General features: G+C 55.4%; 52 protein-coding genes and 1 tRNA gene (1 of these 53 running past the window's edge). 18 read left to right on the top strand and 35 right to left on the bottom strand.

Annotation, left to right across the window (positions count from 1 at the left end):
- Positions 1-607, top strand: partial view of a polyprenyl synthetase family protein gene (locus ACI9KD_RS01105; protein ID WP_414979298.1) — the 3' portion only. It extends 212 nt beyond the left edge of the window; only the last 607 of its 819 coding nucleotides appear in the window; its start codon lies beyond the left edge, outside the window; its stop codon occupies positions 605-607.
- Between the two features lie 30 nt (positions 608-637).
- Here the strand turns inward: ACI9KD_RS01105 and ribA are convergent, their stop codons facing one another.
- From ribA to glyA, 11 genes are all read right to left on the bottom strand, one after another.
- On the bottom strand, positions 638-1,231 hold the full coding sequence (ribA, locus tag ACI9KD_RS01100; RefSeq protein WP_414979297.1) for a GTP cyclohydrolase II: 594 nt from the start codon (positions 1,229-1,231) through the stop codon (positions 638-640).
- 85 nt (positions 1,232-1,316) lie between these two features.
- Positions 1,317-1,943, bottom strand: coding sequence for a TIGR02281 family clan AA aspartic protease (locus ACI9KD_RS01095; RefSeq protein WP_414979296.1), 627 nt, complete (start codon positions 1,941-1,943; stop codon positions 1,317-1,319).
- Positions 1,940-2,422: a phosphatidylglycerophosphatase A gene (locus ACI9KD_RS01090; protein WP_414979295.1), complete on the bottom strand. Its 483-nt coding sequence runs from the start codon at positions 2,420-2,422 to the stop codon at positions 1,940-1,942. The genes ACI9KD_RS01095 and ACI9KD_RS01090 overlap by 4 nt, the downstream gene beginning before the upstream one ends.
- Before the next feature lie 42 nt (positions 2,423-2,464).
- Positions 2,465-3,397 (bottom strand): thiamine-phosphate kinase, encoded by a 933-nt coding sequence (gene thiL / locus ACI9KD_RS01085; protein ID WP_414979294.1) that lies wholly within the window; start codon positions 3,395-3,397, stop codon positions 2,465-2,467.
- A complete protein-coding gene (gene nusB, locus ACI9KD_RS01080; RefSeq protein WP_414979391.1) occupies positions 3,384-3,836 on the bottom strand; it encodes a transcription antitermination factor NusB in 453 nt (150 codons plus the stop codon). The genes thiL and nusB overlap by 14 nt, the downstream gene beginning before the upstream one ends.
- Before the next feature lies 1 nt (position 3,837).
- Positions 3,838-4,311 (bottom strand): 6,7-dimethyl-8-ribityllumazine synthase, encoded by a 474-nt coding sequence (ribE, locus tag ACI9KD_RS01075; protein ID WP_414979293.1) that lies wholly within the window; start codon positions 4,309-4,311, stop codon positions 3,838-3,840.
- 97 nt (positions 4,312-4,408) lie between these two features.
- Entirely contained in the window at positions 4,409-5,533 is a 1,125-nt protein-coding gene (gene ribB, locus ACI9KD_RS01070) for a 3,4-dihydroxy-2-butanone-4-phosphate synthase (RefSeq protein ID WP_414979292.1), read from the bottom strand.
- Complete coding sequence (locus ACI9KD_RS01065) at positions 5,530-6,195, bottom strand: riboflavin synthase (RefSeq protein WP_414979291.1); 666 nt, start codon at positions 6,193-6,195, stop codon at positions 5,530-5,532. Before ACI9KD_RS01065 ends, ribB begins: the two co-directional genes overlap by 4 nt.
- Positions 6,196-6,207: 12 nt before the next feature.
- On the bottom strand, positions 6,208-7,317 hold the full coding sequence (ribD, locus tag ACI9KD_RS01060) for a bifunctional diaminohydroxyphosphoribosylaminopyrimidine deaminase/5-amino-6-(5-phosphoribosylamino)uracil reductase RibD (RefSeq protein ID WP_414979290.1): 1,110 nt from the start codon (positions 7,315-7,317) through the stop codon (positions 6,208-6,210).
- A 15-nt stretch (positions 7,318-7,332) separates the two neighbouring features.
- A complete protein-coding gene (nrdR, locus tag ACI9KD_RS01055; protein WP_414979289.1) occupies positions 7,333-7,824 on the bottom strand; it encodes a transcriptional regulator NrdR in 492 nt (163 codons plus the stop codon).
- A gap of 38 nt (positions 7,825-7,862) precedes the next feature.
- On the bottom strand, positions 7,863-9,158 hold the full coding sequence (glyA, locus tag ACI9KD_RS01050; protein WP_414979288.1) for a serine hydroxymethyltransferase: 1,296 nt from the start codon (positions 9,156-9,158) through the stop codon (positions 7,863-7,865).
- Positions 9,159-9,286: 128 nt separating this feature from the next.
- Between glyA and ettA the strand changes: the two genes are divergently transcribed.
- From ettA to ACI9KD_RS01035, 3 genes are all read left to right on the top strand, one after another.
- The gene (ettA, locus tag ACI9KD_RS01045; RefSeq protein WP_414979287.1) at positions 9,287-10,951 is read left to right on the top strand and encodes an energy-dependent translational throttle protein EttA; all 1,665 of its coding nucleotides are present in this window, start codon (positions 9,287-9,289) and stop codon (positions 10,949-10,951) included.
- 74 nt (positions 10,952-11,025) lie between these two features.
- Positions 11,026-11,394, top strand: a complete 369-nt coding sequence (locus ACI9KD_RS01040) for a PilZ domain-containing protein (RefSeq protein ID WP_414979286.1) — start codon at positions 11,026-11,028, stop codon at positions 11,392-11,394.
- The gene (locus tag ACI9KD_RS01035; RefSeq protein ID WP_414979285.1) at positions 11,394-12,257 is read left to right on the top strand and encodes a peptidyl-prolyl cis-trans isomerase; all 864 of its coding nucleotides are present in this window, start codon (positions 11,394-11,396) and stop codon (positions 12,255-12,257) included. The genes ACI9KD_RS01040 and ACI9KD_RS01035 overlap by 1 nt, the downstream gene beginning before the upstream one ends.
- 3 nt (positions 12,258-12,260) lie before the next feature.
- On the opposite strand, the gene radA is transcribed toward ACI9KD_RS01035, so the two are convergent.
- Complete coding sequence (gene radA, locus ACI9KD_RS01030; protein WP_414979284.1) at positions 12,261-13,634, bottom strand: DNA repair protein RadA; 1,374 nt, start codon at positions 13,632-13,634, stop codon at positions 12,261-12,263.
- A gap of 93 nt (positions 13,635-13,727) precedes the next feature.
- On the opposite strand from radA, the gene ACI9KD_RS01025 reads away from it, so the two are divergent.
- The 3 genes from ACI9KD_RS01025 to ACI9KD_RS01015 are packed head-to-tail and all read left to right on the top strand — an operon-like array spanning position 13,728 to position 16,093.
- On the top strand, positions 13,728-14,498 hold the full coding sequence (locus ACI9KD_RS01025; RefSeq protein ID WP_414979283.1) for a DnaT-like ssDNA-binding domain-containing protein: 771 nt from the start codon (positions 13,728-13,730) through the stop codon (positions 14,496-14,498).
- On the top strand, positions 14,410-15,078 hold the full coding sequence (locus ACI9KD_RS01020; RefSeq protein WP_414979282.1) for a replication protein P: 669 nt from the start codon (positions 14,410-14,412) through the stop codon (positions 15,076-15,078). Before ACI9KD_RS01025 ends, ACI9KD_RS01020 begins: the two co-directional genes overlap by 89 nt.
- Positions 15,079-15,088: 10 nt before the next feature.
- Entirely contained in the window at positions 15,089-16,093 is a 1,005-nt protein-coding gene (locus ACI9KD_RS01015) for a polysaccharide deacetylase family protein (protein ID WP_414979281.1), read from the top strand.
- 31 nt (positions 16,094-16,124) lie between these two features.
- Here ACI9KD_RS01015 and dnaB read toward each other — a convergent pair whose 3' ends face one another.
- From dnaB to rnr, 7 genes are all read right to left on the bottom strand, one after another.
- Positions 16,125-17,525, bottom strand: coding sequence for a replicative DNA helicase (gene dnaB, locus ACI9KD_RS01010; RefSeq protein ID WP_414979280.1), 1,401 nt, complete (start codon positions 17,523-17,525; stop codon positions 16,125-16,127).
- Between the two features lie 100 nt (positions 17,526-17,625).
- Positions 17,626-18,075, bottom strand: a complete 450-nt coding sequence (gene rplI / locus ACI9KD_RS01005; RefSeq protein WP_414979279.1) for a 50S ribosomal protein L9 — start codon at positions 18,073-18,075, stop codon at positions 17,626-17,628.
- Between the two features lie 53 nt (positions 18,076-18,128).
- On the bottom strand, positions 18,129-19,049 hold the full coding sequence (locus ACI9KD_RS01000) for a hypothetical protein (RefSeq protein ID WP_414979278.1): 921 nt from the start codon (positions 19,047-19,049) through the stop codon (positions 18,129-18,131).
- A 74-nt stretch (positions 19,050-19,123) separates the two neighbouring features.
- Positions 19,124-19,351 carry a 30S ribosomal protein S18 gene (rpsR, locus tag ACI9KD_RS00995; RefSeq protein WP_414979277.1) on the bottom strand — a complete coding sequence of 76 codons (228 nt, stop codon included), beginning with the start codon at positions 19,349-19,351 and terminating at the stop codon, positions 19,124-19,126.
- A gap of 28 nt (positions 19,352-19,379) precedes the next feature.
- Positions 19,380-19,826: a 30S ribosomal protein S6 gene (gene rpsF, locus ACI9KD_RS00990; protein ID WP_414979276.1), complete on the bottom strand. Its 447-nt coding sequence runs from the start codon at positions 19,824-19,826 to the stop codon at positions 19,380-19,382.
- 105 nt (positions 19,827-19,931) lie between these two features.
- Positions 19,932-20,705 (bottom strand): 23S rRNA (guanosine(2251)-2'-O)-methyltransferase RlmB, encoded by a 774-nt coding sequence (gene rlmB / locus ACI9KD_RS00985; RefSeq protein ID WP_414979275.1) that lies wholly within the window; start codon positions 20,703-20,705, stop codon positions 19,932-19,934.
- 2 nt (positions 20,706-20,707) lie between these two features.
- Entirely contained in the window at positions 20,708-23,203 is a 2,496-nt protein-coding gene (gene rnr / locus ACI9KD_RS00980; protein ID WP_414979274.1) for a ribonuclease R, read from the bottom strand.
- Positions 23,204-23,327: 124 nt separating this feature from the next.
- Here rnr and ACI9KD_RS00975 point away from each other — a divergent pair.
- A tRNA-Leu gene (locus ACI9KD_RS00975) sits at positions 23,328-23,414 on the top strand.
- A gap of 176 nt (positions 23,415-23,590) precedes the next feature.
- Here the strand turns inward: ACI9KD_RS00975 and ACI9KD_RS00970 are convergent.
- The 3 genes from ACI9KD_RS00970 to ACI9KD_RS00960 all read right to left on the bottom strand — a co-directional run bounded on the left by ACI9KD_RS00970 (position 23,591) and on the right by ACI9KD_RS00960 (position 29,029).
- Positions 23,591-26,743, bottom strand: coding sequence for an efflux RND transporter permease subunit (locus ACI9KD_RS00970; protein ID WP_414979273.1), 3,153 nt, complete (start codon positions 26,741-26,743; stop codon positions 23,591-23,593).
- On the bottom strand, positions 26,736-27,800 hold the full coding sequence (locus ACI9KD_RS00965; RefSeq protein WP_414979272.1) for an efflux RND transporter periplasmic adaptor subunit: 1,065 nt from the start codon (positions 27,798-27,800) through the stop codon (positions 26,736-26,738). The genes ACI9KD_RS00970 and ACI9KD_RS00965 overlap by 8 nt, the downstream gene beginning before the upstream one ends.
- Positions 27,801-27,961: 161 nt before the next feature.
- Positions 27,962-29,029, bottom strand: a complete 1,068-nt coding sequence (locus tag ACI9KD_RS00960) for an MBL fold metallo-hydrolase (protein WP_414979271.1) — start codon at positions 29,027-29,029, stop codon at positions 27,962-27,964.
- Between the two features lie 302 nt (positions 29,030-29,331).
- Between ACI9KD_RS00960 and ACI9KD_RS00955 the strand changes: the two genes are divergently transcribed.
- Positions 29,332-30,909 (top strand): FAD-dependent oxidoreductase, encoded by a 1,578-nt coding sequence (locus ACI9KD_RS00955; RefSeq protein WP_414979270.1) that lies wholly within the window; start codon positions 29,332-29,334, stop codon positions 30,907-30,909.
- Positions 30,906-31,553: a c-type cytochrome gene (locus tag ACI9KD_RS00950; protein WP_414979269.1), complete on the top strand. Its 648-nt coding sequence runs from the start codon at positions 30,906-30,908 to the stop codon at positions 31,551-31,553. The genes ACI9KD_RS00955 and ACI9KD_RS00950 overlap by 4 nt, the downstream gene beginning before the upstream one ends.
- Here the strand turns inward: ACI9KD_RS00950 and ACI9KD_RS00945 are convergent.
- The gene (locus ACI9KD_RS00945; RefSeq protein ID WP_414979268.1) at positions 31,550-32,056 is read right to left on the bottom strand and encodes a RidA family protein; all 507 of its coding nucleotides are present in this window, start codon (positions 32,054-32,056) and stop codon (positions 31,550-31,552) included. The genes ACI9KD_RS00950 and ACI9KD_RS00945 overlap by 4 nt on opposite strands.
- A 210-nt stretch (positions 32,057-32,266) precedes the next feature.
- On the opposite strand from ACI9KD_RS00945, the gene ACI9KD_RS00940 reads away from it, so the two are divergent.
- Positions 32,267-33,658 (top strand): pyridoxal phosphate-dependent decarboxylase family protein, encoded by a 1,392-nt coding sequence (locus ACI9KD_RS00940; protein ID WP_414979267.1) that lies wholly within the window; start codon positions 32,267-32,269, stop codon positions 33,656-33,658.
- Here ACI9KD_RS00940 and ggt read toward each other — a convergent pair.
- From ggt to ACI9KD_RS00925, 3 genes are read right to left on the bottom strand one after another with little or no spacing between them, the layout of a single operon-like run.
- Positions 33,636-35,348, bottom strand: a complete 1,713-nt coding sequence (gene ggt / locus ACI9KD_RS00935) for a gamma-glutamyltransferase (protein WP_414979266.1) — start codon at positions 35,346-35,348, stop codon at positions 33,636-33,638. The two genes, ACI9KD_RS00940 and ggt, sit on opposite strands and share 23 nt — an antisense overlap.
- Complete coding sequence (locus tag ACI9KD_RS00930) at positions 35,348-37,246, bottom strand: NAD(P)-binding protein (protein ID WP_414979265.1); 1,899 nt, start codon at positions 37,244-37,246, stop codon at positions 35,348-35,350. The genes ggt and ACI9KD_RS00930 overlap by 1 nt, the downstream gene beginning before the upstream one ends.
- Before the next feature lie 9 nt (positions 37,247-37,255).
- Positions 37,256-38,647, bottom strand: coding sequence for an MATE family efflux transporter (locus tag ACI9KD_RS00925; RefSeq protein ID WP_414979264.1), 1,392 nt, complete (start codon positions 38,645-38,647; stop codon positions 37,256-37,258).
- Positions 38,648-38,852: 205 nt separating this feature from the next.
- On the opposite strand from ACI9KD_RS00925, the gene ACI9KD_RS00920 reads away from it, so the two are divergent.
- Positions 38,853-40,526 carry a hypothetical protein gene (locus ACI9KD_RS00920; protein WP_414979263.1) on the top strand — a complete coding sequence of 558 codons (1,674 nt, stop codon included), beginning with the start codon at positions 38,853-38,855 and terminating at the stop codon, positions 40,524-40,526.
- A gap of 113 nt (positions 40,527-40,639) precedes the next feature.
- A complete protein-coding gene (locus ACI9KD_RS00915) occupies positions 40,640-41,668 on the top strand; it encodes a DUF481 domain-containing protein (protein ID WP_414979262.1) in 1,029 nt (342 codons plus the stop codon).
- A 35-nt stretch (positions 41,669-41,703) separates the two neighbouring features.
- On the opposite strand, the gene ACI9KD_RS00910 is transcribed toward ACI9KD_RS00915, so the two are convergent.
- Complete coding sequence (locus ACI9KD_RS00910; protein ID WP_414979261.1) at positions 41,704-42,453, bottom strand: transporter; 750 nt, start codon at positions 42,451-42,453, stop codon at positions 41,704-41,706.
- A gap of 325 nt (positions 42,454-42,778) precedes the next feature.
- Here ACI9KD_RS00910 and ACI9KD_RS00905 point away from each other — a divergent pair, with 325 nt between their 5' ends.
- Positions 42,779-43,540, top strand: coding sequence for a proteasome-type protease (locus tag ACI9KD_RS00905; protein WP_414979260.1), 762 nt, complete (start codon positions 42,779-42,781; stop codon positions 43,538-43,540).
- On the opposite strand, the gene ACI9KD_RS00900 is transcribed toward ACI9KD_RS00905, so the two are convergent.
- The 3 genes from ACI9KD_RS00900 to ACI9KD_RS00890 are packed head-to-tail and all read right to left on the bottom strand — an operon-like array spanning position 43,500 to position 46,902.
- Positions 43,500-44,525 carry a putative zinc-binding metallopeptidase gene (locus ACI9KD_RS00900; RefSeq protein WP_414979259.1) on the bottom strand — a complete coding sequence of 342 codons (1,026 nt, stop codon included), beginning with the start codon at positions 44,523-44,525 and terminating at the stop codon, positions 43,500-43,502. The two genes, ACI9KD_RS00905 and ACI9KD_RS00900, sit on opposite strands and share 41 nt — an antisense overlap.
- Positions 44,522-45,457, bottom strand: a complete 936-nt coding sequence (locus tag ACI9KD_RS00895; RefSeq protein ID WP_414979258.1) for an alpha-E domain-containing protein — start codon at positions 45,455-45,457, stop codon at positions 44,522-44,524. The genes ACI9KD_RS00900 and ACI9KD_RS00895 overlap by 4 nt, the downstream gene beginning before the upstream one ends.
- Positions 45,454-46,902 (bottom strand): circularly permuted type 2 ATP-grasp protein, encoded by a 1,449-nt coding sequence (locus tag ACI9KD_RS00890; protein WP_414979257.1) that lies wholly within the window; start codon positions 46,900-46,902, stop codon positions 45,454-45,456. Before ACI9KD_RS00890 ends, ACI9KD_RS00895 begins: the two co-directional genes overlap by 4 nt.
- A gap of 210 nt (positions 46,903-47,112) precedes the next feature.
- On the opposite strand from ACI9KD_RS00890, the gene ACI9KD_RS00885 reads away from it, so the two are divergent.
- The 4 genes from ACI9KD_RS00885 (at position 47,113) to ACI9KD_RS00870 (ending at position 52,852) form a co-directional block, all read left to right on the top strand.
- Positions 47,113-49,230, top strand: coding sequence for a molybdopterin-dependent oxidoreductase (locus ACI9KD_RS00885; RefSeq protein WP_414979256.1), 2,118 nt, complete (start codon positions 47,113-47,115; stop codon positions 49,228-49,230).
- Between the two features lie 38 nt (positions 49,231-49,268).
- Entirely contained in the window at positions 49,269-49,862 is a 594-nt protein-coding gene (locus tag ACI9KD_RS00880; RefSeq protein WP_414979255.1) for a LemA family protein, read from the top strand.
- A 23-nt stretch (positions 49,863-49,885) separates the two neighbouring features.
- Complete coding sequence (locus ACI9KD_RS00875) at positions 49,886-51,868, top strand: M48 family metallopeptidase (protein ID WP_414979254.1); 1,983 nt, start codon at positions 49,886-49,888, stop codon at positions 51,866-51,868.
- Between the two features lie 273 nt (positions 51,869-52,141).
- Positions 52,142-52,852 (top strand): helix-turn-helix domain-containing protein, encoded by a 711-nt coding sequence (locus tag ACI9KD_RS00870; RefSeq protein ID WP_414979253.1) that lies wholly within the window; start codon positions 52,142-52,144, stop codon positions 52,850-52,852.
- Positions 52,853-52,965: 113 nt separating this feature from the next.
- On the opposite strand, the gene ACI9KD_RS00865 is transcribed toward ACI9KD_RS00870, so the two are convergent.
- From ACI9KD_RS00865 to hflK, 5 genes are all read right to left on the bottom strand, one after another.
- Positions 52,966-54,258: an adenylosuccinate synthase gene (locus ACI9KD_RS00865; protein WP_414979252.1), complete on the bottom strand. Its 1,293-nt coding sequence runs from the start codon at positions 54,256-54,258 to the stop codon at positions 52,966-52,968.
- A complete protein-coding gene (locus tag ACI9KD_RS00860) occupies positions 54,255-55,466 on the bottom strand; it encodes an ATP phosphoribosyltransferase regulatory subunit (RefSeq protein ID WP_414979251.1) in 1,212 nt (403 codons plus the stop codon). The genes ACI9KD_RS00865 and ACI9KD_RS00860 overlap by 4 nt, the downstream gene beginning before the upstream one ends.
- A 2-nt stretch (positions 55,467-55,468) precedes the next feature.
- Positions 55,469-55,663, bottom strand: a complete 195-nt coding sequence (locus tag ACI9KD_RS00855) for a DUF2065 domain-containing protein (RefSeq protein ID WP_414979250.1) — start codon at positions 55,661-55,663, stop codon at positions 55,469-55,471.
- A 104-nt stretch (positions 55,664-55,767) separates the two neighbouring features.
- The gene (gene hflC, locus ACI9KD_RS00850; protein ID WP_414979390.1) at positions 55,768-56,643 is read right to left on the bottom strand and encodes a protease modulator HflC; all 876 of its coding nucleotides are present in this window, start codon (positions 56,641-56,643) and stop codon (positions 55,768-55,770) included.
- 1 nt (position 56,644) lies between these two features.
- A partial coding sequence (gene hflK, locus ACI9KD_RS00845; RefSeq protein ID WP_414979249.1) for an FtsH protease activity modulator HflK occupies positions 56,645-57,671 on the bottom strand: 1,027 nt, incomplete at its 5' end.

Genomic DNA, 57,671 nt, shown 5'->3' with positions numbered 1-57,671 from the left:
TGACCTGCGGCGCGGTCAAGCCACGCTGCATGTAGCGTTCGATGAAGCGACGGCCATCTTGGTCGGTGACGGGCTGCAGACAAGAGCCTTTGAACTCATCGCCAGTGACGAGCAATTGAGTCCACAGCAGCGCGTCGACCTGATCGTTTGTTTAACTAAGGCATCTGGTTTCGACGGCATGGTCGGCGGACAGGGTCTGGATATCGAAGCCACCGAGCAGGCTCTGACCTTAGAGCAGCTAAAAAATATTCACGCGCTAAAGACCGGTGCACTCATCACCGCAGCCTTAGTTATGGGAGGCATTGTGGGACAGGCCAACTCTGCCCAAAAAATCACGCTTGAGGCTGTTGGTGACAGAATAGGTCTTGCCTTCCAAATTATCGATGACGTGATCGATGTGCGCAGTGACAGCGCTACGCTGGGGAAAACCGCGGGTAAAGATTCTGCGGCGGGTAAATTAACCTACGTTACCTTGATGGGGCTGGAAGCTGCAGAAAACACCGCCACGCATCTCTACGAAGAGGCCCTTGGTCTAATCGATGGCTGGGGTCCCGAAGCCGACAAGCTTCGTGACCTACTTGCTCGTATGGTAAAACGCGACCGCTGATGGAGCGGCAATCCACAGTCCAAAGAGACGCTAACGTTCTTCCAGCATATGGCCCAGCTTCGACCCTTTAGTCTGCAGGTACTTTTCATTGTGTGGATTGCTGTCGCACTGCAGCGGAACGCGCTCTACGACATCAATACCCAACTCATTCAGCGCACTGACTTTGCGCGGATTATTAGTCATGAGCCGCACCTGGCTCATCTTTAAGTGCTCGAACATCGGACGCACAATTGTGTAATCACGCATATCTGCACCAAAACCCAACTGTTCATTGGCTTCGACCGTGTCCGCGCCTTCATCCTGTAGTTTGTAAGCTTTGATTTTATTGAGCAGACCAATACCTCGGCCTTCCTGTCGCAGATACAAGAGCGCGCCTCTACCTTCATGCGCAATGGCACGCAGCGCAGCCTGCAACTGGTTTCCGCAGTCGCAACGCAAGCTAAAAAGAGCATCTCCGGTAAGGCACTCCGAGTGAACGCGTGTGAGCACTGGCTCATCGCCGGACACATCTCCCAGAGTCAGGACCAGGTGTTCCTTGTTTGCCTCCTCATCCTCGAAGCCGTGCATAGTGAACACGGCCCAGTCTGTGGGCAAGCGCGAGGCCTCTACAAATCGTACTGACACTAAGCTATCCGAAACTAAAAGGTGCACTAGTTTAGCAGAGCTACGGAGGCGCACGCACCGCTAAAAACAAGCTACGGGGATCAACTCACCAGCGCGCTCTAAGCGTCAGGATACCGCCCTGCTCCTGCATTTCGACGTGCTGCAAGAAACTCATGCCCAGTAGAGCCACAGAAGGCTGCTCACCGTCTATCACCGTCGCGGTGACACGATCGACACGTATACCGCCAACGACGACCATATCAAGGACCACGCGACGGGCGGGCACGATAGCACCCGCCGTTTGAACACTGGCCGCCACACCCTCATCCTCAGCAATGCCCACGGCAAGGGCGTCTCTAGTGTTCAAGGCAATGATGTTTGCACCGGTATCCACGATCATCGCAATGCGCACATTGTTGATTTCAGCGCTGGTTAAATATTGCATTTGGTCATTGCGCGGAATCGTAAGACTGCGCTGCTCAGGCTCACTAAACTGTCCACTGATGCGCTGGGAGACCCGCAATTGCTGCTGTCGACCGCCTATTTCTATCAACGCGGACCGGGCATCAGCGGAAACAAGCAAAACGCCCCCCTGGCTTTCGCCTTCGCGCAGCGTCACCCGATTGCCATCGATTTGCATAACCGCAAGCCCTGGCAATAGTGCTTCGACAACAATTTCTGCCCGCAGACCGGACACGAAGAAGACCATAGCGAGTAAGAGTAAAAACCTCACAAATTACCGCCAAACGACAGCGCCAAGTGCAAAGTAAAGCAGGCTAGGACGCCCGCCAGAACATCATCAATCATGATGCCAAAGCCCCCGGTGACATGCCGGTCCAACCAACTAATGGGCCAGGGCTTGGCGATATCAAACACTCGAAACACCAAAAATCCTGCGAGAATCCATAAGGGCTCAAAAGGCACAGCCCATAGAGCGATCCAAATACCCACAAATTCGTCCCAAACAATACCGGGATGGTCATGCACACCCAACGCGGTGCTGGCTCTGCCGCAAATCCAGATACCTAACAAAGCGGCAACAATAACGATAAGACTGTAGATCCATAACGGCTGAGACGCCATAAACCAGTAAAACGGTAGCGCCGCTATGGTACCCACGGTCCCGGGAGCCTTGGGAGAAAGCCCTGACCCGAATCCAAATGCCAGTAACTGGATTGGGTCGGTCAGCGTTGGCCGCGGGTGAGCATTCATTGTTGGTCGTTTATCCTCAACAGTTCCCTAGTTGCAGCTCGGCTAGAAATGACGGTATCCATCGCTGCCTCCTTCTACGTCACAGCGTACACCTGAGCCGCTTTCGACGCAGCCTATACGTATGCAACCTTGGGGAGGCTCAACCCCCTCAGGCAGAGTGAAGCATAGCTGGTAGTCCTCGCCTCCCCGGAGGGCCCAGTCAAGCGCCTGCGCTGGCGGCACTGTCGCACGTAGCGCTTCGGAGAGGGGCACAAGCGCGGAGTCGACAACGACGCACACCTCGCTGGCTTGCGCTATATGTCCGACATCCGCAAGCAGGCCATCGGAGACGTCCACGGCGGCGGTCGCTACACCCCTCAGCAAGACACCCAAATTCAGGGCCGGCTGCGGCCGCCAAAACCGGGCACGCAACAGCGCCGCTACCTGCTCTGATGGATGAACACGACCTTGGATAACAGCCAGGCCCGCAGCAGAATCACCCAAAGGACCACTGACGTATAAGAGATCACCTGGATTGGCGCCGCTGCGCGGAAGCGCCTGACCGGAGGGCACAGCTCCCATCACCTGCACGCTGAGAGTAAGAGGGCCTCGGGTCAAATCCCCACCCACCAAGGGTAGCGAGAGATCCGCAACGGCATCGGTCAGTCCGCAGCGAAAATCCGTCAACCAATCATCGTCGGCACTGGGGAGACTAAGGGCAAGTGTCATCGCGACCGGTCTTGCGCCCATGGCAGCAAGATCGCTGGCGGCAGCCGCCACGGCTCGATAGGCTAACTCTGCCGGAGGAGAACACTTTGGAAAATGCACACCTTCCAGCATGCTATCTACGGACACTGCTAGCTCTTCGCCCGGTGCCAGACGCAGAATCGCCGCATCATCACCATTCCCAAGAATGACGTCCGGGCCTTTATCAAGCTGAGTGAAGAATCGCGCAATAAGGCTGAATTCGCCGCGCGACTGACTAGCGTCCGGCACTAACCTCGGGACCGCGTAGTTGGCGCGCCAGTTTGTCCAGAACGCCGTTGATGTACTTGTAGCTTTCCGCGGCACCAAATTTTTTGGCCAGAGCCACGGACTCATTGATGACGACGCGGTATGGCACATCGATGCGATCTCGAAGCTCAAAGCCTCCCATGCGCAAAAGGGAGCGCTCAATGGGGTCGAGTTCCCGTAATTCACGATCCAGTAACGGCTCCAGGAGACTATCGAGCTCTTCCGCAAGCGGTGGAACCCCGTGGATTAGAGACTGAAAATATTCAAGGTCCACTACATCAAAATCATAATCGGTGCGAAACTCGGCTTCGATATCAGATGCGCTTGCTCCCGCCATATGCCACTGATATAGCGCCTGCAAGGCGTAATGCCGCGCTTTGCGACGCCGGGCGATCAGTTCCTGTTGGGCCTGCTTTGGCACCTCAGGAGAGCTGGCCAAGCAAACTAACCATTTCCAGTGCTGATAACGCTGCTTCAACGCCCTTGTTACCGGCCTTGGTGCCCGAGCGCTCGATCGCCTGTTCGATACTGTCTACGGTAAGAACACCGAATGCGATGGGAATATCCTGATTGAGACTTACTTGCGCGATGCCCTTAGTGCACTCTCCCGCAACGTGCTCGAAATGCGGCGTGCCGCCTCGGATCACCGCGCCCAGCGCGATAATTGCATCGTAATCACCCGTCTTGGCAAGACGCTGGCAGGCCAACGGTATCTCAAAGGCACCGGGAACCCGGATAACCGTAATTTGCGCTTCTGCAACGCCATGGCGCTTCAGTGTATCGACCGCGCCTTCAAGCAGATGCTCAACAACAAAGCTGTTCCAGCGGCCCACTAGCAAGGCATAGCGCCCTGTCGTGTGTGTCATCGTCCCTTCGATGGTGTTCAAACTACTCATGATCTACTCGTCTCACAGTTGTTACCAAAGCCATACTTACATTGCCTTGGTCGAAAATATTTTGTTTAAAAAAGTGCCTAACTCAAGTTCCGATCCACTAGTCCAAGACCGGGGGCTCGAGATAATCAATTACCTCAAGGCCAAAACCTGATATCGCATTGTACTTGATCGGTGCGCCCATCAGGCGAATCTTGCCTACACCCAGTTCGCGTAAAATCTGGGAACCCACTCCCACGGTGTTGTAGCTGTCGCCTGCTTTAGGATCTCTTGGTTCGATATCCCCCAGGGCCAAATCGACGCTGTGCAAAAGCTGCTCATCGGTCTCACTGCGACTCAGTAACACCAGCACGCCAGATCCCGCTTTGGAAATGGCCTCAAGGCTGCGCTGCACACTCCACCCCACCTGCCCGCGCACCTCACTGCCTAACAAATCTCGCAGGGTCGAACTCGCGTGGACACGCACCAGCGTAGGATTTTCTGCGACGATCTCGCCGAGGGTAAGTGCTATATGTAGACCGCCATGGGTTCGATCCCGGTAGGTTGCCAACTGGAATCTGCCGTAGCGTGTCGCGAGGTCACCTTCGCGAACTCTCTCAATGGTTTTTTCGTTGGCAATGCGATAGTGAATAAGATCAGCCACGGTACCGACTTTCAAACCATGCGTATTCGCAAACGCTATTAGCGCCGGCCCATCGGCAAGCTCACCCTGATCATCTAGCACGTCGGCAATAACCGCTGCCGGTGTTAGACCTGCTATTCGCGTGTAATCGACCGCCGATTCGGTGTGGCCAGCGCGGGTTAAGACGCCACCGGGCTGAGCGACGAGAGGAAAAATATGGCCCGGCTGCACGATATCGCTGGGCACGGCCTGAGACGCTACCGCTACCTGCACGGTGAGTGCTCGATCCACGGCAGAAATACCCGTATCAATACCTTGGGCTGCTTCTATAGACAGCGTGAAATGCGATGTATCACTCTCTCTGCCTGCCACCATGGGCGGCAGATCCAATTGCTCGCAGCGCTCCTGAGTGAGGGCTAGACATACCAACCCCCGGGCTTTACGCGCCATGAATGTCACATGATCAGCGCAGCAGTGCTCCGCTGCCACCATGACGACGCCCTCGTTACTGCGCTCATCCCGCTCGTCGAGAATAACCACCATGCGGCCATGACGCAGATCGTCCAGCAGCTCACCTACGCTGTTGATACTTAGTTCACTCATGCGCCTTTACCTAAATAACCATTGTCAGCCAGGGTCTGATAGTCGATCCCCGCATTCGGTGTTGCTGCAGCAGACCCCTGTAGAAGTCTCTCAAGATAGCGAGCAATAACGTCGACCTCGAGGTTAACCCGGCTACCGGCGCTGTATTGTGCAAAAACCGTTTCCGCCATAGTTTGCGGGATGATGTTTAGATCAAAATTTGCACCATCTACCGCGTTCACTGTGAGACTAGTGCCGTCGATACAAATGCTGCCCTTATGCGCGATGTACTTAGCAAGCTCGTCCGGTGCTCGAACGACGATGCGCCAAGAACGGGCATCCTCTTTCATACTGACGATTTCACCGAGGCCATCCACATGGCCACTGACGATGTGTCCACCGAGGCTGCTTTGCGGAGTCAGGGACTTTTCGAGATTCACCGACGAGCCCTGGGACAGATAACCCAGTGTAGTAAGGCTTAAGGTCTCGAGGGACACATCGGCCCAAAACCCGTCGCCGGGCAACTCGGTAACCGTCAAACAAACACCGTTAGTCGCGATGCTGTCGCCTATTGCCACATCATCCAAAGGCAACTTCCCGGTCTGGATTCGCAAGCGCAGATCGCCGCCGCTGGGCTGCTGCGTCGCGACCGTGCCTACTGCCTGAATAATACCCGTGAACATTCGGTTTCCTGTTTATCCTGCGTTATGCGGTTCAAAGACAAAGCGCTGATCAGCACCAATTTCCCGCCGATCTACAAGACTTAGCTTCAGAGCATCAGCCATTCGATCAAAAGGCAGCTCCAGTAGCGGACGCGCGCGGCTACCCAAAAGAACTGGTGCCATATAGATAATGAGTTGGTCTGCTAGACCGCTTTGGAGCATCGCGCCCGCCAATGTGGGTCCGGATTCTAACAGAATCTCGTTGCACTCCATCGCAGCAAGAGCGCTTAGTATTTCGGCCGGCGCTAAGCGTCCGCCAATGACCGGTAGCGCCAATCGATTGCTACCCACTAAAGACTCTGGGCATTCGGCGTCCTGGGCATGCATCAACAGGCTCGGCTGAGCACCCTGGAGCACGGCGGCATCGGGCGGCGTACGAAGGTGAGTATCAGCAACCACCCTCAATGCGCGCCGCTCAGGGCGCGGCAATAGTTCGTCGTCAAAAAACGCATCCCGAACCGTCAGCGCACAATTATCAGAAAGCACCGTCCCGGTTCCCGTGAGAATTGCGCAACTTTCTGCCCGGAGCCTTTGGACATCACGGCGCGCATCCGCACCGGTAATCCATTGACTCTCCCCGGATGCCATGGCCGTTCGACCATCCAGGGACATCGCCAACTTGATCCGAAGTCTCGGCCGCCCCCGGCGCTGTCTCGCCAGAAAACCCGCCAATTGCAATTCAACCTGATCAGCCATGAGGCCTTCAGTAACATCAACTCCAGCCGCGACAAGGTCCTTAAGACCCCCGCCATCCACTTTGGGATTTGGATCCCTAAGGGCTACCACAACGCGCACAACGCCTGCCTTGATAAGGGCTTGGGAGCAAGGTGGTGTACGGCCCGTATGCGCGCAGGGCTCTAAGGTAACGTAAGCCGTACTGCCTCGCGCCGCATCACCTGCTGCCCTCAGTGCTACCACCTCAGCATGATCACCACCCGCCGGCCGGGTAAAGCCCTCACCAACGATTGTTGAATCGCGAACCAATACACAGCCTACGTGGGGATTCGGACGCGCCCAGTACTTACCGCGATCCGCCAAACGCAGCGCGCGGGCCATAAACTGATCATCTAGTGCGCTGAACATACGGCAAGCGACGCCTCAGGCGTCGCTATCGGGGAGCGGATTTACAGAGGACTCCGGCTCGGCTTGAAGTCGCTCAATCGCCGCCTGAAACTCTGCGATATCCTCGAAGCTTCGATACACCGACGCAAATCGAACATAGGCGACCTTATCAAGCTCTTTGAGGCTATCCATCACCAACTCACCCAATACTCTTGAGTTAACCTCGCGCTCTCCCGTGGCTCGCAGCTTCTGTTTGATGTGGCTAATTTCCGCCTCAATCAATTCCACGGACACTGGACGCTTTTCAAGTGCCCGTAAAAAGCCCGCTCTAAGCTTGTCTTCGTTGAAAGGTTCACGACTCCCGTTTTGTTTAATAACCCGGGGCATTAACAGTTCGGCCGCCTCGTAGGTCGTAAACCGTTCCTTGCATGACAGGCACTCCCGCCTGCGGCGGACCTGGGCACCATCAGTTACCAAGCGTGAATCGATCACCTTGGTGTCGTCATCCGAACAAAAAGGACAATGCATTAGCGACTCCGCCTATGAATGCGTGATTCTTTGAGAACTCAGGCGGCAACGGCCGATCCGGCCGCTGGACGCTCTCCATACACTGGAAAACGCGCACAGATTTCCAGGACCTTGGCTTTCACTGTGGCGATGACCCCCTCAGCGTCCCCCCCCTCAAGCGCTTCGAGCACATCACACATCCAGTGTGTCAGCTCTCGCGTTTCCGCTTCGCCAAATCCGCGGGTGGTAATTGCCGGCGTGCCGACGCGCAGTCCAGAGGTGATAAACGGGGAACGCGGATCATTCGGAACCGCATTCTTGTTCACTGTGATGTTCGCAGCACCCAAAGCAGCATCAGCATCCTTACCCGTGTAAGGCTTGCCGATGAGGTCCACGAGCATCAAGTGATTATCAGTACCCCCGGAAACAATATTGATCCCACGGTCCATGAACGTCGCGGCCATGGCGCGGGCATTGCTAACAACCTGTTCCTGGTAGACCACAAACTCCGGCTGCTGGGCCTCTAAAAAGCTCACAGCCTTGGCCGCGATAACGTGCATCAAAGGCCCCCCTTGACCGCCTGGGAAAACCGCTGATTGAAACTTTTTCTCTAAGGCTGCATTGGCTTTTGCCAGGATGATGCCACCGCGAGGACCCCGAAGGGTCTTGTGGGTGGTAGAAGTTACAACGTCTGCAAAAGGCACGGGGTTTGGATACACGCCAGCCGCCACAAGCCCCGCAACATGCGCCATATCAATCAACAAGTAAGCGCCCACCTCATCAGCAATCGCTCGATAGCGTGCCCAATCAACAATCCGGCTGTAGGCAGAGAAACCGCCGATAATCATCGCCGGCTTGTGCTCGCGCGCCAGGGCATCTATCTGATCGTAGTCAATCTCACCGGTCTCATTATCGAGGCCATACTGGATTGCGTTGTAGTGCTTTCCAGAAAAACTGGGCTTGGCGCCATGGGTAAGGTGCCCACCATCGGCCAAACTCATCCCCAGAATCGTGTCGCCGGGTGTAACAAGCGCCTGAAACACGGCCGAATTGGCTTGTGAGCCCGAATGCGGCTGCACGTTGGCATAGTCAGCTCCGAACAGCGCCTTAGCCCGTTCCACAGCCAGCACTTCAGCTTTATCGACGTATTCGCATCCACCGTAGTAACGCTTTCCCGGATATCCCTCGGCATACTTGTTTGTGAGCGCCGAACCCTGGGCCTGAAGGACCCGGGGGCTTGCATAGTTTTCTGAGGCTATAAGCTCAATATGCTCTTCCTGACGGCGTTCTTCATCACAGATAGCAGAAAACAGGGCGTCATCGAAGCCCTCAATAGACATGGCATCGTCGAACATGGCGATCTCTCCTGATGCGAACAAAAAAATGGGCAAGAAGAGATTTTAACCGAAAGCCAGAGTCTGGCCTATCTCCACTGCACTTTTGCTAGAATCCGTGCCTCGAAGCACAGGAAAACTAATCAGACATGGCACAGTACGTCTACAGCATGAACCGCGTGGGAAAGGTTGTCCCACCCAAAAAAACCATTCTCGAGAATATCTCGCTGTCGTTTTTTCCTGGCGCAAAGATCGGCGTACTGGGCCTAAACGGCTCGGGTAAGTCCACCTTGCTAAAGATCATGGCGGGATTGGACACTGACATTCTCGGCGAAGCACGCCCACAGCCCGGTCTCAAGATCGGCTATCTACCGCAGGAGCCACAATTGGACGCTGCAAAGGACGTGCGCGGCAATGTCGAAGAAGGCCTCAGTGAAGCACTGAACGCTCTGGCCGGCCTGGAAAAAGTCTATTCAGACTATGCCGAACCCGATGCCGACTTCGATGCACTGGCCAAGGAACAGGTTCGCCTTGAGGACATTATTCAGGCCACGGACGCCCACAACATCGAGCACAAACTGGAAGTCGCCGCGGATGCTCTCCGCCTCCCCGCCTGGGATGCAAACGTCACAACCCTTTCTGGTGGTGAGCGGCGCCGTGTCGCGCTGTGTCGCCTACTGTTGTCAGGGCCGGACATGCTGTTGCTGGACGAGCCTACGAACCACCTTGATGCCGAAAGTGTGGCTTGGCTGGAGCGCTTTTTAGACGATTTCCCCGGCACAGTGGTAGCTATCACCCACGATCGTTACTTTTTGGATAACGCCGCGGGCTGGATTCTCGAACTAGACCGCGGGCGCGGCATTCCCTACGAAGGCAACTACTCGGACTGGCTCAACGCCAAAGAGCAGCGTCTCGATCAGGAGCAGCGCCAGGAGGCCTCGCACCAAAAAGCCATCAAATCTGAACTGGAGTGGGTTCGCAGTAACCCCAAGGGGCGCCAAGCCAAGAGCAAGGCCCGACTCGCGCGCTTCGAGGACCTGCAGTCTCAGGAGTTTCAGAGCCGCAACGAGACCAATGAAATCTACATCCCCCCAGGCCCGCGCCTGGGTGACAAAGTCATAGAAATCCAGAACCTTCGCAAGACTTACGACGATCGCCTGTTGTTTGAGGATCTCTCCCTGTCGGTCCCTAAAGGCAGCATCGTGGGCATCATCGGCGCCAACGGTATGGGCAAATCCACGCTGTTTCGACTGATAACCGAAGAGGAACAGCCAGACGCTGGAACTATCGAGTTGGGCGAAACGGTCAAGTTGGCGTATGTCGACCAGTCCCGAGACGATTTAGTGGGAGAAAAAACCGTTTGGGAGGAAATCTCCGACGGCCTGGACATAATGAATATAGGTGGCTACGAGGTTAACTCCCGCTCCTATGTCGGTCGCTTCAACTTTAAAGGTGCGGACCAGCAGAAGTACGTTAAGGACCTGTCCGGCGGCGAGCGAAATCGACTACATCTTGCCAAGCTGCTCAAACAGGGTGCCAACGTGCTTCTTCTGGACGAACCGACCAACGATCTGGATGTGGAAACTCTTCGCGCGCTCGAAGAAGCGATCTTGGCGTTTCCTGGATCAGCGATGATTATTTCTCACGATCGCTGGTTCCTGGACCGAGTTGCTACACACATTCTTGCCTATGAGGACGACGGGGGCGTCGTGTTCCACGAGGGAAACTACAGTGATTACGAGGATGGTCGTCGCACACGTATGGGCGCCGCAGCAAACCAGCCTCATCGACTGCGGTACCGCAAATTAAAATAGCGCTGATCGGAGTATTTGCTCAAGCAAGCGGCTGTGATTCAATGTCCTCAGTATTCGATATCAGGTAGAGCAGGATGAGCAACTTCCCCGGTGAACGCCGCCAGTTTTCCCGCGCCAAAATCGACCTCCCGGTGGAGGTCCATCAGGGAGGGAGCGTTTGGCATCAACGACTGATCGATATTTGTGTCGCAGGCATCTCTACCGATCAGCCGGAACTATGGGACGCCCAGTACAACGAGCCTTTCATGTTGATTATTGACGCGGGACGCTACGGCATACTTGAATTACATGCGTATCTCCAGCACGTCGAAGCCGGCAGGCTCGGATTTTCAGTGCAGCATGTGGACAGCACAAACGTTGAACCGCTGCGAGCCCTGCTGTCGGAGCATGTTTCAGATCCTTTGGCATTAGAGGCAGACATCGACAAGCTGGACAACCCCTAGTGGCAGGTGAACGCCCCCAATCCCGAAGAGCGGGTATCTTTCGGGACCCTCTGTTTCATTTTGCAGCAATCGGTCTGGCGTTTTTTGTCGGCTTTGTGCTGATTAACGATGCACAGACTACCAGTGAAGAAATCACGGTCAGCATTGCCCAACAGGAGCAGCTTGTTGCCGCTTATAGCCGCGTCTGGAGGCGCCCGCCCACCGCCGAAGAACTCAAAGGTTTGCTTGACAACTGGGTACGTGAGGAAATCGCCAACCGGGAAGCCATCGCCATGGGGCTGGCGTCCAATGATCTCGTGGTACGCCGACGACTCCGCCAGAAATACGAATCGTTTATGGACCAGATCGCCGTATCTGTGGAGCCGGACGAGAAGAAACTCCAAGCCTGGTACGCGGCGCATGCCGATGACTATCGACAGGACGCCCGATACACACTGCGCCACCGCTTTTTTAGTGCGGATCGACGGGTCGACGCTAACGCCGATGCCAAATCGGCTTTGTTAGCACTTGATAAAGACAAGCCGGAGGTCGATCGGGCGCTGGGAGACGCTCTGGCGATACCGCAGCGCTTAGTAAACGATCGCGAGACCGAACTGAGTAATCGCTTTGGGCAAATGTTTGCAGAGAGTCTGGAGGCACTCCCCCGAGGGCGGTGGTCAGGACCAGTACCCTCGGCCTACGGCGTTCACCTCGTGTTCATAGAAAACATGACAAGCCAAACACAGCCAAAACTAGATGAAATAAGAGGTGCCGTGCTTCGTGATTGGCGAGCACAGCAGATAATCACCGCGAGAGATACCCTCTACACGGGTTTACTGCAGCGCTACGACATTGAGATTCAATCCCTCACAACAGATAGCTAAACGCTATAACTCCAGAGCAAGAGCCTCCGCAAGAGTAGCGACCGGATAAACCTGCATCCCCGGCGGAGCGATTTTTGGTGCGTTGCCGCGTGGGACGATGGCGCGGGCAAAGCCATGTTTGGCAGCCTCGGCAAGCCGCTCCTGCCCCGACGGTACGGGACGAATTTCTCCCGCCAAACCCACCTCTCCAAAGACCACCAAATCCCGCGGTAAAGGACGGTCTCGAAAGCTTGAGACAATCGCGAGCAGCAAGGCCAGATCAACGCTGGTTTCGAGTATGCGCACACCCCCTACGACGTTGGCAAAGACATCCTGATCGCCGACTTGCAAGCCTCCATGGCGATGTAAAATTGCCAACAACATAGCCAGTCGGTTCTGCTCCAAACCCACCGCCAGTCGGCGGGGATTGCCCAGTGGGCTATCGTCTACCAGGGCCTGAATCTCTACCAAAAGTGGTCGCGTGCCTTCCCAGACCACCATTACCACACTGCCAGAGGATTGTTTCTCCCCCCGCTCCAGAAAAATCGCCGAGGGGTTTCGTACTTCCCGAAGCCCCTGCTCGGTCATGGCAAAGATCCCCAGTTCGTTCACCGCGCCAAAGCGGTTCTTTTGTCCCCGCAGGGTGCGAAACCGCTGATCATCCGAGCTCTCAAGGAGCACCGAGCAATCAATCATATGCTCGAGCACCTTTGGGCCCGCCAGGCTTCCGTCTTTGGTGACATGGCCCACCAGTAGGAGCACGATGCCCCGCTGTTTGGCGACGCGGGTCAGCGTAGCGGCGCAGTCTCGCACCTGAGACACACTCCCAGGCGCAGAGCTCAACTCTTCGTTATAGACAACCTGAATAGAGTCAACCACTAACAACTTAGGCTGATGAGTGTCCAGCGCAGCCAGTATGGCCTCGATATTGGTCTCTGCCATGAGCTTCAGTTGATCCAAGGGTAGAGAAAGTCTCTTGGCGCGCAGGACGATCTGTTGCGGGCTCTCCTCCCCCGTGACATACAAAGCAGACATTTGGCTTGCCAGTTGGCAAGAGGCCTGCAGCAGCAATGTGCTTTTGCCGGCACCAGGATTACCGCCTAAAAGAATCGCAGACCCGGGCACCAGACCGCCGCCAAGCACGCGATCAAACTCCGCCATACCTGTGGGAATACGCCGCACCTCAGAGACATCAATTTCGCTAAGCACCCGAGCAGGAGCGAGCTCACCCGCAAAACCCTGGCTTCGACCTGCGGGGGAGCGCCTTGAACTCTTAGCACCACTCAAGCGAATCTCACTGAGCGTATTCCAGGCCCCGCAGTCACTGCATTGCCCCTGCCACTTGTGATAGTCCGAGCCACAATCACTGCACACGAAGGCTGTCTTTGCCTTAGCCATTGTCATTCCCACATCAAAACTCAGCCGCGATGCTACAACTAATGTCGCAAGCTGGGTATGCTGTGCGGCCGCTCTCGTTAATCAGAAGTGTGCATGGCCCCGCAACCCCTCATTCCCCAGTCCCAATTGGTGTTCTCCGCCGAACTAGCGGCCGCTGTGGGATTGCCAGAAGCTGTCTTGTTACAGCAGATCAAGGGGCTGTACCTGCATCAACCCGCGACACGCAGAGACGGTCTTCCTTGGCTGCACGTTAGTCGTGCCTACCTCATGCAACTGCTGCCATTCTGGAGCGAAGAGGAACTCCAGGCTGTCTGCGATTCACTGGAGTCCCTGGGACTGCTGAACATCGACCGCAAAACCGCGGCCAAAGACAGTATTTTGCTGGCAATCAATGAAACGCCAGTAGTGAGGGCTGTGCCAGCGCCCCAGATCGCGCCAGTGGTGCCACCTGCGGCCACCACCACCGCGGTTAAAGCGGCGCCAGATCAAGCTGTGAATACGAAAGTCACGGTAACGGCCGCAAGCTCCCCTGCACCTAGGCCCGGAAAACGCGAAGGCCAGCCTTTACCGCCAGATTTTCAACCCAGCGAAGATATGCTGGAGCTTCTGGAGCGTTTTCACGGAGTTCCTCGCGGATTTGCACTGCAGCAGATAGAAGACTTCACCCTATACTGGCGAGAACGAGGCAACGCCGGGCACGCCTGGCAGAATCGCTTCAAACAACATGTACAATTCCAATGGGCTAGGCAGCAGCAAGAAGCAACGGGGACAGATCATGCAGGACAGCGGGGAACTGGCACAGCGCGTCGAACGCGAGATAGCAGCCTCGAAAGCGACCTCACCGACACATCCTGGGCAGAGTGACTCGCGACACAAAACCGACCCGGCTCTCGTTGAGGCTATCAATCAGGTCTTTGCGCTTTTTCGACTGAACTATCATAACCAGTACTACGCGGCCTTCAGTGATGCCGAGCAGCTGCGTCAGATTAAGAAGCTGTGGCTGGACTCCCTAAAGGCTGTCCCGCCAGCGCAGATCCTTCAGGGCGCCAAGCTCGCTATCGAAAACAGCGAGTACCTTCCGACACTCAACCGCATGCACAAATGCTGCGAGGAAAGCCTACCGGCCCTGGGTCTGCCGGCTGCTCGCGCAGCCTACCTGGAAGCCTGCAATGCCGGCTCGCCCCCAGAACTCAAGCATTGGTCGCATCCCGCTGTGTATTGGGCTGGGCGTGATAGCGGCTGGCAACGGCTGGCTGCAGCGCCAGAAACGCAAAGTTGGCCTGTGTTTAATCGTCACTATCAGTCGCGCTGCGCGACGCTGCTCATGGGCGGTGAGATTCCACCGATACCTGATCCCCCCAAAAACCGTCTGACATCGAAAGCTCTGGAGGGCGATGCCGCTCTGCAACAGATTCAACGATTAAAAGCCGATAACGATCTTTAAGGATCTCTCTATGCTGCCAAACTGCAGGACTCTCAAGCTCGCTCACACCCTACCCACCCTGATAATGGCTTGTGTGGCCGCGTTAGGGGCGGCAGTCGTTTCTGCTGAATCAGGCGCTCTCGCAGAGGATCCTAAAACACCCTGGAACTGGTCTGAAAAAACGGTTTTTGATGCCGTTAACCAGGTTCGCGCAGGAAGAGACCTGAATCCCGAAAGCTGGCCTGGGGACGCACGCGTTGCGGTCCTGCTGTCCTATGACGTCGACAACGAAACGGTCATGGGGCTACGCACCGGTGAAGTCAGTATCGGTCCGCTATCCCAGGGGCAGTACGGACATAGGGTGGCCCTGCCACGGATCGTAAAGCTCATGAATGAAGAGCAGGTTCCATCGACGTTTTTCTTCCCGGCCTGGAGCCTGAAAATCGCTCCCGAACAGGCACCATTGATTAATGAGTCCGGGCTGCATGAAATCGCTGTGCATGGCTGGATCCATGAACTGAATACTAGTCTTGATGCCGCCACGGAAGAGCGCTTGCTCCGCCAAGCAAGAGATGAGATCGAAGCCATCAGCGGAAAGAGACCCGTGGGCTATCGGGCACCCTCTTGGAACCACAGCCCCAACACCTTGAGCATTGTGCGCAAGATGGGCTTTCTTTACGAAAGCTCCTTGATGCATGACGACCGGCCCTATGAACTCGTGCAGGATGGCAAGCCTACGGGGCTTGTGGAGCTTCCGGTGGAATGGATCCTGGACGACGCCCCCATGTTCAACCCCCGGGGCAACCGCTATATGAATCCTCGAGATATCATGCAGGTCTGGATCGATGAGTTTGACAAGGCCTGGGAAGAAGGAACGATGTTTTTGCTCACACTGCACCCGCATGTGAGCGGCCACAGGTCCCGTATCGTGGCTCTAGAGGGGCTTATCGAGCATATGAAAGCCAAGGGCGACGTATGGTTCGCTACCCACGAAGAAGCCGCACGCTATGTTCGCGCGCAAGCTGGAATGGACTAGTCGGTATAACTTTGGACGTCCTAAGGAGCGTTTAGTAGCGGTCTGCCGAGGAATGAGCGAGGTTTTCGAAGCGTGTGTACTCGCCAAAGAACGCAAGGCGGCAGGTACCAATAGGTCCATTCCGCTGCTTGCCGATAATGATCTCCGCAATACCTTTGTCCGCGGAATCGGGGTTGTACACCTCATCACGGTAGATAAACATAATCACGTCCGCATCCTGCTCGATGGCGCCAGACTCTCTGAGGTCTGAATTCACGGGACGCTTGTTGGGGCGTTGCTCCAAAGCACGATTGAGCTGCGACAGCGCCACCACGGGGCAGCGGAACTCTTTGGCAATCGCCTTTAGGCTACGCGAGATTTCAGAAATCTCGGCTGTGCGGCCCTCAGAGGCACCGGCCACCTGCATTAACTGCATGTAATCGATCATGATCATGGCGAGTTGGCCGTGCTCACGCTTGACACGCCGTGCGCGACTCCGCACTTCTGTGGGTGTCAGTGCTGGCGTGTCATCTATCAATAAGCCCGTGTTCTTAAGCTTGCCAACGGCATTCGAAAGACTCTCCCAGCCAGCCTGATCCAAACGGCCGGTACGCACAAGCGTTTGATTAATGTGGCCAATAGAGGACAGCAAACGCATCATCAGCGCCTCTGCAGGCATTTCCATGGAAAACACCAGCACTGGGCCCGGTTGATGCAAGACCGCGTTTTCCACTAGGTTCATGGCAAATGCCGTCTTACCCATGGAAGGTCGACCCGCCACGATAACCAGATCCGATTTTTGCAGTCCCGAGGTCATTTTATCGAGATCGACATACCCGGTAGTCAGACCTGTGATATCCCCACCGCTGTTGCACAGCTCTTCGATACGCTGCACAGTTTCGGTAAGAAGAGTACCTACGTCCTGTGGTCCACCCGCTTTGGGGCCCTGCTCGCCGATCTGCATGATGAGTCGTTCCGCTTCATCAATGAGCTCTGCAGAGCTTCGACCCTGAGGCGTAAACCCGCTATCGGCGATCTCCTGGGCAGCCTCAATCAGCCGCCTCAGCGCTGAACGCTCTCGGACCACTTGGGCATAGGCTCGGATGTTGGAAGCACTGGGGGTATTCTCCGCGAGCTCTGACAGGTATGCGTGGCCACCAGCGGCATCCAGCTCACCACTGAGCTGTAATTGGTCGGCGAGCGTGACGACGTCAACAGGCTCAGCCGCTTCGGCAAGGTTACGAATCTGGCGAAAAATCAGTCGATGATCAGGACGGTAAAAGTCCTCCGCACTCACCATCTCCGCCACGCTATCCCAGGCGTCCCGGGAAATCATGAGTCCGCCTAAAACAGATTGCTCTGCTTCCACAGACTGGGGCTGGAGTTTGATGCGTGCGACATCGCCGTCGTAGGGACGGTTGGACTGGGAGCGTTGTGGACTAACTTCTGCCATCAGCGGACCTTGCCGGCGCAGGGCCGTCCAGAGTAGCCCATATTAGAAAGGGGAAAAAGCAAACGCGGCCCAAAAGCCGCGTCTTTATCACGGTCGCGTGTTACTCGGGAACGACAGCAACGGTAATGGCCGTCATTACCTCGGGGTGTACCTGAATCGCAACGCTGTACTCACCGACTTCTCGCAAGGCACCTTCTGGGAGTCGAACCTCAGACTTGTCGATATCACAGCCCGCTGCACAGACGATTTCTGCGATATCGCGGGTACCAATAGATCCAAAGAGCTTGCCTTCTTCACCGGCGTTAGCCTCGATAGTGAGAACATCAAGTGCTGCAAGAGCGTCCGCACGGCCCTGAGCTACAGTCAATGCATCGACCGCCGTTCGTTCCAAGTCCGCGCGACGCGCTTCAAACTCAGCCACGTTCGCCTCAGTCGCAGGCACGGCTTTTCCCCGAGGGATCAGGTAGTTCCGGCCGTAACCCGCCTTAACAATAACTTTGTCACCCAGGCCGCCGAGATTGCCGATGTTTTCCAGCAGAATAATTTCCATGGTTTGGTCCTCTGTATCAGTGCCCGGAGGCACTGCTATCTCACTAGTACGAATTAATCTTTTGTATCGTCTTGATGATCATCATCATCACCGACGTCCTGTTCTTGTTCTGTATTGCTGTCGTCATCCGCCTCTGAAGGCACGGTGCCTTGCCAGCGATGCCGAAAATTCATCATGGTATCTGCCAGAACAAGTCCGACAAGACCCAGCTTGGCTGCGTCAAACACCAGCCATGCGACATAAATGCCGCTCATCCAAAAACTGCCTTGCCCTCGATGCCTGGCCCGCGCATGCAGTAGAGCAAAGCCGGCCACGGTCACGGGCAGGAGCATTGCCGCTCCCCAACTGCGAAACGCCAAGCCCGCTGCACTTAGACTCACCGCTGCCAGGACCAAAGCCCAAACCAACGTTTTAGGTAACTGCAGCTCTCTAAATTCGCTGCCAAACCCACTCGGGTTGTACAGCTCCGCCTGCCAGTAACGAGCGAGCGCCAAACACAAAAAACTCAATGCGCCATTTGCCGTGCCCATCATCCCAGCCAACTGTGGCAGCGTGGGGGGCTGCAACCCTAGGGACTCTCCCCCAGCCTCAAGGGTTTGTGTCTCTAGCGCGGCAAAAAACTGCGCAAACAAAGCCGAAAGCTCCGCAAGCATAGACTGGCCAAAAGCTAGCAAACCCAAGCCAGTGACTAAGGCAACTCCAGCGCTCGCAACGGCGGTCAGCGCAAGACTCATCGATGCCCTGAGAACCAGCGCCAGTACCGCAGTGCCCAACAACATCGCCAAGGCGCTGCTGTCGCCGGACACTCTCGTCACCAAGAGCGCCGGAAGTGAGGCCCAAAGTACTAACCACAACCCTTCTCGGCTTCCTTTGCGCAGCATCACTAAAGCCACTACGGCAGCGCCAATCCAGGCAAATAGCAAACTTCCGGAACTCGCGACCGCAAGCAAGAGCGCGCGATAGCGCCCACTCATTGCAAATCTGGCAAGTCCCTGCATGCTGTTTAGCTATGGGACATCGTGGAAATCATCCTCGACGTCCCCAACAGTCAACGGTGGCTGTCGGTATAAGGCAGCAGAGCGAGGAAACGCGCGCGCTTCACAGCAGTAGAAAGCTGACGCTGGTACTTCGCTTTGGTGCCCGTAATACGGCTTGGAACGATCTTGCCTGTTTCGGAGATGTAGGCCTTCAGGGTATCGAGATCCTTGTAATCTATCTCTTTAACGCCTTCGGCGGTGAAACGACAAAACTTACGACGACGGAAAAAACGTGCCATCTGATATTACTCCTTGTGTGTCCGCGCCCTAGGCTTCGGCTTCGACTGCTGCAGCCGGTGCCTCTTCGGTGGTATCAGATGCATCGTCGTTGTCACGACGCGGCTTCTCGGTACCCTGACGGTCCTCGTAGCGGGACTTACGCTCGCGGCTCTCTTTCTCAGCTTTCATAATGTGCGACTCATCCAGATCCGGCGCATCACGACGAATCACGAGATTACGGATAACCGCATCGTTATAACGGAAAGTTGTGGTGAGTTCGTCCATGGCTTCGTTGGAAGCCTCAACATTCATGAGAATGTAATGGGCTTTGTGAATCTTGGAAATTGGGAACGCTAGCTGACGACGACCCCAGTCTTCCAGACGGTGTACAGAACCACCGTCTTTGGTGATGATATTGGTGTAACGTTCAGTCATGCCGGGGACCTGTTCAGACTGGTCCGGGTGCACTAAGAACACGATTTCGTAGTGTCGCATCAACGAGCTCCTTTCGGGGTTTAGCCACCGGTTTAATGCCAATATTAGACCGTATGACAAGGAGAAACAGCCAGGTTTGACCGTCCAAATTTTGAGGCGCGGAGTTTACAGTCCTCCAGCGTGGTCTGCAAGCAGTCTTTGGCGGCGTATCTCGAACAAGCAAACACCCGTCGCCACAGACACATTCAGGCTGCTTACACTGCCCGCCATAGGTAGGCTGACTAAAAAGTCGCAACGCTCTCGAGTGAGGCGTCGCATACCCGCCCCCTCTGCACCCATCACCAGTGCCACAGGCCCACTCAGCTCTGTGTTGTAGATGCTCTGCCCGGCCTCGCCTGCCGTCCCATAGATCCAAACTCCAGCCGCCTTGAGGGCACCCAGGCTCCGCGCCAGATTGGTCACCCGCACTAGCGGCACGGTTTCTGTCGCGCCGCAGGCCACCTTGCGCACCACAGCCGTAATATCTGCCGCATTGTCCTTGGGAACAACAACCGCGGTCACACCAGCCGCATCTGCACTGCGCAAGCAGGCGCCAAGATTGTGCGGATCGGTCACACCGTCGAGCACCAGAATCAGTGCCTGCGGGTTTTCCAAAACCGCCTGCGCAAGATGCTCCTCACTCCAACGCAGGTCGGACTGCCCCGCCGTGTTCTCGCCCAACTGGGCGACCACACCCTGATGTCGCCCCGATACGAGTTCATCGAGCTTTACCCGCGGCAAACGACTCACAGGAGTATCTGCCGTAGCCGCCAGTGCAAGCAGAGCCTGCATCCGACCATCATCGCGGCCTTTTTGCACCCACAGACAAGTGACTGACTTTGGCTGTCGACGCAGCAACTCCTCTACCGCATGCAGCCCAAACGCGTAATCCAGCGCCATAGCTAGGAACCCTTAGGAGAGCGTTTAGCAGCCCCTGAGGAGGCTCCCTGGCCTGCCTTTTTCGCTGTAGTACTTGCAGAGCGCTTTTGGGCACCCCCCGTACTGCGACTGCGAGAACCCGGCTTCGCTTTGGATTTTGACTTGGGCTTGGGCTTGGGCTCAGGCTTGGCTTTGTCCTTTGCCTTGCCACCCCGCGGAGGTTTTCCAGACACTTTGGCCGCGCTTTTTCCCGCGCCGCCTCCCGAGCCTTTGCGCTTGCGGGACTCCGGCAGAGTCACCGGCTCAAGGTCAATTTTTCGCTCATCCAGATTGACCGCTGCCACGAGCACCGTGATCGCGGCTCCCAGCTGAAAGCTACGACCCGTTCGCTCACCGACCAGACGCTGTTGCGCGGGGTCAAAACGGTAGTAGTCCCCAGGCAGGGAGGTCACATGCACGAGACCCTCGATATACAGGTCGTTCAGCTCCACAAACAGACCAAAACCGGTCACCGCGCTAACTACCCCCTCAAACTCTGTCCCCACGTGCTCACGCAGATATTCGCACTTGAGCCAGGAGTTCACCTCTCGAGTCGCCTCGTCTGCCCGGCGCTCCGTAAGAGAACAGCGCGTCCCGAACGCGGCCATCGCTGGCTCGTCATAAGGATAAATTTGCGCCTTAGTCAGATCGGAAGCACCGCGTACGCGCTGGACCAACTTGCTGCGCTCCCGGGATCGGATAACACTGCGAATCGCGCGGTGAATCAACAGATCCGGATAACGACGAATAGGCGAGGTGAAGTGGGCATAACCTGGGTAGTTAAGACCGAAGTGGCCAAGATTTTCGGCTTGATACACCGCCTGGCTCAACGAGCGCAGCAGCATCGTCTGCACGATATGCGCGTCATCCCGGGTGCTAATCTGTTCTATGAGCAGCTGGTAGTCTTCGGGAGTGGGTTTCAGTCCGCCCCGCAAGCCCAGTCCTAGCTCACCGAGAAACGCTCGCAAGTTTTCAAGCTTCTTTTCATTCGGGCCCTGGTGCACGCGATACAGGACCGGCAGTTCATGGCGCTCAAAGAAACGCGCTGCCGCCACGTTAGCGCAGAGCATGCACTCTTCGATCAATTTGTGTGCATCGTTACGCTGCACCGGCACAATCGCATCAATCTTACGTTCGGCGTTGAAGATGATTCGAGTCTCCACCGTCTCGAAGTCGATTGCTCCTCGCTCTTCACGCGCCAGTCGAAGCACTTTGTAGAGCGCGTGGAGTTGCTCGAGATGCGGCACCACCTTGCCAGGCACCGCATCACTGGAGCCACCGTCCAAAACCTCAGCTACCTGCGTGTAAGTCAGCCGGGCATGAGAATGGATCAGAGCCTCACAAAAACGAAACTGCTTGAGCTCTCCCGCCTTGCTGATCTCCATTTCGACGGCCAGAGCGAGGCGATCGACTTCCGGCTTCAGTGAGCACAATCCGTTCGACAAGACTTCAGGAAGCATGGGTACAACCCGTTCCGGAAAATACACGGAATTGCCGCGTTCAATGGCCTCCTTATCCAGTGCACTGCCCACAGATACGTAGTGAGACACATCAGCGATGGCAACCCAGAGGCGCCAGCCACCCAATCGGCGTTTCTCGCAATACACCGCATCATCAAAGTCCCGTGCATCTTCTCCATCAATGGTCACGAAGGGCTTTTTACGCAGATCTATACGGTACTTCTTATCGCCTTCTTCCGGCTCTTCACTGAGTGCGCCAGCCTCGTCCAGCACGGCGTCTGGCCATTCGAATGGAATGCCATGAGAACGAATAGAAATATCTATTTCGAGGCCCGGATCCAGATGCTCGCCAAGCACCTCCGTGATTCGACCCTTTGCCCCAAGGCGGCCCTCTGGATAGTGGGTAATCTCGACGGTAACGATCTGACCGTGCTTAGCCTCCCCTTTAAACTTAGGCGGAATGAGGACCTCCTGATTAATGCGCGCGTTATCCGGGAGCACAACGCCGATACCGCTCTCCTCCTGATAGCGCCCGACCACCTTTGTTACTCCGCGCTCAAGAACCTCAACGATTTTGCCCTCGGAACGTCCTCGACTGTCAACACCCGTGACAGCGACAAGCACCGTGTCACCGTCAAACAGGCTGCGCATTTCCCGCGCGTTTAAGTACAGGTCCTCTTCGCCTGTCTCGGGCTGCGCAAAGCCGTAACCGTCGCGATGTCCTTGAACGCGACAACGCAACAGGTTCAAAGCCTCGACCAAGCCGTAGGCTCCCCGGCGATCCACATGCAACTGCCCATCACGCTGCATGGCGCGCAGACGCCGGCGCAGGGCCTCAAGGTCCCGCTCGTCTGACAACTCAAGGGAGCTCGCTATACGCTCATTGCTCAGTGGGCCATCAGCGGAACGCAGCAGATCCATGATCGCTTCGCGTGAGGCTATAGGGTGATCGTACCGCTCAGCCTCACGGCCAGCATGCGGATCAGAGGGTTTGTTTCGCGGCTTGCGCTGCTTTGACATAGGTATTCCGGTAAGAGTGCGAATTGAAGAGATCTCCGAGATACCTAGTATACGGGATCATTGACAAAACCGGAGTCGAACCGTAATCTGCGCGCCCTCAATGAGCGCTGTCTGTCTCATTGATGCCCAGGTGGTGAAATTGGTAGACACGCTAGCTTCAGGTGCTAGTGCTCGCAAGGGCGTGGAGGTTCAAGTCCTCTTCTGGGCACCAAATCTAAATCTCTGATTCCTCAGATACCCCTACCCCCGAAACGCCAGAACAAACCGGCCAGTACGAGACATTAGCCGCAAGCAGCGAGCTTGTTGCGGAGCGACTGGCTTTCGTCGGACGTTCATCAGGACGCTGTTTAAGGCACGGCCACACCCGCCTGCCAGTGACTGACGGGCTCAGTGCCCCAAACGCTCCGCTCGCGTAGGCAAACGGTCTTGTCGGCTGAAAGCCCGTCTGACATCCTGTGCTACGTAGTACAGCGTAGGTATCAAAAACAGGGTCACCGCTGTTGAAAAGAAAATACCAAACGCTACGGAAGTCGCCATAGGCTTAACAAACTGCGCCTGGATAGATGTTTCTAGCTGTATCGGCAACAGACCAATAAAGGTCGTGAGCGACGTCAGAATAACCGCTCTAAAGCGCGAAGGCCCCGCCTCCAAAACCGCCGACTCCCAATCGTAGCCTTCCTCAATGTAATGATTGATGAAATCGACCATGACCAAGCTATCGTTTACTACGACCCCGATCAGACCAATAATGCCGATGGCCGAAAGAATGCTGACATCCATTCCAAGGATGAGATGTCCCAGCAAAGCACCTGTCACCCCAAAGGGGATAATCGACATAATCAGTAGGGGCTCAAGATAGCTCTTCAGAGGAATCGCCAAAGCTGCGTAGATGAGAATCATAACCAAGATGCCGCCGTAAAACAGTCCATCGGAGGTTTTACGTTGCTCGTCGACCTCGCCGGCTACGCTGTAGCGAACTAAGGGATGCGCCGCCAAAATGCCCGGCAACATACTGCTCTCCACCAACCCCATAACATCGCTGGACGACGTCAGCGTCTTGTCGATATCGGCTTGCACATTCACGACCCGTGACAGATCTATGCGGTTAATAACGCTCAAGCTGGTTTGCTCTTGCGCACGACCGACCACCGAGAATGGCGCCCGGCCGCCATTGGGCAAACTGATCCATAGAGACTGAAGCGAGTCGAGCTTCGTGCGGTCCTCCACCGGCAAACGGACATAAACACGGACCTCGTCCCGGCCACGCTGTATTCGCTGTACCTCGGCGCCGAAGAACGCCTGGCGAATTTGCCGCGCCAGCTCCACGTCACCAAGCCCTAAGGCTTCGCCCTCGGGAGTCACGCTGATATCAAGCTCTCTACCCCCGGCATTAAAGGTGTCGCGTATGTCGCGCACACCGTCCACGCGGGCAAGATTAACTTTAAGTTCACTGGCAGCCTGTCGGAGCTGCTCCAAATCGTAGCCCTCCAATTGAATATCGATGGGTGAGCCGCCAGGACCTGCCGCTGCGTCTATGCGTAAAGAACGTACTCCAGTGAGAGTTCCGAGTTCCTCTCGAAACCACTTGCCGAGTTCTACCGAATCGATTTCGCGTTCTTCGCTCACGATCAAATCCGCCACCACCCGCGCTTGAGTGTCGGTCTCCGAAAGTACCTGAAGTGTTCGGATTACATCGCGCCCCTGGGCATCTTGTGATTTAAATCGCTCGTTCATGGCGTGCGCCGCAGTCTCGATACGCCGAGCGTATTCGTGCGTTTTCTGCCAGGGCGTGCCCTGGGGCATATCCAGAGTGACACTTATATTGTCCGAGGGAACCGAGGGAAAAAACGTAACACGCAGTATTCCTGATGGAACGAGAGCAAGGCAAACGATGAGCCCGGCAAGAAAGACGGAGATTGTTGTGTAGCGATATCTGACGGCCACCTTCAGTGCGCGCTTGTAGGGACCCCGCGCAAAATTGACCAGACTCTGCGCAATACGCTGCTGCGTCTTACGAATCGCGCCGATATCGTCGCCAGGCTTGGGTATACGGATGTGCCGAAGATGCGCAGGGAGCACAAACTTTGTTTCAATCAACGAGAAAATGACACAAAGAATAACCACCCAGCCGATGTGCGACATAATCCGCGCGAAACCCTCGGTAAGAAACAGGCTGGGGCCAAAGGCCACCACCGTCGTCAACGCGCCAAACACGGTGGCGGTAGCAACCCGGTGCACACCTCCGACAACGCTCTTTAAACCCTCGCGATCCCGCTCAAGACGCGCATAAGCACTCTCAGCGGTAACGATGGCGTCGTCTACGAGAAGACCTAAAACCAGAATAAAGCCAAAGACCGACAAAACGTTAATAGACACAGGCAGTCCGAAGACTTGCAGAGCCGCAAGGCAACCAAGAACCGCAAAAGGCAGCCCCAAGACAACCCAAAACGCGAGAGACAAATCCAGAAACAGGGCAAGCGCGATAACCACCAAAATTCCGCCCTGAGCCGCATTGCGCAGCATAAGATCAATACGCCCACTAAGAATTCGACTCGCATCGGCCCAGGCCTGTAAACGTACGCCCTCGGGAAGCTCCGCCTGCTTGCGTTCAGCGTACTCGCGGATCATCGAAGTGATCTCAAGGACATTCTGATCGCCTACTCGATCGATGGTGAACGTGAGCGCAGGTTTCCCATCCACCAAACTCAGCACGGGTTGCTCTGCAAAACCATCGCGTACGGTTGCTACATCGCCTACGCTAATCCGCGTGCCGTCGGCGCGACTAATCAGTGTTAGCTGCTCGAAATCCCGACCACTATAAGCCTGGGAGCTTGAACGCAAAGTAATGGCGCCGCCGTCGGTGCGCAGCAAGCCACCCGGCAGATCCTGAGACCGCGCCTGTATCGCCGCGACCACCATGTCAAAGGTCAAATCGTAGCGGCGCAACTTCTCGTCAGAGAGCTCCACCGAGATTTCGTAATCGCGTTCGCCGCTAATGGAAATCTCACTGATGCCGCCAAGGGCCAGGATGTCCTCACGGATCTGCTCGCTGAGTTCCTTGAACTTGCGTGGTTCAATGTCGCCAAACAGACTGAGGCTAATAGCTCGGCTTGAAGATTCCATTTCTTCAACAATCGGCTTTTCCGAGTCGGCCGGAAAAGACGCGATGCCATCCACGCGTACTTTAGCGAGACCCACTGCCTTGGACATATCGCTGCCAGGCTCCATGACCACAGTAACCACCGCAACGCTCTCACGCGCCTCACTGCGAATCTCTTTGATACCGATGATGTCGCGGATAGCCTCTTCCACCCGCAACACGATGCCCCGCTCCACCTCTTCAGGTGAGCTGCCGGGATAGGGCACGGTCACCGTAAAGGTCTCGGTGGGAAACGTAGGAAAAACCTCTTTATCCAACGACTGTATAGCGAACAGTCCTGCGATGGCCACGATCACCAATAACAGGTTCGCGGCCACGGGGTTCTGCGCCATCCATGCAATGGGCCCGCGCATAGTCACGTCAGTAGCGTTTTCAGACATCAGACACTGCCACTTCCATCCCTTCGAACATCAGTTCAAGCCGGGTGATCACCACCTGCTCGCCCTCCGAAAGGCCCGCCGTCACAAGCGCCCCCTCAGCGCTGACCCTAACCACGGTAACGCTACGTCGCTGCAGCTCGCCGTTCAGGTAAACAAAGACATCGTTGTCGCCATGCAGGGCACTTTGGGGAAGCAGAACAGCCCCGGGAACGGTGCCCCCGGTAATCTCTGCGCGCACAAACAGCCCAAAGCGCATCGGCGCCTGGTGCAGCGCTTCATCTAAGGGATTCTCGATTTCTACGACTACGGGGAAGGACCGTGTCTGTGTATCGATGCGTGCTTCGATGCGTGATACGCGCCCACGCCAACTCAGCATGTGGCCGGCACTTTCGCTGTAAAGGGTGACGCCGGCGGCATCGACATCTCGAATAAAGCGCACATCCTGGGGTGGCAACGGCAATCGCACCTCGGCTTTGTTGGCGCCCAGTATTCTACCGAGCCTGGCAGCGACACTGATAAACTGCCCAAGCTCGACACTCTGCTCGTCGATCACCGCCAGGTAGGGGGCGATGATCTCGGTGTTCTTAAGGTCGCGTTCAGCCCGTGTGATTCGCGCTTGTGCAGCAACCACTGAGGCTTCAGCCTCTTCAACTCTTGCCGCCTGACGAAGAGACTTCGCGTCAGCCAGAGACAACTTTGCCGTGCTGAGCGTCTGACGTGCTTCCGCCAGTGCCAACTCGTAGTCAGTGGGGTCAATGCGTAACAGGGGTTCCCCAGCCTGAACAACAACACCGGGTTCAAATAGCGGCGATTTCCAAAGCACACGCCCGCCTACCTGCGCAGTCAGCTCCAATTGTTGCCATGCAGTCACGTTGCCATAAGCGACAACGGTAACGGGGAGCTCTGCTTTTGCCACGGTCTGCACAGTAACGATGGGCGGCGGAATGCTGACACTCCGGGCCTCAATCTGCGGACGGCTCTTGACCATCAATACAGCGATCACGAGGGCAACCGCCAGAATAGCTAGCGGACGAACGAAAGAAATAAGTCGAGACATAAGACGAGCCATTCAGGAGGCTTAGGGCATTTTACGCGATTTGATTGAATCCGTATCGGTCTTGAAAACTGACACGATGTCCCGGGCGAGAGATCATTGCATCAGAGGCCGCGAACGACCGATCAAGGCTACTTGTACGTAGCCAAATTCTGAATCCGTCGCTAGCGCGAGGTGTTACCTGATCCGGGTAATACACTCGCTATGTTGCGTGTTTCTCCCGGCTCCAAAACCGTAAATTCTGTTGCCGGGAGCTTGTGTTCTTCAAGCGCCGCAGACAGATCGACAAGCGGTTGATCAATGGCCTCGTAGGTAAGCTGAAACGCACCAAAGTGAATGCCAATGCTAAATTCGCTGCGCAGCTCCCGATGTGCCCTCACCGCCTCGTCTGGATTTAGATGAACGTCTTTCATGAACCATCTCGGCTCGTAGGCGCCGATGGGCAGTAGAGTCAAGGCAAAGGGCCCATGGCGCTCTCCCGTGGCGGCAAGATGCGGGCTGTAGCCCGTATCGCCGGCGAAATAAATATTGCCCTTGGAGGTTTTCACGACAAAAGCCCCCCAAAGTGTCTTCATCTGATCGCTTAGCCCGCGCCCGGAACGATGCCGGGACTCGGTGAAGGTGAACTCCAGACCGCCCAGTTGCGCGCTTTCCTCCCAGTCGAGATCACGCTGATCACTGACTCCCAAAGTAGCCAGCAATTCGCTATTTCCCAGCCCCGCCAATAATAGTGGGGGCTCGTCCTGCCGGCTCAGCAGCGACCGCAGTGTCGTTTCATCGAGATGATCGTAGTGATTGTGGCTAATCAGAATGACGTCGATAGGCGGCAAATCCTCCAGCACCACCCCCGGAGCATGAACGCGTTGTGGCCCTACCCAGGTAAATGGACTGACACGCTCGGAATACACGGGATCGGTGAGGATATTGACTCCATCGACCTGGATGAGGAACGTCGAATGATTGATGTAGGTAACCGAGACTCCACTCCAGACGCGCTCACTGGGAATCAGCTGAGGCTCAATCTCAATCCAGTGGGGCCAATCAGCCGCCTGGGTCAAAGTGCCCCAGCCCAGCCGCATGAGATCACCCACCGTTTTGTTCATGGGAGGCTTGTTGTAGAAGAGCTTACCGTCAAAGTGAGACGAGTTATCCCCCTTGAAGCCGGGTGCCGCCATACAACTGACCAGTAATGGTCCCGTAAAGAGGATGAGAAAACGCAGGAGTTGATTCATGGCAAGAATACGTTAGCGAAGGAGGACTGGACCGTCTTAACGGACCCCAATTCGACGGAGCGACGATCTCAGCGCCAGTTGGCCTGCTCCTTGCGCTGTTGTTTCATCAGACAAAGCCGCGTATAGCTGCAGGTCATTTACTTGTGCGAAAAATTGCGTATGAGACGGCGTAACAACTATCAAAGCTTCAGCAAAAGGGGCACAGCCATGACGCCCCCTATTAGTGCAAGCCGCACAACTGTGACGCTGCCGTGAGGCATTCTTCTACGCCCTCCTCACTTTCAAGACGTAGGCTACTGTCGTTGATAGGCAAAGCCGGTGGCTCCGTCGCGGTGTGGCACTCTGCCCGAGCAATGGGACTCCTGGCTGACCCCGAACACGACGGCCATCGCGGGCGCATGCTGTCCCCGCTTGCAGCCGACTCGGCGACGCAACCCACAGTGGCGATCCTCGGCGCCGGCATCGGAGGCTTAAGCGCCGCCTACGAGCTTGAACAAGCGGGTTACAAGGTCACCATTATCGAGGCCTCTCATCGGATCGGTGGTCGCAATTTTACTGTCCGTGCTGGAACAGTCATCGACGAAATAGGTAATCGTCAACTCTGCGGATTCGATGATGATCCCAATCTCTACTTCAATGCCGGACCTGCACGCATCCCCGCGGTACACCACCGCATCATGAACTACTGTCGCGAGTTCAAGGTCGAGCTCGAGCCCTTTATCAACCTCAACTACAACGCCTGGGTAGTCGATGAAGCCATCAATGAGGGTGCGCGAATACGCCAGCGCGACGTGATCGCCGATGCCCGGGGATTTATCGCCGAACTCGCAGCAAAAGGCGTGAGTGCTGCGTCGCTGGACAGCCCGGTCACAGAACTAGACCTTGAGAAACTCAGCGAATACGTGCGGGGCTTTGGTGACCTGGATCCCAAGCTTATGCGCTACCGGGGCAGCTCTAGAGCAGGCTTTACAAGCGACGGCATGCTGGACCCGGTAACACTCAAACCTTTTGGCTCGCTTAAAGAAATCGTAGACAGCAAATTTGCCAGCATCGCCATGCATTTCCTCCAGGACGAGTACCAAACACCCACAATGCTCCAAGCCCGGGGAGGCATGGATCGTATCGTCGACGCTTTTGTGAGGCAGATTCGGACCCAGCCCATAGTGCGGGCTCGCGTCGTTGAGATACAGAATCATAGCGACAGCGTCGCCGTGCACTACGAACAAGACGACAAGATCCAAACCCTCAAGGTGGACTACTGCCTGAACTCCATCCCGGGACATTTAATGGCCGGCATTAAGCACAACCTATCCCCGGCTTACACCAGCCTGCTGGGCGAAGTTAAAAGAGGCTTGCTCTCCAAGGTTGGCTTTCAGATGTCACGACGATTCTGGGAGGACGAGGGAATTTTTGGCGGCATCAGTTGGACAGATCGTCCAGCACTACAGGTTTGGTACCCCAGCCACGGCAGCCAGCAACAAAAGGGCGTGATGCTCGGTGCCTATATCTTCTCCCCGGAGGACAACGCTGCCTTTGGGCGCCTATCCCACAAGGAACGTCTGGAGAACGCGGCCCTCTCAGGGGAAGCGCTTCATCCCGGCAAGTATCGCGCGCATATTGAGTCCGGGGTTTCGGTGGTATGGCATCGAATGAATCATATGCTGGGCTGCGGCGGCGGTGTTGGCGACGCGCTGGCTCCCTTTGAATCAGGACCTGACAAGATCCGCGCCGGGCTACTTCAGGGTGACGGACGGCACTTTATGATCGGCGATCAAATCAGCAAACATCCTGGCTGGCAAGAAGGTGCGCTGGCTGTGACAGAACGTGTGCTGCAGACACTGCACAGCCATGAGTCCAGCTATCGAGGTGTCGCCTCATGAAGGCTCAACTAGCTTGCCTGGCCGGGCTTATGGGCCTATTACTACTGCCCACCCCACTCATCGCTCAAATCAATGATTCAGCGACAGCCAACTTCAATGCCAGCGATTACGAATACTGTCTCGTCTGCCATGGGAGCTTCGGACAGGGCAATAGCGTTATCAACGCACCCGTGCTGGCAGGCATGGAAGCCTGGTCCCTTCGCAATCAACTTCAGGCTTTTCGTGAAGGCTGGAGAGGCACCCATCCCGAGGATCTTATAGGCATGGAAATGGCGCCTGCGGCCACGGCCCTGGAGCCACAAGAGCTGCCAGAAGTGATTGGGTACATCACATCACTGCCACCCCAGACTGCAACCATGACGGATCAAGGCCCTCAGGGTGATAGCGAAGCGGGGGAAACCCTTTACGGAGCATGTGTTGCCTGTCATGGGAGCGCCGCCGACGGTAACGATGAATACCAAGCACCCGCGCTGGCGTATCAGGACGACGCCTATCTCATACGACAGTTACGGCATTTTCGAGACGGCGTTCGAGGCAGCCATCCTGAGGATAAACGCGGCTCACGAATGGCAGCCGCGGCGCGCATGCTAGACGATACCGCCATTGTCGACGTCGTCAGTTACATACGCTCCCAGGCGCCTTAAGGGGCTCGGGCGGCTACTACTTCGATTTCTACAAACCAGCCTGCACGGGCGAGTCCGGCAATCTGAAATGCGGATCGTGAGGGCAGATGTGGCTGCTCTTCGGTACCAAAGAACTGCGTATACCCTCGCATAAATCCAGAAAAATCCATGCGATCTTCCGTCTCAGGGGTGCCTACGAGATACGCTCGCATCATCACCACATCGCCCATATCCAAGCCGAGGCGTTGTAGTCGACTCTGAACCTCCGTCAGGACACTTACCGTTTGAACTTCGGTGTCGCCATAGGTTGTCGAGTCATTGGGGTCACCGCCCTCAACTATGGGCTTGGGAACGGCGCCGCTTACAAAAATCAGCTCGGACGCACCCGGGACTTGCACGGACTGCGCAATGGGGAAATCTGAACCCGGTGTCTTGTTCCGCGTAATCTCCTGCGCTGTCACAGAGAAACTACTGAGAGCAATGATACCTCCCAATAGGGCTACAACAATTGGCGAACGAATCATCACGCAACTACTCCTTTGGGTTTACTAAGGTAGGTGAACTAGGTCGCGACAACATCAATCTACGATTGCATCCTAGAACGAGCCTTGTGCAAAGACTGCCAGGGAACATAACAAACTATCGTCCGCCGAGCATAGACAATAGCTCAAGTGCCGCGAAACAAAATATAGTATCGCTTACTCTTCATTGTCTGATGTTGCCGTGAGATCAGTATGAATTCAAAGCATGAGAACGCCCCTTATCCTCCCGACACACTCGGAATGGACGCGCAGGAGATGCGCCGCCTCGGTTATGCGGTGGTGGACGCGGTTATTCAACGTCTAGAGAACAAACACAGTGAGCCCGCGATCGCGGCTGCGGAGCCTGGCCCATTACTCGAAATACTGGGGGGAGCACTCCCGGAGGAAGCATATCCCACAGATGAGTCCCTTGATCTTCTGATTAACTCGGCGCTGTTTCATCAGCAACACGGTGACCACCCACGGTATTTTGCGCGAATACCTGGGCCAAGCTCTTTCGCTGCGATCATCGGCGAATGGATAGGGGTCGGGTTTAACAGCATTGCCGCCTCTTGGCCTGGTGGCTCTGGACCCTCCGCTGTTGAGTTGGTAGTCATCGACTGGCTCCGCCAGCTCATGGGCCTGCCCAAAAACACCGAAGGGGTATTGGTGAGCGGTGGATCCCAGGCAAGTTTGACGGCCATTGCCGCGGTGCGCGCACTCAAGGGACAAGGCTGTGTGTACCTTAGCGACCAAACGCACGCCTCACTCCTTCGCGCCTTGAGGACTTTGGGGTTCGGGGAGCAGGACATTCGCATACTGGAAAGTGATGGGCACTACACGATGTCCGCCGAGTCCGTCCAAGATGCAATCACCAAGGACAAACGCCGCGGACTGACACCCATGATGATTATCGCCACTGCGGGGAGCACTAACACCGGTGCTGTCGATCCCATCAACCTGCTGGCGGACATCTGCGCTGAATACGATGTTTGGCTGCACGTCGACGGCGCGTATGGCGCGCCTGCGGCACTGACGAAATCAGGCAAGCTCAGCCTTGAGGGTATTCAACGAGCGGACTCCCTAACCCTGGATCCACACAAGTGGTTGTTCCAGCCTTATGACGTCGGGTGTCTGTTGATCAGGCCTGGCGTATTGGAACCCTGCTTCAGTATGAATCCCGAATATCTTAAGGATGTTCGGGGAGCGGACAACGCCACGAATTTTCGCAATCGAGGGTTCGAGCTCACTCGCCGGTCCCGGGCCCTCAAGCTCTGGTTCAGTTTTCGCAGTTACGGGGTAGCAAAGTTTCGCGAAGCCATCGATTACAGCATCGCCCTCACCGAATTTGCCGAACAATACCTCCGCGAAAATCCTGATCGCTGGGAAATCATTAGTCCGGCGCAGCTCGGCATTATTTGCTTTGCGCTGCGCGGAGAATCAGCACAGGAACACGAGCGCCGCGCTCAATCATTATCGGAGTCGGGTTTTGCCTGCGTGACCACTACCAGACTCAAGGACCGCACCGTACTACGCCTATGCATCATCAACCCTCTGACAACGCAAGCTGACATCACGGAGACTATCGATCGGCTGGGATGTTGATGACGGCGCTTACACCGCTAAACCGCGGATCCGAGGCCGCGCTTAAGACGCCCTGTTCGTCGCGCCAGATCAACTGCACGTTCCCATACTCATAGGAATGAGGCTCCACACGGTAGCCAAGATTCTGCAGCGCCTTAATCGTTTGTGCTGCTAAAGGTGGCGTAGGTGAGTAGGTAATCAAATCTTTGGGAAGCAACTGATGATGTACGCGGGTCACCGCCTGCGCTTCCTGAGCAGACATGCCAAACTCAACAATATTGCTGATCAGCTGATAGACGGTCGTAAATATGGTTGAGCCGCCCATGGCACCCAAAGCCATGGCAACCTCATCATCACGCAAGAGAATGGTTGGGGCCATGGATGACAGCATCCGTTTACCCGGAGCTATCGCATTCGCCGCGCTCCCGACAACGCCATAGTAGTTTGGCTGGTTAGGCGCCGCCGAAAAGTCGTCCATTTCGTTATTCAACAGAAAACCTGCACCCCTCACCACAACTCCCGATCCAAAATCGGTGTTGAGCGTATAGGTGTTCGACACCGCATTACCCTGAGCATCCAGTATCGAAAAATGCGTGGTATGCGTGGGTTCTCGAACAAATGTCATAGGTTTTGTGGGTGAGATTTCCCGGCTGTTAACTTCAGCAGCGCGCCGCTTCAAGCGCTTTTTATCCAGTAACTCATCGATGGGGACAGGTACAAAGTCGCTGTCCCCCAAAAAGCTGGCACGGTCTGCAAAAATGCGCTTTTCAATTTCTGACTTGAGATGAATGTACTGCGGGGAGTTGTGGGCAAGCCCCGCGAATTCGTCCCTCAGTCGATCCTTCATCTGCAAATACTGAAGAATCCCCAAACCCCCGGAACTGGGCAAAGGGGCGGTGATGATCTTATAGCCATGCCAATCAAGGGTGAGAGGCTCGCGCCATCGAGGCTCGTAAGTGCTTAGATCCGCTTTGGTGATCAAGCCTCCTCCTGCACGCATTTCATCAGCGATCAAAGCTGCGGTTTCTCCCGCATAAAAACCCTCGACGCCTTGATCCGCTATTCGCCGGAGCGTCTGCGCAAGTTCAGGCTGGGTAAACCGCTTTCCCGCAGCAGCACTCCCATAATAGTCAAAGAAGTTGGTGTCGCTGATCAGTCGCTCGCGCTCATAGTCAATCACTGCAATAAGCTCTTCCCCGACGACAAAACCGCTTTGTGCCAGGCTAATCGCGGGCTCCACAAGCGAGTCCCAGGGAAGAACACCGTATCGGCTGTGTGCGGCCCAAAGCCCTGCGACGGTACCGGGGACACCAACGGCGCGATGCCCGGTCAAACTTGCGTCGGGGTCTACCTCGCCTGTTTCGTCGATGTACATATCTCGAAAAGCCGCCGCGGGCGCCGTCTCCCGGTAATCCAAAAAAGCGGGCATCTCATCAACATAGAGCGTCATAAAACCACCGCCGCCAATGTTCCCGGCATCTGGAAGCGTTACGGCAAGAGCAAACGCAACCGCTGTCGCAGCATCCACCGCGTTGCCGCCTCGACGTAAAACGGCAAGCCCCACTTCTGTGGCGTGAGGCTCTGGCGAAGCAATCGCGGCCTCCTGCGCCTGCGATACCGGGCAGACAACCGCAAAAGCTATGAGCATGAGCGTGGGTAGCAGAACCCTGCCAGCACCGGCCCGTTCGTCATGTGTGAGAAGCCGGGACATCAAGAGCTGCGACTCGGCAGTTCTTGAACCGCACGCCAAGCCTGATCGATAGCCGTGTGGGTATAGGCATCAGCACCGGCGTCTGAATTGGCAATAGCGACATTGCCAAAGGTTTGTCGCCCAATTTCATAGGGGCCTGGGCTTGCCAACCACTGGGGGTCCTCCAAATCCGCGAGATCCCGAGCGTAACCGTGGGGCCAGCGGTTGACCGTAATCGCCTGGATATCCTGTGAAGGGTCTAATCCCGCACTCCCCCATATGCCACTGAGCACAGTGTTCACCTCTTTCTCAAAATCCCCGAAGTCCATTTGCAGTAATCGCAGGCGTCCTGCCTGATTTTGCTGACTGATGCTTAATCCTTCGGGATTTTCAGCGCCCATGCCGGCAAAGAAATGCAGTACGCAAGGTTCCTCAGGCTTCCACTGGCCGCTGTAAGGGCCGGTGTTGATTCCTGTAACTAGATTCACCAACTGGAGCATACGACCGGGCAAATAGGCTTGCGACACTCCTGAGCGCGCAATGGCTCGCCCATCTTTGAGTGATACGTTGACGCAAACCATGGGGCGTTTGATGCACTGCGCCAAGGCTGCTTTTTGAGTCTCAGAAATCTCCGGGCACAGATGAGGAATGATGCGGTTATAACAGGCCATCACGCATTGATCGCCGCTAACACGCACAATCTCGCCGTTACGAACATAGCTCACATCCACTGCTTCGGCTGAAGCGCGGTTGCGAACCTCAACCACCGTAGAGTTCAAGCGCAGGCGCACTAAACCATCAAGTTCATCCAGGCTGTGATAATCGAGCCTAGCGGTCACAATATCGAAAGGATCACTGTCATCGGTCATGGAGGGAAAACTACCTGCCACCAGTGATCGAACCAGAAGACGGGCAATCGATGCGTTCCCATCGGGAAACATCGCTGAGGCATACTCTTCGTCGGACGCCTCAGGCTCCGGCAACCCCAATATGTGCTCCCCTGGCAAACCATGCTCCAGACACTCCGCCACCGATAGATCGTCCGCGCGGATACCCCAGCTTCCCATGGTGGCGCCACTGAATATCTGTATGGCATCGTCTGGGAGCCCGCCCTTAGTTCTCAGGAAGTCGGCATAACGCGTTTGCCTCGTGTAGGCCGTTCGTTCGTCAGGCGAAAGACCTGATAGCGCATCCTCCTGCGAATTCAGGAAACGCGTCAAGGCCGTTTTAGCGTCATCAGAAATAGGAAAGCGTGAGATGGATTGCAGCAACTGCTGGCGCCCAATAGAACTAAACGACAGACCGGGGATCAGCACATCCGCACCATAGGTCTCACGGTCAAACCACGTCGACTCCGACAAGTCGGTGCCGTTATCTCCCCAGTTGTAATCAAAACCCTTCAGCAAGCGCGGTATGTCTATACCAAGCCCCTGAAGCAGCCCCAGGCCTACATCGCTGTAGTTGGGATACTCGATATTTACGGTACCGCCCCAGGCAAGGCGCATGGCTCCCCCTTGATGAAACTCATTGCGCTTTGCGTGACCGCCAAAGTCATCGTGATTGTCCAACAGCAGAATCTTGCTTCGGGGACCATGTTCCCTGCGGTAAAAATAGGCGGCTGCCAAACCACTGATACCGGCGCCAACAATCACAAGATCATAGTGTTCATCGAGGACCTGTGGATTTTCAAAAGCCTTACCTTCCCGAGCGAGCTGATGGGCAACCTCGAAGGCGCCGGCATGCGCACCGCGCATCCCTGTAAGCGTCGGTGGATAGTAGGTGGCCTGCTCTGATGCAACGCGACCTGTCTGCGCCATCGTGAGACTCGGCAGAGACAAAGCCAGCGAAGCGAGGCTCAGATCGTGGAGAAAGTCCCGGCGTGTAATTTTTCCGTTTCGAGATTTGTCAGTCGATGTCATAGAGCCTCTCTAGAAATCTGTGCTTTTATCTATAGCTGTCGCAGCAGCCGTTAGCGGCTTAATTTTCACCACCAAAAACACCGCCAGAATTAGGGTGAGTAACTCAGCCAACGGAATAGCAAGATACACACCTCGATCACCCAGCCAAAGAGGCAGCAGCACCAAACCCAGACCGGGTAGCAAAAGACTTCGGCTGATGGCAATAGCAGCCGAGGGGAGTGGCCGGTGCAGCGCGGTAAAATAGCTAGCCAGGGTGATGTTCGTACCATTGAGCAAAAATGTCGGCCAAAAATAGCTGATGAACACCAAAGCGATCACTGCAGTGGCCTGCTCGCTGGGCCTTAAAAACAGCCCGATCATCTGCTCCGGCAGAGCAAGCAGCAACACAGAGACCAGTAGACCCACAGAGAATGCTGCGCACACGGCCGTAAGCAGGAACTTATGAATTCGCTCAGGCTTCCCGACACCCAGGTTACGACTCACCGTAGGCTGCAGGGACGCTGAAATACCGTAGCTCACTTCAAGACCGATCATCATCAGGTAGGTAATGATGGTGTAGGCCGCCACACCCTCCACACCCTGACGCGTAATCATCACCCAGTTAAAGAACAAAACCACCAGCCCTACGGACAGCTCGTTTATAAACTCAGACAGGCCGTTCCAAGCAGCTTGGAGTACATCAGTCCAGCGTCCACGACTGAGCGTGAACCTCAGCGAACATCGAGGATGAAACCAATGGGAGAGCAGGATTACAAAGATCGCAAACTCTGCCAATGCCGAGGCCCAGGCCGCACCGACAATTCCCCAGTCCAGATAAACGACAAACAAGGTGTTCAGCGCGATATTACTGCCCGCGAATGCAACGAGTGCCATTGCCGCCAGCACTGGCCGGCCGTCGGCACGCACAAAGTAGTCCATGGTAAGTGCAGCGACGAACACAGGCGCAAACAGAAGAACAATTTGCATGTACCCCACCACCAGCGACTCAACCGCGTCAGTGGCACCCAGCAAACGGACCAGATCGTCAAGAAACAGTAGGCCAGCACCCGTAATCACCGCGCCGGTTCCTACTGCACAAATCAGCGTTCGGGTAAATATCGAGGACGCCGAATCAGTGTCTTTTTGCCCGAGAAATTGCCCACACATCACCGATCCGCCGACCGCCAACATGAACACTATCGCCGCAAAAGCGGCCCAGGCAGGCTGCGCCAAATTCACCGCGGCAAGAGCACTAGAGCCCACAAAATTACCGATGAATATGCCATCGATGATCCCTGCAGATGTCACGGCCAACATGCCAAGCACCGAAGGCACGGCATAGCGAACAAAAGTCGCTACCACCGGGCCATCAACAGGGTCGAAGCGGGGATCAATCTCGATGCTTGTATCTACGTCTTTCATTGCACGATTCTCGCAGAATTCGCGATTCAGCGCCTCCATAACCCCGGACTATGCTGGAGACGCAAAGCAAAAAGTGCACTCACCCCATTAGTCGATTAACATCCCAACTCACTGCCGTCGACAAATCACCCTAAGCCCATGCAGGCCAAGGGCTTATGTTTTTTTTCACCCCGGCGCACTATTCATCACATTTGAGGACGATGCCATGCACAGCTCGAGTCAAGAAAGCCGCCCAACACCACGCTCCGCAAGGCGCCTGGGGGCTTGCGCCGCGGTCGCGGTTTTCCTCTGCAACGGCCTGGTAAACGCCAGTAGCTATGATGAGCTGGTTGACCTGTTCGGCGACTGGCGCGCGTTTGAGACACCCCCTTTGCTGGATGGAGCACCGGACTACAGCGCTGAGCGTTTTGCCAAAGCTCACTCCGAATTGCCGGCTCTTCAAAATCGACTCAATGATCTGGACACCAGCGACTGGCCTATCGACCAACAGGTTGACTGGCACGTTCTGCGTGCCGAAATGAATGGCTTCGACTTTAACCACCGGGTGCTAAAGCCCTGGGTCAGGGATCCAGCTTATTATCAAACAATCTGGGCACATCGCAGCGATGTGCCCGCTCACGAAGGCCCGACTCATCATGCAATCCTGGAACTATGGACCTACGAGTTTCCGCTCTCACAAAAAGCAGAGCAGCGGCTTATTCGCGAGTTAAAAGTCATCCCACCACTGATGAAGCAAGCGCAAGGCAATTTGACCGGAAATGCCAGAGATCTTTGGGTTGCCGGTACCCGCAACATTCAGACTCAGGGCGAAATGCTAGAAGAGATCCGAGCGAAAGCGGGCGAGGAACCCAGCGCTGAGCTGAGTAAAGCGCTGGACAAAGCAAGCGCTGCTACCGCAGAGCTTGTGAGCTGGCTGGTAGCAAAAGCACCTGAAAAAACCGGACCCTCCGGCATTGGCATGGAGGATTACAGTTGGTACCAGTCTCAGGTTCACTATCTGCCCATAGACTTCAAAGAAGAAACCATGCTGCTGGAGCGTGAACTCGACCGCTCTTGGTCTTCACTCAAGCTCGAAGAACATCGCAATCGGCATCTACCTGTACAGGAAGCCGTTGACAGCCCGGAAGCTTATGACGCCCTCGTAAAGAGTACATCGGAGCAAATGCTCCGTTGGTTCGCTGAGGAAGAGGTCCTACCCATGCGTGATTACATGCCTGAGGAGCTCGTGGCGCATCTGGGCGGTTATGAGCCGGAGGACGTCCGTAACTTCTTCACCATAGCTACACACTACGATCCCCGCCCCTTACTCTCACACTTTTATCACTGGTTCGACCTTGCCGAGATACAGGAGTTTCCGCACTCCAGCCCCATCCGCAGCGGACCCGTGCTCTACAACATCTTTGACAGCCGTAACGAAGGCACGGCAACCGGCGTGGAGGAGATGTTCATGCACGCAGGCTTGTATGAGGACAGCCCGCGCTCGCGGGAATTGGTGTGGATTATGCTGGCCCAACGGGCGGCCCGCGGACTAGGCTCTCTAAAGGCTCATGCGAACGAAATGACGATGGCGGAAGCCGGCACAGTACACGTGGAATGGACGCCCCGGGGCTGGATGAGCAACGAACCAGAGCTGCTCAAGTTTGAACAACATCTCTATCTGCGTCAGCCAGGCTACGGTACAAGCTACGTTACGGGTAAGTATCTGCTGGAGCGGCTCCTTGCAAAGCGTACTCAGCAAATGGAAGCCCAGGGCAAAGACTACCCGCTATCCATGTTCTTCACTGAGCTTCGCGACGCCGGCAGCGTGCCCATCTCGCTTGTACACTGGCAATTGACCGGTGACGACAGTGATATTCGCAAGATCATGAGCAGGCAGTAAGTCTGCGGCGGTCGCACCGCCGCTATTAACTCTCGAAGCCTCTGGTCTATGGGTCTCGAGGCCCCTAGAATTCGCGCCTTCCAGCGCAACCAGGGCTTCGCTTCCACACCGCCATGCTTCGACTCCTCCAAAATTTCCGCTACTTAGTCACTCTTTGCTTACTGCTGACGGGCTTCAACGTACATGCCAGCGCCGACCGCGTTGAGCTGATCAATGGCTCCGTCATCATCGGGACGTTTCATGATGCCGATAACGGGAAGATCGTTATCGATACCGACTTCGCCGGACGACTCACGATCGAGAAAACATCGATCCTTTCCATGGACGTTAGCTCTCCGGTCACGCTACAAATGAAGGATGGCACTGTATTTGAAGCTACGAACCTAGTTGTTGATAACCAGACCCTGGCCCTACACGACAAAGCAGACGCGAACTACGCACTTGATCAGCTCCTTAGAATCAACCCCGAACCCTGGGAGTTAGGTAACGCCTATCGTCACACTGGACTCGCAAGTTCAGCGTTTTCTCTGCAACGGGGAAATACGGTCCTCGATGAACTGGACTATCGGGTTGACACCCGTTGGAGGAGCCTAATAGACCGTTTCACACTGAATCTCGAAGGTGAAGTCCGCGAAGCCAATCGCCAGCGCAACGCCGAGAACTGGATGATCACCGGTAAGTACGATCGCTTTCAGGCCGGCGCCTACTACTGGGGAATATCCGCTTCTGCAGAAGAAAACCGCTTTACCGATCTCGACTTAAGAACCGCGTTCGGGGCTTACCTTGGACGGAGATTTCTTGTGGGGACCCCCTTTGAGCTGGAAGTCGAAACGGGGCTATCTCAGGTAAGCGAAGACTTCGGCAGTGATGTAGATCGAAACTATCTCGGTCTTACATGGAGCGTGCGCTCTGAAAGTCAGTACTTTGGAAGCGCGTCTCGCGTCTATATAGACCACCAAGGCGTCAAAAACCTAGCCGAGCGAAACAATCTCATACTCAACACGACCGTCGGATTGGCTTTTCCTCTACTCGGACAAATCCAAGGCGCTATGGAGGTGGTCCTTGACTACAACTCCGGCGCTGTAGAAGGAACAGAAGCGCTGGATCAAACCTATCGCTTCCGTTTGGGCTACAGCTGGTAAGTAAACCTAGGTCCGGCACGCAAGAAGCAGCGACATTAGAAAGCGTGAATCCACGAGACTGAGAACAAGTCGTAATCGCCGCCGGTCTCGGTCACCGTCCCCGTTGAACCGCTCAATCTCAAGGCGTGTCCTGGCGCCAGGGGATACACCAAGGTTGCCCCAAAGCGGGAGTTTCGCTGCAGATCCTTGTTTCGCGTTCCGTCTACACGCGTTCTACCACCGACATAGTAATTAGCATCCAATGCTGCCCAAAATCCTCTCGAGAACCTTTTGATCAAGTGTATTTGTCCGTTAAAGATCGGTTCCTGCTCCCGAGTGTCCCCCAGGAATTCATCATTGTCCTGAAAAAACGCCACAGACAATTCACTTTCCAACAACCACGAAGAACTTAAGGGAAGAATGAGACCGACTCCCGGTTTCACTGACCAGCGATTGCCCCCGAGATTGATAACCCGGTCTTTCTCATACTCACCCGTCGGTACCGTAACAGCGAGGCTCATGCCGATTATTGGCTTTGGATTGGAGCGCAAAGCCGTAAACGCTTCTCGATCCATGGCAGGAGCCCCCCTAAGATTGACAGCCCAACGTAAAGTGGTATCCCCCATCCCTACCGTGCGTCGAGTCACCTCGTCACCGTCGACATTACCGGTAGTGGTTCCATCCGACGCAATTTGTATCGCTGAAAAATTTGCAGTTCTACCGGCAAAATCAAAAGTCCGTTGATAGCTGAGCTGTAAGTAATCAAGACTGGAGTCGACTCCCGTGATGGGCAGTGATTGATCCACAATAATGTCGCCTTGGCTATGTTGATAACTTACAGACACTACGTTTGTACCTACGGGGCTAGGCCAAAACGCTCTAGGAACAAGTTCCTGCGCTGAAACCGCGGTCGGAAAAAGCATCGCCAACGCGTAAATGCACACGGCCAAAAACCCTGAAAACCTCATAGTTGGAGAGTCTCTGCGACAAAAAACAGCCCGCTCAATGCATTAATTCCTGTGCCAAACAATAAACGACGCAGAGCTTACCGTATTTCGTCAAGGGTGCCATCGGCGCAATATTTGTTATATTCCCTCGCCTCAATCGTAAGAACCTTATAGACATAAACTCATGACTTATTGCCTCGCCATTGCGCTAGAGGAGGGATTGGTTTTTTGCTCCGATTCACGGACCAACGCCGGCCCCGATCGCGTCAGCAAGTACAGCAAAATGCACCGCTTCTCCATGCCTTACGAACGCTCAATGGTGATCCTTACCGCGGGCAATCTCGCCACCAGTCAGGCGGTCATTGCGCAGCTTCAGCGTGATCTCGAGGAAGACACCGACGTCAATATCTTCAATGCCCGCTATGTAAGCGACGTAGCGGACTACATTGGCGAGATCAGTCTCAAGAAACAGCAGAAATACGCCAAGAAGGGCGGGCCTAATGCCGGATTCAACGCCAGTGCCACCTTTATTCTGGGCGGGCAGATCAAGGGGCATGCCCCGGAGCTGTACCTGATCTACCCCGAAGGTAATCACATTACCGCTTCTGATCTGTATCCCTATCTACAGATCGGTGAGACCAAGTACGGCAAACCTATCCTCGACAGAATCATTCGCAGCGACACGCCGGCAGAAACCGCTATGCGCTGTGCGCTCGTATCTGTGGACTCGACCATGCGCTCTAACGCGACCGTAGGCCCACCCCTGGAATGTCTTTTTTACCGTCGCGATAGCCTGATGCCACATGAGGAATACTGTGTGCTTGAGGAGGGACACCATTATCTTGCGGACCTACGTCAGAGCTGGGATGACAATATCCGACTGGCCTTCGACAACCTACCGTCTCTCAGTGCAGTGTTCGAAGCCGACCAATCGCAAGATCAATGAACTCCAGCTTTTCGGCTACAACCTCGTTAATCACGAAGGGGTAGGCATCGCCTCGCCCCACACTGCGATTAAGCTCGTTAAGCATCAAACTGATCTTTGACCAGGCTCGTAGGCGTTCTGACATGGACATCGATTCTGGTTGACGACCCAGCAGTTGATGCGCCCAGGCGGTATCCAGAGCATCGTAAATGTGCAGATAGTGCCCCCAACATTCCGCCCAGTCTTCGCTGGGATGTGAGCTTGCATATGCACTGATGAAGCGGTCCTTCCAAACCTTTGGCGAGCCGGCCTGATAGTGTGCGTCCAACGCGGCTCTGTAGTCCGCCCGCTCATCACCGAATAGCAGCCTAAAGTCACCTAGCAACGCCAGACTTGGATTAAGCAAAGACCAGTAGTAGTGCCCGGATTCATGTCGCAAATGTCCAAGCACAGTACGATAACTTTCTCCCAGCTCATCCTGCGCCGTTACCCTGGCCACGGTATCTGCCTCCAGGGCGTTTACCGTGATGACACCACCGAGATAACCCGTGGACACAAAAGTCTCGGGGTATTTGTCAGAGGATCGAGCATCTTCAATAAAATCGAGCAACAGTCCTCGCTGGGGATCAGCCCAGCCATTGAGCAGGGGTAGATTGAGCTGCGCTAGAGTATAAAAGAGTCGCTTCTTTGCACGCTCCAACACCAGCCAGCGCTCCTGATTTTCGACGCGGGACTGATCAGGGATCGTGCGATTGAACTGACAGGCCTGACAAAACTGATTGGGTGAATCTGCCGGACGCAGCCAGTTACACACATGATGCTCTACTCCATTGGAGCAATATCTGAAGGCATTCCCCAGCAGATCCTGGTAGCGCCCTTTCCCCCAATCTGCAAGCGTGACCATGTCAGCGCGGATTGGGTCGTAACCCAGTGCCGATCTACAATTAATGCAGAAATCGTTCTCGAAGTAGACGGGGCTGCCGCAATCACAGGCGAAACGATTCATCCGCCGCGATGGAACCAGCTGCTTTGCACCGCCTGGTGTAAGTCACTAATGATCAACTGCAACTCATCGATGTATTTATGCAGAGCATCCTGATCAAGATCCGCCGAATCAAAACCACGCAACTTGCGTCGGGTGCGCTCCACCACACGCAGTGCGGCTTCATTATTCGACAAGGGGCCCAACTCCTCGCGGATGCCTCGGATACAGAATTGCACTGACCGCGGAAACGTCTGTTCCATAAACACGAAATTTGCCGCAGCGTTCTTTTCGACCTGAGGGCCAATCATGCGCCGGTAGGCACCTAGAGCCGACATGGATTTGAGCAAAGTACCCCAAAGCAGGTGCTCCATTCCCTGAGCAACTCCCTCGCGCTCGAGAAAGTCAGAGGCGCCCACATCGATGATTCGCGTTGTCATATCGGCACGCTCAAGCAACTGCCCAAGCTTGATAAAGCGGTAACTGTGATCACGACATAGAGTACTTCGAAGCACGCCATTGATAACCTGGCAGCGCTGGATAACCTGCTCCAAATACTGCTGGCGGTTCCTGCGTCCTACGGAGTGCTCTGAGGCCTCAGAGGTATAAAGATAGAGCTCATTAACCAGCTCCCAAACCTCGTCGGGAAGGACATCACGCGTCGTGCGCACATTTTCCCGGGCATTCTTTACGGCATAAGGGATGCTGCAGACTGCGTCCACCTCTCCAATGAGAAGACGAAGAACATTCTGTTCATTGCGGACATTGAACCACTCATCGAACACAGGATCCGAATCCAAGATTCGAATGAGAATCTCCCAACCGGGCTGTGAACCTCGGGGGATATCCATGACCAAGTGGTTATAGGCGGCAACCAGTCTGGCGGTGTCTTCGGCACGCTCAATATAGCGAGCCATCCAATACACGCGCTCGGCAACTCTGGAGAGCATAATCATAGTCGGCCATCCACAATCCAAGTGTCCTTACTACCACCCCCTTGAGAGGAGTTCACTATCAAGGATCCTTCGACCATCGCGACTCGGGTTAAGCCTCCAGCAGTCACCCAGGTATCTCGACTCTGGAGTATAAAGGGCCTCAGATCCAGGTGTCTGGGTTTGATCTCGTCACCGATGTAGGTGGGTGCCGTGGACAACGCCAGCGTCGGCTGCGCAATATAATTTCGAGGGTCTTTCTCAATCAACTTGGCAAATTTGCGATGCGTCGCTTTGTCGGCATGGGGGCCCACCATAATACCGTAGCCCCCCGACTCGTTAGCGGGCTTTACCACCAGTTTCTCGAGATTCTTGAGAACGTACTCACGGTCTTTTTCGCGCATGCACAGATAGGTCGGCACGCTCCGTATCAAAGGCTTTTCATTCAAGTAGTACCGAATCATGTCGGGTACAAATGCGTAGACCACCTTGTCGTCGGCGACACCCGAGCCCGGCGCGTTGGCAATTCCGACATTTCCCGCCAGCCAGGAGCGCATAAGCCCGGGAACCCCCAGGGTCGAATCTTCTCGGAATGCTTCCGGATCCATAAAATCTTCATCGATACGACGATAAATCACATCCACTCGCACGGGCCCATCGACCGTGCGCATGTACACACAGTCATCGCCATCGACAAACAGGTCGGCGCCTTCAACAAGCTCTGCCCCCATGCCCTGGGCCAAAAACGCATGCTCGAAATAGGCTGAGTTATAAATTCCCGGCGTTAAGACAACAATAACCGGGCGTTTGTGGTCTCGAGGCGATAAGGCAGAAAGCATGCTGTACAGCCGCGAAGGATAGTCATCCACCGGAAGGATGCTGTAGCTCTCAAAAATCTCTGGCAACACACGCTTGGTAATTTCGCGGTTTTCCAACATGTAGGACACGCCGGAAGGCACCCGAAGATTGTCCTCGAGCACATAAAAGTGGCCATCAACATCGCGCACAAGATCCGAACCGCAGATGTTTGCCCACACCCCAAAGCGTGGAGAGGCGCCCATGCATTGTTCTTTGAAGTTAGGGGACTCCAGTACTGTTTCCGCGGGAACGACGCCGTCAGCAAATATCTTCTGTTTATTATAAACGTCGTTGATGAACATATTCAGTGCACGACAGCGCTGCTCCAGCCCCAGGCGTACTTTGGCCCACTCTTTGGCAGTAATAACGCGCGGGATAAGATCGAAAGGCCAGGCGCGATCAATATTTCCCGCTTCGCTGTACACGGTAAAGGAGATACCCATCTCGCGAATCGCAACCTCAGCTGCCGTGCGGCGCGCCGCCAAATCCTCTGCCGGGAGTTCCTTCAAGAGCTTCACGGCCGGGCGCGCCACCTGTCGCGGTGTACCTTTGGGGGTAATCAGCTCGTCGTAGTAGCCCGCTGCGCTATAGCGGTTCCAGTTCTTATCCATGAGATCTCCATCTCTGTACTCGTCCAGGGACCCGCTAAGGAATCCCATCACACACAGTGCTACAGTGTAGCAAGCTGGCGCTCTCAGGTACTCTGTACCTGTGGACAGAGAGAACCGTCGGGGTGGACGCGCAGGTTAATCTGCTGAAGAATTCTAATTCGAACCACACCGTTTATTGCACACTACAATCACTGCCGGACATCGAATTATATGATCCAAACCCACTATCGAGCTTGCCATCTTTGCGAGGCCATCTGCGGCCTGAAAATCGAAACTCAGGGCGAAGAAATACTCTCCATCAAAGGTGATCCGGACGACCCATTGAGTCGCGGACACATCTGCCCCAAGGCTGTGGCCCTGCAAGACATTCACGAAGATCCCGATCGACTTCGCTACCCGGTACGCCGTGTAACGGGCAAGGATGGCGAACAGGAATGGAAAGAGATCAGTTGGGAAGAAGCTCTGGATAGCACCGCAGAGGCACTGATGCGCAGCTATCGGGAGCACGGTGTGGATTCGATCGGCGTATACCTGGGCAACCCCTCAGTCCACAACTACGGCATGCTTACGCACCAGAACTATTTGTTCCGCTGGCTCCGCTCCAAGAACCGATTCTCGGCAACCTCCGTAGACCAACTTCCGCATCACCTGACGTCACTGTGGCTGTTTGGGCACAAGTCGCTATTCCCGATCCCTGATATCGATCGCAGTGACTATTTTCTGATGCTCGGGGCAAATCCGATTGCGAGCAATGGCAGCATTTGGACCGTGCCCGACGTCAAAAAACGGATAAAGGACTTAACTGGTCGCGGTGGAAAGCTGGTCGTGATCGATCCCCGGCGCACCGAGACGGCGGAACTTGCCAGCGAGCACCTATCTATCGTGCCGGGCAGCGACGCCCTGTTTTTGGCTGCGCTGCTCAGCACTATTTTCGATGAAGGGCTTAGCGATGTAAAAGGACTGAGTGACTTCACCAGCGGTTTGGATGAAGTTGCCAGTGCCGTGGCCGCGTTCACTCCTGAGCACGCAGAGAAGCATTGCGGCATTGATGCGTCGACGATTCGCCGTATTGCCCGAGAATTTGCCGCCGCTGATGCAGCCATTTGTTACGGGCGTATGGGTGTATCGACACAGATCTTTGGTGGCTTGTGTCAGTGGCTCATTCAAATCATCAACATTGCGACGGGCAATCTGGATAAGGAGGGAGGTAGCATGTTCACTCTCCCCGCCGTAGACCAGGTGCCGCGCACCGGTCCGGGCGGCTTTGACCGACATCGCAGTCGTGTGCGTGACCTTCCGGAGTTCGACCGGGAACTCCCCGCTTCAGCTATGGCAGAGGAAATCACTACACCCGGAGACGGACAGATCCGTGTGATGTTTACCGGCGCGGGTAATCCAGTTCTATCTACCCCGAACGGTCGCGCGCTGGATGACGCACTGTCGCAACTCGACTTCATGGTCTCACTCGATCCCTATATCAACGAAACTACGCGTCACGCTGATATTATCCTGCCACCGACTTCCCCACTGGAACACGATCACTACGATATCGCCTTTCACATCAACGCCCTGCGCAATACAACTCGCTTCAACCCCCCGGTCTTCGAACCCGAAGCTGACAAACTGCATGACTGGGAGATATTCACCGCTCTAGGCGAGCGAGTGGCTGCGGCGCTGGGAGAAGAACCCAAAGAGCCCGTTGCGCCCCACGACATGATCGATGTCGGCTTGCAGTTTGGCCCCTATGGCAAGGATACGAAGTACGATCTCAGTCTGCAAAAACTGCGGGACAATCCGTCAGGAATAGATCTTGGTGAGCTTAAGCCCATGCTTCCCGGGCGCCTCATGACGGCCGACAAAAAAATTCACTGCGCGACACCTCAAGCCTTAGGCGATTTACATCGACTGGCTTCGACCTTTGGTGACACCCCAACCGAAGCCCTGCGCCTGATCGGTCGGCGACATGTGCGTTCCAACAATTCCTGGATGCACAATTATCGGCGCTTGGTGAAAGGCAAGACCCGCGATCAACTCATGGTTCACCCGGATGATCTCACCGCACTCCAGCTAAAGGATGGTGGCCAGGCCCTGCTGCGCTCTCGCAGCGGCGAGGTCACCGTCACGCTTCTTGCCACAGACGCGGTAATGCCGGGAGTTGTCAGCCTGCCCCACGGCTATGGCCATAATCGTCAAGGGATTCGAATGAAGACTGCTGCCAAACACGCTGGCGTTTCCTGTAATGATGTTACTGATGCTAACTATCTCGATGAGCTTTCCGGCAATGCAGCTGTGAATGGAGTGCCGGTAGAGCTCGCCGCCATTGCCTAACCTGAACTAGAAACCACCCCGCACTAAGGAGTAGTCCCATGGAAGTGTCGTCAATCGTTTTTTGGCTGGTGTTGCTCGGCCTGGTGATCTACATCATCAATGTTTACAACACCCTGGTGAGTCTAAAAAATCGCCATGAGAACGCTTTTGCACAGATCGAAGTACAGTTGAAACGTCGCTACGACCTGATCCCAAATCTGGTGGAGACTGCGCGAGCGTATATGGCTCATGAACGAGAGACTCTTGATGCCGTTGTCAGCGCACGCAATGAGGCAGCGGCGGTCCTAAAAGCTCTAGGCGAAGGCGGCGGCGGTGCTTCTATGGCCAGTCTTGCCGGCGCAGAAAACAATCTGCAGGGAGCACTGGGCAAGCTCAATATCACAATGGAAGCTTACCCTGATCTTAAGGCCAGCGAGAATATGCAACAGCTGTCGGAGGAGCTAACCAGCACTGAAAATCGTGTCGCATTTGCGAGGCAGGGATTCAACGACGCCATCATGGCCTTCAACACCTACCGCCAAAGCTTTCCTGCGGTGGCACTTGCGGCAACCTTCGGACATCCAGCTGATGCCGAGCTTCTCGAGTTTGACGACTCTGCGCAGATCCAGACCGCACCTACCGTCAGCTTTTGATAAGGGGCTGGTAGTCTTCCGGCGTGGATTTTTTCTCTCAGCAGGATCGCGCGCGGCGTAACACGCGCTACCTCCTTCTGCTGTTTGCCGCAGCACTTAGTCTTTTAGTGCTACTGGTAAACGCGCTGGTCACGGCTTTTCTTTGGGTCGGTCGAGACTACAACATCTACGTTGGTGGCAGTGGCTGGGAAGGCTATCTTGCGCTGTTTTCCTGGGAACGTTTTGGCACCATCGGTCTTGCAGTAACCTCAACGGTGGGATTTGTGTCTCTCATCCGCTGGCTACAGCTGGCATCCGGTGGCAAAGTCGTGGCCGAAAGCATGGGTGGTCGCCGCGTCATGCGCCAAAGCGCTGATCCCTACGAAAAACGCTGCCTGAATATTGTCGAAGAGCTATCTCTAGCGGCAAACATGCCAGTGCCAGCGCTGTACGTACTACCCGAGGAGCGTGGCATCAACGCGTTTGCGGCGGGTATCAATCCGACGGATGCGGTGGTTGCCGTGACGCGAGGCGCAGCTCTCCAACTGAGTCGGGATGAACTCCAGGGAGTCGTGGCTCACGAATTCAGTCATATTCTCAACGGCGATATGCGCCTGGGTATACGCCTCGCCTCGCTACTCAAAGGTATTACATTCATCGGTGACGTGGGCCACTTTCTACTGCGGATGGGTGCTTTCGGCGTTGGGCGAAGTAATCGTCGAAATGAGGCCGCCATGGCCCTGCCGATTCTTGGTCTGGGTTTGATGATTATCGGGTGGCTGGGTTCACTGGCCGCAGGCTGTATCAAAGCCGCCATCAGCCGACAGAAAGAGTACCTGGCAGATGCCAGTGCTGTTCAGTTTACACGAGACACCAGCGGTATTGCTGACGCACTCAAAGTCATCGGCGGTTTCCTTCCAGGTTCTTTAATACATAGCGCTCGCGCTCCAGAAATGTCGCATATCTTTTTTGGCGAGGTGCGCCATCGTCTCTGGAGTGGATTTGCCACGCATCCACCGCTCGATAAGCGTATACGCCGTCTGGACAACAACTGGAACGGCCAGTTCATTGAGCGTACAGAGTTTCGCTACGGTACCGAGCCACTCACGGAAAACCACACTCAAACCGGTGTAGGTAGAGCGGCGCTGGTTGCCGCTGCAATGGCAAGCAGTGCTTTGGACCACTCAGTCAGAAGCGACGATGAGCCAGGGACACATGACGCAAAGTTCACGCTCCCAAACAGCGACGTGGATGAAACCACCGACAACAAACTCGTGACTGACAGCGCCGAGAGCATACCGGAGATATTGCACAACGCTGTCATGGAGCCCCTGGGCGCAACGGCGACAGCTCTGGCTCTCGTAACAGCAAGGCGAAACGATGAGCAGCTCCAGAGGGCAATCAATGTGTTGCGGGAACAAGGCGTTCAAGGACAATTGGAGCTCGTGTCCGCACTGTTACCAAGGGTTCGTGAGCTTCGCCCAGGTCAACGCTTTCCGTTGATGGCCGCAGCAATGCCGGCGCTTAAAAACATGTCGACGCCTCAGTATCGGCAGTTCAAGACCACCTTATTGTCGGTGATCCGCAGTGACGGCCAAACCGATCTATTTGAGTGGTGCCTGTTTCAATTGCTGCGGCACTACCTCGACCCGGAGTACCTGAGGGTAGAGAACAGTCGGCCACGCTATCGGCACATTGCCAAAGTTCGCGCGCCGCTTCGTCAGGTGCTATCGGTGCTCGCTCATCAGGGCACGGGAGACAGTGCTCGGGCCTTCGCCCTCGCCTGCAAGGACCTACACATTTTGGAATTGACGCTGCTTCCACTGGAAGAATGCAGCGTCGCCGAATTCAGCCGAGGCGTGCACACGCTCGCAGATTGCTATCCATTGTTAAAGCCAAGAATTCTCAAAGCGATGGCGCTGGCCGCCGCTGATGACGGCGAAGTCTGTCCCATCGAACGGGAACTCATCAGCTCCGTGGCGGCGGTCATGGACTGCCCACTCCCGCCTGAACTGTCACTCGGGTAAGTTGAGCGGACGAATTTGCGCTAGAGCGTGGGCCTTTCAATCGTTTATAGCCACTAGGGTACAGGATGGCTTTCTATCTACGGGCGCTCTGCTAAGCTAAGGCCCCTCGACATCAAGGACGATGGCGAGACAACCGTACTTCAGTAGAACTTCAGTGGAACTTCAGTGAAAGTTCAGTGAAAGTTCAGCAAGTGATCTGAGTGCTCTTAACTGTCTGAGCACTCTTGTCAGCCTGGATACGCTGAAGGCTTCATATCGAGCAAGGAGGCATCGATGACGCAACTATCTCACTCTATCTCACTCTTAGCCACAGGACCCGGACCTACTTCAGTCCGAAAACCCGCCGCGGTATCAGACCAAAAACCAGGCCTGAACTCAGCTTTCAGCCCGGGACAGCAGGCTGTGGCACATCACAAGATTCCCCGTGGGCATCCCCCGGAGAATTCGACAGGCGACGCTTTTGACTCCGCGCTCATCGCAGCTCAGAGCACGAGAGGGCAATGGGAGACTTTTGCCCGGCATCATTCGGGCGGCGAGCGACCCGATCCGTCCGTCCGTGCGCAGGCAGCTCTGAATCACGCCGTCCAGCGGCAAGAAATCTACAGACGACAGTCCTGCCACAGTCACGCGGCAACCGAAAAGGATGGCAAAACCGGGTATCTTCCGCTGTCGCGTACAACAGACCGGGTGCTGCGCATATTGCTGGACGGTGATCTATCGAGAGTCCGTGCCGAAAGCGTCGCGGAGACACTGGGAATTAGCTGCACCACCCTGCGGCGACGCCTGCGTAACGATCACACCAGCTATCAGTTTCTTCTTGATCGGTCGCGGCAGTACCGCTGTGAGTCGCGGTTGCGGGAACGCTGGCTACCGGGAAAGTGCCTGGCAGATGAATTGGGCTACCTCGAGGTGAACAGTTTTTATCGGGCTTTTCGGCGCTGGACCGGATTGAGCTACAGCGACTACCGACAGATGTATCACTAAAGATTCAGCTAAGTTTGAGAGTCAACAGCAGCCCAGGTTTCCTGGGCTCCTGTCCTGGACTACTCTCCTGGACTACTGTCACAGCTGTGCTCTTAAGGCCCGGCTGTTATTGTCTAGTCAAAAGGATCGTGGAGGATAATTGTCTCCAGACGATCGGGTCCGGTAGAGATGATGTCGATAGGCGCACCCACTACCGTTTCAATCCTTGAAATATAGTCTCGAGCGGCCTTCGGTAAGTCATCAATAGATTTTGCACCCGCAGTGGAATCAGTCCAACCGGGCACTGTCTCGTACACGGGTACCAAGCCCTGATAGTCATCAGAGTCCATGGGGTTGGTCACTGTCTCGCCGGCAGCGTTGTTGTAACCAATGCATATCTTGATAGATTCGAGACCATCCAAAACATCCAACTTGGTCAGACAAATACCAGTGACCGAGTTGATGTTCACTGCATTACGTAGAGCAACGGCGTCAAACCAACCGCAACGTCGAGGCCGTCCGGTAGTGGCTCCAAACTCATGGCCTTGCTTCGCGAGATGCTCACCCGTCGCGTCAAACAGTTCTGTCGGAAATGGACCTGAACCTACTCGCGTTGTGTAGGCCTTGGTGATACCCAAAACATAATCAAGATACAAAGGACCAAAACCTGAACCGGTAGCCGTGCCGCCTGCGGTGGTATTGGAGCTGGTCACAAATGGATAAGTGCCATGATCAATATCCAGCAAAGAGCCTTGAGCTCCCTCAAACAAAATGCTTCGAGACTCTGCACGGAATTGATGCAGCATCGCGGTCACGTCAGCCATCATAGGGAGCAACTGCTCGCCCAGAGCCAGACTGGAGGCCAGCACCTCATCCACATCAACAGTATCTAACTTGTAATAGTGCTGTAGCTGGAAATTGTGGTACTCCATGACTTCCCGGAGCTTACGCTCAAAACGTATGGGATCCTGGAGATCACCCAAGCGCAAGCCTCGTCGCGCCGCCTTATCTTCATAAGCGGGACCGATACCCCGGCCCGTCGTGCCGATCTTGTCATCACCACGACGTTCTTCCCGGGCGTTATCTAGAGCCACGTGATAAGGAAGAATGAGCGGACAAGCAGGAGAAATTCTCAAGCGCTCACGCACAGGCACCTCACGCTCCTCCAGCCCAAGGATTTCCTTGAGCAACGCGTCCGGCGCCAGGACAACGCCATTGCCGATACAACAAATGACGTTCTTTCTGAGAATGCCCGAGGGAATCAAGTGTAATATCGTTTTCTCGCCATCGCAGACCAAAGTGTGACCAGCGTTATGGCCACCCTGAAAACGCACGACCGCTTCGGCTCGATCGGTTAGCAGGTCAACGATCTTGCCCTTGCCCTCATCGCCCCACTGGGTGCCCAGCACTACCACATTCCGGCTCATTTACCCTCTCCACCAAGTGACTCGCGCCGTATTTTGGGCTGCCACTGTCCATCAATTTTTGTCAGTTCCCGCGAGCAGCGGGCGTCGGTTTCACCGTCAAGCATGACGATAACGGTTTCACCCGCGCGGCGAAGCGCTCGTACCGCATCTTGCAGGGTTTCATCTTCCAGATCAGGTGCAGCGATCGCATCCTGTAGAGCTTCTTTACTTGTCAGCTGAGCGGCGAGCAAACGCAAGTCCGTAGCGAATCCTGTGGCAGGCCGTGCCCGGCCATAGACTTCGCCCACGTTGTCATAGCGACCACCCCGAGCAAGTGCCTCGCCCAGTCCCCGGGTATAAACGGCAAAAACAACACCCGTGTGATAGCGATAGCCGCGTAATTCAGCCAGATCAATATATAGGGAGACATCGGGATAGCGTGCCTGAAGGGCAGACGCCAACTCTCGAAGTTCGCGAAGTGATTCACGGATTTCCGGTGCTGCGCCGGCAAGCTCCGCCTCAGCACGATCGAGCACTTCCAGATCGCCATGCATCTCCATCAATGCGCGCAAACCTGCGCTCGATGCTGAGGGGAGCTGCTCTAACAATCGCTCTAGATCAGGGCGAGATTTTCGCTGCAGCGCATCAAATATTGCAGGCTCAATACCGGCATCAGCGGCTCCACTGGCGGCAAGAACATGTTTAAAGATATCTCCATGACCCAGATCCAGCGTTAAGTCCTGACCGATCTCAACACCCGCAACATCGAGCATGCTTAACATCAACGCCATGACTTCGATATCGGCGGACAAGCCCTTAGCACCATAGAGTTCTGCGCCAAGCTGCAGCGGTGAACGCGATGCCGCCAAAGAGCCAGACCGGGTGTGTAGTGTCGACCCGGCGTAACAGAGACGATTGACCTGCTTGTCTTGAAGGCTGTGAGCATCCATGCGTGCAACCTGCGGAGTCATATCCGCACGAAATCCCAACATACGACCTGTCACTTGGTCGGGGACCTTAAAGGTCAATAAGTCGAGATCCTCGCCCACACCGACCAACAGGGAGTCCGTGAACTCGACCATCGGCGGCATCACAAGGCGATACCCCCAACAGGACGCACAGTCCAATAGGGTTCGACGAAGTGCTTCTACTTGCGCTGCGGCATCGGGCAGAAGCTCATCGATACCGTCAGGCAGCTGCCATGCCCGCGCGGGGCTTTGCTTTTCCACTTTTAATGCACCAGATACAACATCACGACGCCAAACAACATGCTACCCAGACCAAACCGACGAATAGCTGAATCATTCAGCTGCCCGACGGTTGCAATCATAGAGCGCCAGCGCCCCGGACTGATGAAAGGCATCAAGCCCTCAACAACAAAAACCAACGCCAGAGCAACGGGAAACACCTGCCAAAATTCCTGCAAAACACTCCCCCAAGAAAAAACCGTGGATTTGGACGTGCTTACTCAGCACATCATCCTCCACGGTTGGCGGATTTTAGCACAAGGCTGCCGCGGCAGCCGATGCTTTATTTGCCTCCGCTTGAGTCCTTGAGGTACCGAAAGAACTCGCTATCCGGTTGCAAGAGCATGACGTCGCCACTGCCCTGAAATGCATCCTGATAAGCTCGCAGGCTCCGGGTAAAGGAATAAAACTCAGGGTCCTCACCAAAGGCATCTGCATAGATCCCTGTGGCATCAGCATCGCCCCGACCACGAAGCTGCTGGGCCTCACGATAAGCGTTAGCGCTAATAACCGTAACCTCACGATCTGCTGAGGCGCGAATACCTTCCGCAAGCTCCTGACCCTGGGAACGACGTTCCCGAGCCTCTTTCTCACGCTCTGCATTCATTCGTCGATAGACCGACTCTGACACTTCGGGTGGAAGGTCAATCTGCTTTACACGCACATCGACAATCTCAATCCCCAGCTCTTCCCGAGCCACCACGTCCAACTCTCTAGTGATGGTCTCCATGAGCTCATCCCGCTCACCGGACACAACTTCCTGGATAGTACGAATAGCGACCTGGTTACGCAGACGGTTATTGATCCGCTGCGCTAGCAGCCCCGCGGCTCGAGACTCTTCACCATTGGTTGCGGTGTAGAACGTCGCCGTATCCGCGATTCGATACTTAGCGTAGGAGTCGATGATCAGCGCCTTTTGTTCCTGGGTAAAAAATCGCTCAGGCTGAGAATCCAGCGTCACCATTCGACCCTCGAACTTTCGTACGTTGTTCACAAAAGGCACTTTAACGTGCAATCCCGGCTCTAGGTTCGGATTTACAACCTCACCAAACTTCAGGAGCACTCCGCGCTCGGTTTCCTTGATTACGTAGAGCGAGTTACTCGCCACAAGCAGCACCAAGGATGCCAGTACAACTATCGTTAATGAACGTCCCGTCATATCAACGTCCTCCCCGACGCGCTTGTTGAGCCGCAGCATCACGGCGCAACTGCTCCGTCACCGCATCCGTCAGCTCGCGAATATTGCCTGTATTAATGTCCATCGGCGTACCACTACGCGCAGCACTGGAACCCGTCCCCAGCTTATCGAGCGGCAGATACAGCATGTTATTGCCTCCCTCAACATCCACCATAATCTTACTGGTGTTGGTGAGTACGTTTTGCACTGCATCGAGATACAAACGCTCTCGAGTCACTACCGGAGCCTTTCGGTACGCAGTGAGTAGATTTGTAAAGCGATCGGCTTCACCTTCTGCGTTCGCGATGACTTGTTCACGATAAGCACTCGCCTCTTCGATTTGGCGCTGCGCCTGACCACGCGATTCCGGCACGATACCGTTGGCATAGGATTGCGCTTCGTTCTTTACGCGCTCCTCGTCCTCCCGGGCCTTAATCACATCATCAAATGCTGCTTGCACCTGAGATGGCGGCTTCGAATCATCAACGTTCACCGCGGACAGTCGAATACCTGTGGTGTAGCTCGTCAGATAATTCTGAAGACGCTCGTCCACTTCGGTAGCAATACGTGTTCGCCCTTCGGTGAGAACCAAGTCCATGGTCATCCCACCCACCACGTGTCTAAGCGCACTCTGGGCTGCGTGCTTTAGCGAGTTCTCGGGCTCTCTCACCTCCAACACAAAGTTCTTTACATCATCAATGATGTACTGAACGGACATATTCACCTCGACGATATTCTCGTCCTGAGTCAGCATGATTTCCCGAAAGCTCGCGGCGCGAACCTTCGTGGTGTTGACTCGGATGACTTCGTCGATCAGGGGAGGGTTCCACTGCAAACCCGGCTGTGCTGTTGAGTGATACTTACCAAAACGAAGCACCACTGCCCGCTCCTGCTCATCGATCTGATACAAGCCCATGAGGGCCCAGACCAAGGCAGCACCGAAAAGCACCACAATAATCAATGACGCAGACGCGCCGCCGCCACCACCGCCGCCGCCGCCGCCTTTGGAC

This window comes from Congregibacter sp. (assembly GCF_047617445.1).
Classification (GTDB): domain Bacteria; phylum Pseudomonadota; class Gammaproteobacteria; order Pseudomonadales; family Halieaceae; genus Congregibacter.
The sequence above is the reverse complement of the archived record's forward strand: the minus strand, read 5'-3'. Positions and strand labels throughout refer to the sequence as shown.

What these genes read in the sequence shown, in the direction of transcription:
- ACI9KD_RS01090 (WP_414979295.1), bottom strand. Translation starts at nt 2,422, where the DNA reads ATGAATGCTCACCCGCGGCCAACGCTGACCGACCCAATCCAGTTACTG.
- ribE (WP_414979293.1), bottom strand. Translation starts at nt 4,311, where the DNA reads ATGAGTAGTTTGAACACCATCGAAGGGACGATGACACACACGACAGGG.
- ribB (WP_414979292.1), bottom strand. Translation starts at nt 5,533, where the DNA reads ATGAGTGAACTAAGTATCAACAGCGTAGGTGAGCTGCTGGACGATCTG.
- ACI9KD_RS01065 (WP_414979291.1), bottom strand. Translation starts at nt 6,195, where the DNA reads ATGTTCACGGGTATTATTCAGGCAGTAGGCACGGTCGCGACGCAGCAG.
- ribD (WP_414979290.1), bottom strand. Translation starts at nt 7,317, where the DNA reads ATGTTCAGCGCACTAGATGATCAGTTTATGGCCCGCGCGCTGCGTTTG.
- nrdR (WP_414979289.1), bottom strand. Translation starts at nt 7,824, where the DNA reads ATGCATTGTCCTTTTTGTTCGGATGACGACACCAAGGTGATCGATTCA.
- glyA (WP_414979288.1), bottom strand. Translation starts at nt 9,158, where the DNA reads ATGTTCGACGATGCCATGTCTATTGAGGGCTTCGATGACGCCCTGTTT.
- ettA (WP_414979287.1), top strand. Translation starts at nt 9,287, where the DNA reads ATGGCACAGTACGTCTACAGCATGAACCGCGTGGGAAAGGTTGTCCCA.
- ACI9KD_RS01040 (WP_414979286.1), top strand. Translation starts at nt 11,026, where the DNA reads ATGAGCAACTTCCCCGGTGAACGCCGCCAGTTTTCCCGCGCCAAAATC.
- radA (WP_414979284.1), bottom strand. Translation starts at nt 13,634, where the DNA reads ATGGCTAAGGCAAAGACAGCCTTCGTGTGCAGTGATTGTGGCTCGGAC.
- ACI9KD_RS01025 (WP_414979283.1), top strand. Translation starts at nt 13,728, where the DNA reads ATGGCCCCGCAACCCCTCATTCCCCAGTCCCAATTGGTGTTCTCCGCC.
- ACI9KD_RS01020 (WP_414979282.1), top strand. Translation starts at nt 14,410, where the DNA reads ATGCAGGACAGCGGGGAACTGGCACAGCGCGTCGAACGCGAGATAGCA.
- ACI9KD_RS01015 (WP_414979281.1), top strand. Translation starts at nt 15,089, where the DNA reads ATGCTGCCAAACTGCAGGACTCTCAAGCTCGCTCACACCCTACCCACC.
- dnaB (WP_414979280.1), bottom strand. Translation starts at nt 17,525, where the DNA reads ATGGCAGAAGTTAGTCCACAACGCTCCCAGTCCAACCGTCCCTACGAC.
- rplI (WP_414979279.1), bottom strand. Translation starts at nt 18,075, where the DNA reads ATGGAAATTATTCTGCTGGAAAACATCGGCAATCTCGGCGGCCTGGGT.
- ACI9KD_RS01000 (WP_414979278.1), bottom strand. Translation starts at nt 19,049, where the DNA reads ATGAGTGGGCGCTATCGCGCGCTCTTGCTTGCGGTCGCGAGTTCCGGA.
- rpsR (WP_414979277.1), bottom strand. Translation starts at nt 19,351, where the DNA reads ATGGCACGTTTTTTCCGTCGTCGTAAGTTTTGTCGTTTCACCGCCGAA.
- rpsF (WP_414979276.1), bottom strand. Translation starts at nt 19,826, where the DNA reads ATGCGACACTACGAAATCGTGTTCTTAGTGCACCCGGACCAGTCTGAA.
- rlmB (WP_414979275.1), bottom strand. Translation starts at nt 20,705, where the DNA reads ATGGCGCTGGATTACGCGTTTGGGCTGCATGCGGTAGAGGAGTTGCTG.
- rnr (WP_414979274.1), bottom strand. Translation starts at nt 23,203, where the DNA reads ATGTCAAAGCAGCGCAAGCCGCGAAACAAACCCTCTGATCCGCATGCT.
- ACI9KD_RS00970 (WP_414979273.1), bottom strand. Translation starts at nt 26,743, where the DNA reads ATGTCTGAAAACGCTACTGACGTGACTATGCGCGGGCCCATTGCATGG.
- ACI9KD_RS00965 (WP_414979272.1), bottom strand. Translation starts at nt 27,800, where the DNA reads ATGTCTCGACTTATTTCTTTCGTTCGTCCGCTAGCTATTCTGGCGGTT.
- ACI9KD_RS00960 (WP_414979271.1), bottom strand. Translation starts at nt 29,029, where the DNA reads ATGAATCAACTCCTGCGTTTTCTCATCCTCTTTACGGGACCATTACTG.
- ACI9KD_RS00950 (WP_414979269.1), top strand. Translation starts at nt 30,906, where the DNA reads ATGAAGGCTCAACTAGCTTGCCTGGCCGGGCTTATGGGCCTATTACTA.
- ACI9KD_RS00945 (WP_414979268.1), bottom strand. Translation starts at nt 32,056, where the DNA reads ATGATTCGTTCGCCAATTGTTGTAGCCCTATTGGGAGGTATCATTGCT.
- ACI9KD_RS00940 (WP_414979267.1), top strand. Translation starts at nt 32,267, where the DNA reads ATGAATTCAAAGCATGAGAACGCCCCTTATCCTCCCGACACACTCGGA.
- ggt (WP_414979266.1), bottom strand. Translation starts at nt 35,348, where the DNA reads ATGTCCCGGCTTCTCACACATGACGAACGGGCCGGTGCTGGCAGGGTT.
- ACI9KD_RS00930 (WP_414979265.1), bottom strand. Translation starts at nt 37,246, where the DNA reads ATGACATCGACTGACAAATCTCGAAACGGAAAAATTACACGCCGGGAC.
- ACI9KD_RS00925 (WP_414979264.1), bottom strand. Translation starts at nt 38,647, where the DNA reads ATGAAAGACGTAGATACAAGCATCGAGATTGATCCCCGCTTCGACCCT.
- ACI9KD_RS00920 (WP_414979263.1), top strand. Translation starts at nt 38,853, where the DNA reads ATGCACAGCTCGAGTCAAGAAAGCCGCCCAACACCACGCTCCGCAAGG.
- ACI9KD_RS00915 (WP_414979262.1), top strand. Translation starts at nt 40,640, where the DNA reads ATGCTTCGACTCCTCCAAAATTTCCGCTACTTAGTCACTCTTTGCTTA.
- ACI9KD_RS00905 (WP_414979260.1), top strand. Translation starts at nt 42,779, where the DNA reads ATGACTTATTGCCTCGCCATTGCGCTAGAGGAGGGATTGGTTTTTTGC.
- ACI9KD_RS00900 (WP_414979259.1), bottom strand. Translation starts at nt 44,525, where the DNA reads ATGAATCGTTTCGCCTGTGATTGCGGCAGCCCCGTCTACTTCGAGAAC.
- ACI9KD_RS00895 (WP_414979258.1), bottom strand. Translation starts at nt 45,457, where the DNA reads ATGATTATGCTCTCCAGAGTTGCCGAGCGCGTGTATTGGATGGCTCGC.
- ACI9KD_RS00890 (WP_414979257.1), bottom strand. Translation starts at nt 46,902, where the DNA reads ATGGATAAGAACTGGAACCGCTATAGCGCAGCGGGCTACTACGACGAG.
- ACI9KD_RS00885 (WP_414979256.1), top strand. Translation starts at nt 47,113, where the DNA reads ATGATCCAAACCCACTATCGAGCTTGCCATCTTTGCGAGGCCATCTGC.
- ACI9KD_RS00880 (WP_414979255.1), top strand. Translation starts at nt 49,269, where the DNA reads ATGGAAGTGTCGTCAATCGTTTTTTGGCTGGTGTTGCTCGGCCTGGTG.
- ACI9KD_RS00870 (WP_414979253.1), top strand. Translation starts at nt 52,142, where the DNA reads ATGACGCAACTATCTCACTCTATCTCACTCTTAGCCACAGGACCCGGA.
- ACI9KD_RS00865 (WP_414979252.1), bottom strand. Translation starts at nt 54,258, where the DNA reads ATGAGCCGGAATGTGGTAGTGCTGGGCACCCAGTGGGGCGATGAGGGC.
- hflC (WP_414979390.1), bottom strand. Translation starts at nt 56,643, where the DNA reads ATGACGGGACGTTCATTAACGATAGTTGTACTGGCATCCTTGGTGCTG.